Origin of the sequence: Streptomyces manipurensis (assembly GCF_049570255.1) — a bacterium.
Classification (GTDB): domain Bacteria; phylum Actinomycetota; class Actinomycetes; order Streptomycetales; family Streptomycetaceae; genus Streptomyces; species Streptomyces manipurensis.
Map to the genome: position 1 here is coordinate 2,866,818 of NZ_CP186950.1, position 57,671 is coordinate 2,924,488.

Annotated in this window: 43 protein-coding genes, 2 rRNA genes and 1 other RNA gene (2 of these 46 cut by a window edge); 22 read left to right on the forward strand and 24 right to left on the reverse strand. The window is 72.4% G+C overall.

Annotated elements, in window-relative coordinates; all coding sequences use genetic code 11:
• Together ACPU2J_RS13135 and ACPU2J_RS13140 are read right to left on the reverse strand one after the other, a co-directional pair.
• Window positions 1-1,026, reverse strand: partial view of a nitrate/nitrite transporter gene (locus tag ACPU2J_RS13135; protein ID WP_365497217.1) — the 5' portion only. 345 nt of this gene lie to the left of the window's left edge; the window shows 1,026 of its 1,371 coding nt (coding positions 1-1,026); its start codon is at window positions 1,024-1,026; its stop codon lies beyond the left edge, outside the window.
• Between the two features lie 94 nt (window positions 1,027-1,120).
• A complete protein-coding gene (locus ACPU2J_RS13140; protein WP_423833293.1) occupies window positions 1,121-2,095 on the reverse strand; it encodes a LysR family transcriptional regulator in 975 nt (324 codons plus the stop codon).
• A 108-nt stretch (window positions 2,096-2,203) separates the two neighbouring features.
• Here ACPU2J_RS13140 and ACPU2J_RS13145 point away from each other — a divergent pair, with 108 nt between their 5' ends.
• The 4 genes from ACPU2J_RS13145 to ACPU2J_RS13160 all read left to right on the forward strand — a co-directional run bounded on the left by ACPU2J_RS13145 (window position 2,204) and on the right by ACPU2J_RS13160 (window position 5,560).
• Complete coding sequence (locus ACPU2J_RS13145) at window positions 2,204-3,514, forward strand: MFS transporter (RefSeq protein ID WP_423834962.1); 1,311 nt, start codon at window positions 2,204-2,206, stop codon at window positions 3,512-3,514.
• A gap of 49 nt (window positions 3,515-3,563) precedes the next feature.
• Entirely contained in the window at window positions 3,564-4,745 is a 1,182-nt protein-coding gene (locus ACPU2J_RS13150; RefSeq protein ID WP_423833294.1) for an SH3 domain-containing protein, read from the forward strand.
• Between the two features lie 156 nt (window positions 4,746-4,901).
• Complete coding sequence (locus tag ACPU2J_RS13155) at window positions 4,902-5,132, forward strand: FitA-like ribbon-helix-helix domain-containing protein (protein ID WP_420080644.1); 231 nt, start codon at window positions 4,902-4,904, stop codon at window positions 5,130-5,132.
• 5 nt (window positions 5,133-5,137) lie between these two features.
• Entirely contained in the window at window positions 5,138-5,560 is a 423-nt protein-coding gene (locus ACPU2J_RS13160; protein ID WP_420082423.1) for a type II toxin-antitoxin system VapC family toxin, read from the forward strand.
• A 108-nt stretch (window positions 5,561-5,668) separates the two neighbouring features.
• Here the strand turns inward: ACPU2J_RS13160 and ssrA are convergent.
• From ssrA to ftsE, 5 genes are all read right to left on the reverse strand, one after another.
• Window positions 5,669-6,057, reverse strand: a transfer-messenger RNA (tmRNA) gene (ssrA, locus tag ACPU2J_RS13165).
• Window positions 6,058-6,139: 82 nt separating this feature from the next.
• Entirely contained in the window at window positions 6,140-6,625 is a 486-nt protein-coding gene (gene smpB / locus ACPU2J_RS13170) for an SsrA-binding protein SmpB (RefSeq protein ID WP_361595474.1), read from the reverse strand.
• Window positions 6,626-6,643: 18 nt separating this feature from the next.
• Window positions 6,644-7,831 (reverse strand): S41 family peptidase, encoded by a 1,188-nt coding sequence (locus ACPU2J_RS13175; RefSeq protein ID WP_420080643.1) that lies wholly within the window; start codon window positions 7,829-7,831, stop codon window positions 6,644-6,646.
• 68 nt (window positions 7,832-7,899) lie between these two features.
• Window positions 7,900-8,856 (reverse strand): permease-like cell division protein FtsX, encoded by a 957-nt coding sequence (ftsX, locus tag ACPU2J_RS13180; protein WP_361595480.1) that lies wholly within the window; start codon window positions 8,854-8,856, stop codon window positions 7,900-7,902.
• 17 nt (window positions 8,857-8,873) lie between these two features.
• Window positions 8,874-9,563 carry a cell division ATP-binding protein FtsE gene (gene ftsE / locus ACPU2J_RS13185; RefSeq protein WP_030011324.1) on the reverse strand — a complete coding sequence of 230 codons (690 nt, stop codon included), beginning with the start codon at window positions 9,561-9,563 and terminating at the stop codon, window positions 8,874-8,876.
• Between the two features lie 237 nt (window positions 9,564-9,800).
• Here ftsE and ACPU2J_RS13190 point away from each other — a divergent pair, with 237 nt between their 5' ends.
• Window positions 9,801-9,992: a hypothetical protein gene (locus ACPU2J_RS13190; RefSeq protein ID WP_361595483.1), complete on the forward strand. Its 192-nt coding sequence runs from the start codon at window positions 9,801-9,803 to the stop codon at window positions 9,990-9,992.
• Between the two features lie 145 nt (window positions 9,993-10,137).
• On the opposite strand, the gene prfB is transcribed toward ACPU2J_RS13190, so the two are convergent.
• Complete coding sequence (prfB, locus tag ACPU2J_RS13195) at window positions 10,138-11,247, reverse strand: peptide chain release factor 2 (RefSeq protein WP_361595486.1); 1,110 nt, start codon at window positions 11,245-11,247, stop codon at window positions 10,138-10,140.
• A gap of 315 nt (window positions 11,248-11,562) precedes the next feature.
• Here prfB and ACPU2J_RS13200 point away from each other — a divergent pair, with 315 nt between their 5' ends.
• A complete protein-coding gene (locus ACPU2J_RS13200; protein ID WP_361595489.1) occupies window positions 11,563-12,564 on the forward strand; it encodes an isopenicillin N synthase family dioxygenase in 1,002 nt (333 codons plus the stop codon).
• Between the two features lie 122 nt (window positions 12,565-12,686).
• Here the strand turns inward: ACPU2J_RS13200 and ACPU2J_RS13205 are convergent, their stop codons facing one another.
• Both ACPU2J_RS13205 and ACPU2J_RS13210 read right to left on the reverse strand, forming a co-directional pair.
• Window positions 12,687-13,940 (reverse strand): serine/threonine-protein kinase, encoded by a 1,254-nt coding sequence (locus ACPU2J_RS13205; protein WP_365081126.1) that lies wholly within the window; start codon window positions 13,938-13,940, stop codon window positions 12,687-12,689.
• Window positions 13,941-14,096: 156 nt separating this feature from the next.
• Window positions 14,097-15,854 (reverse strand): protein kinase domain-containing protein, encoded by a 1,758-nt coding sequence (locus ACPU2J_RS13210; RefSeq protein WP_423833295.1) that lies wholly within the window; start codon window positions 15,852-15,854, stop codon window positions 14,097-14,099.
• A 436-nt stretch (window positions 15,855-16,290) separates the two neighbouring features.
• Between ACPU2J_RS13210 and ACPU2J_RS13215 the strand changes: the two genes are divergently transcribed.
• The 5 genes from ACPU2J_RS13215 to ACPU2J_RS13235 all read left to right on the forward strand — a co-directional run bounded on the left by ACPU2J_RS13215 (window position 16,291) and on the right by ACPU2J_RS13235 (window position 25,462).
• Window positions 16,291-19,311, forward strand: a complete 3,021-nt coding sequence (locus ACPU2J_RS13215) for an FHA domain-containing protein (RefSeq protein WP_423833296.1) — start codon at window positions 16,291-16,293, stop codon at window positions 19,309-19,311.
• Between the two features lie 98 nt (window positions 19,312-19,409).
• Entirely contained in the window at window positions 19,410-20,768 is a 1,359-nt protein-coding gene (locus tag ACPU2J_RS13220; protein ID WP_361595501.1) for an ABC transporter substrate-binding protein, read from the forward strand.
• Window positions 20,769-20,772: 4 nt separating this feature from the next.
• Window positions 20,773-22,116, forward strand: coding sequence for a carbohydrate ABC transporter permease (locus tag ACPU2J_RS13225; RefSeq protein WP_391348532.1), 1,344 nt, complete (start codon window positions 20,773-20,775; stop codon window positions 22,114-22,116).
• Window positions 22,113-23,039: a carbohydrate ABC transporter permease gene (locus ACPU2J_RS13230; protein WP_420080638.1), complete on the forward strand. Its 927-nt coding sequence runs from the start codon at window positions 22,113-22,115 to the stop codon at window positions 23,037-23,039. The genes ACPU2J_RS13225 and ACPU2J_RS13230 overlap by 4 nt, the downstream gene beginning before the upstream one ends.
• Window positions 23,040-23,194: 155 nt before the next feature.
• Entirely contained in the window at window positions 23,195-25,462 is a 2,268-nt protein-coding gene (locus ACPU2J_RS13235) for a bifunctional glycosyltransferase/CDP-glycerol:glycerophosphate glycerophosphotransferase (RefSeq protein WP_420080637.1), read from the forward strand.
• Between the two features lie 40 nt (window positions 25,463-25,502).
• Here the strand turns inward: ACPU2J_RS13235 and ACPU2J_RS13240 are convergent, their stop codons facing one another.
• Window positions 25,503-26,123: a TetR/AcrR family transcriptional regulator gene (locus ACPU2J_RS13240; RefSeq protein WP_361595513.1), complete on the reverse strand. Its 621-nt coding sequence runs from the start codon at window positions 26,121-26,123 to the stop codon at window positions 25,503-25,505.
• Between the two features lie 133 nt (window positions 26,124-26,256).
• Between ACPU2J_RS13240 and ACPU2J_RS13245 the strand changes: the two genes are divergently transcribed.
• Entirely contained in the window at window positions 26,257-27,165 is a 909-nt protein-coding gene (locus tag ACPU2J_RS13245) for an ABC transporter permease (protein WP_420080636.1), read from the forward strand.
• Window positions 27,158-27,937 carry an ABC transporter ATP-binding protein gene (locus ACPU2J_RS13250; RefSeq protein ID WP_420080635.1) on the forward strand — a complete coding sequence of 260 codons (780 nt, stop codon included), beginning with the start codon at window positions 27,158-27,160 and terminating at the stop codon, window positions 27,935-27,937. The genes ACPU2J_RS13245 and ACPU2J_RS13250 overlap by 8 nt, the downstream gene beginning before the upstream one ends.
• A 240-nt stretch (window positions 27,938-28,177) precedes the next feature.
• Here the strand turns inward: ACPU2J_RS13250 and ACPU2J_RS13255 are convergent, their stop codons facing one another.
• The 3 genes from ACPU2J_RS13255 to ACPU2J_RS13265 form a co-directional block, all read right to left on the reverse strand.
• Complete coding sequence (locus tag ACPU2J_RS13255) at window positions 28,178-33,145, reverse strand: NAD-glutamate dehydrogenase (protein WP_420080634.1); 4,968 nt, start codon at window positions 33,143-33,145, stop codon at window positions 28,178-28,180.
• A 381-nt stretch (window positions 33,146-33,526) separates the two neighbouring features.
• On the reverse strand, window positions 33,527-34,192 hold the full coding sequence (locus ACPU2J_RS13260) for an HAD family hydrolase (protein WP_420080633.1): 666 nt from the start codon (window positions 34,190-34,192) through the stop codon (window positions 33,527-33,529).
• Window positions 34,189-34,689, reverse strand: coding sequence for a DUF6912 family protein (locus tag ACPU2J_RS13265; RefSeq protein ID WP_420080632.1), 501 nt, complete (start codon window positions 34,687-34,689; stop codon window positions 34,189-34,191). Before ACPU2J_RS13265 ends, ACPU2J_RS13260 begins: the two co-directional genes overlap by 4 nt.
• Before the next feature lie 302 nt (window positions 34,690-34,991).
• On the opposite strand from ACPU2J_RS13265, the gene ACPU2J_RS13270 reads away from it, so the two are divergent.
• Complete coding sequence (locus ACPU2J_RS13270) at window positions 34,992-35,468, forward strand: Rv3235 family protein (protein WP_420080631.1); 477 nt, start codon at window positions 34,992-34,994, stop codon at window positions 35,466-35,468.
• Between the two features lie 113 nt (window positions 35,469-35,581).
• Here ACPU2J_RS13270 and secA read toward each other — a convergent pair whose 3' ends face one another.
• Window positions 35,582-38,383 carry a preprotein translocase subunit SecA gene (secA, locus tag ACPU2J_RS13275; RefSeq protein ID WP_420080630.1) on the reverse strand — a complete coding sequence of 934 codons (2,802 nt, stop codon included), beginning with the start codon at window positions 38,381-38,383 and terminating at the stop codon, window positions 35,582-35,584.
• Window positions 38,384-38,622: 239 nt separating this feature from the next.
• On the opposite strand from secA, the gene ACPU2J_RS13280 reads away from it, so the two are divergent.
• Together ACPU2J_RS13280 and ACPU2J_RS13285 are read left to right on the forward strand one after the other, a co-directional pair.
• Complete coding sequence (locus ACPU2J_RS13280; protein ID WP_423833297.1) at window positions 38,623-39,216, forward strand: GNAT family N-acetyltransferase; 594 nt, start codon at window positions 38,623-38,625, stop codon at window positions 39,214-39,216.
• A gap of 38 nt (window positions 39,217-39,254) precedes the next feature.
• Complete coding sequence (locus ACPU2J_RS13285) at window positions 39,255-40,439, forward strand: winged helix-turn-helix domain-containing protein (protein WP_420080628.1); 1,185 nt, start codon at window positions 39,255-39,257, stop codon at window positions 40,437-40,439.
• A 51-nt stretch (window positions 40,440-40,490) separates the two neighbouring features.
• On the opposite strand, the gene ACPU2J_RS13290 is transcribed toward ACPU2J_RS13285, so the two are convergent.
• The 6 genes from ACPU2J_RS13290 to mtrA all read right to left on the reverse strand — a co-directional run bounded on the left by ACPU2J_RS13290 (window position 40,491) and on the right by mtrA (window position 47,816).
• Window positions 40,491-41,252, reverse strand: a complete 762-nt coding sequence (locus tag ACPU2J_RS13290; protein WP_361595543.1) for a response regulator transcription factor — start codon at window positions 41,250-41,252, stop codon at window positions 40,491-40,493.
• Between the two features lie 191 nt (window positions 41,253-41,443).
• Window positions 41,444-42,139, reverse strand: a complete 696-nt coding sequence (hpf, locus tag ACPU2J_RS13295) for a ribosome hibernation-promoting factor, HPF/YfiA family (protein ID WP_389073480.1) — start codon at window positions 42,137-42,139, stop codon at window positions 41,444-41,446.
• Between the two features lie 293 nt (window positions 42,140-42,432).
• On the reverse strand, window positions 42,433-43,227 hold the full coding sequence (locus ACPU2J_RS13300) for a ComF family protein (protein WP_399315227.1): 795 nt from the start codon (window positions 43,225-43,227) through the stop codon (window positions 42,433-42,435).
• A 78-nt stretch (window positions 43,228-43,305) separates the two neighbouring features.
• The gene (locus tag ACPU2J_RS13305) at window positions 43,306-45,183 is read right to left on the reverse strand and encodes an LpqB family beta-propeller domain-containing protein (protein ID WP_399823331.1); all 1,878 of its coding nucleotides are present in this window, start codon (window positions 45,181-45,183) and stop codon (window positions 43,306-43,308) included.
• A complete protein-coding gene (mtrB, locus tag ACPU2J_RS13310; RefSeq protein ID WP_399823330.1) occupies window positions 45,173-47,158 on the reverse strand; it encodes an MtrAB system histidine kinase MtrB in 1,986 nt (661 codons plus the stop codon). Before mtrB ends, ACPU2J_RS13305 begins: the two co-directional genes overlap by 11 nt.
• Window positions 47,127-47,816 (reverse strand): two-component system response regulator MtrA, encoded by a 690-nt coding sequence (mtrA, locus tag ACPU2J_RS13315; RefSeq protein WP_189973359.1) that lies wholly within the window; start codon window positions 47,814-47,816, stop codon window positions 47,127-47,129. The genes mtrB and mtrA overlap by 32 nt, the downstream gene beginning before the upstream one ends.
• 234 nt (window positions 47,817-48,050) lie before the next feature.
• Here mtrA and ACPU2J_RS13320 point away from each other — a divergent pair, with 234 nt between their 5' ends.
• From ACPU2J_RS13320 to ACPU2J_RS13345, 6 genes are all read left to right on the forward strand, one after another.
• Window positions 48,051-49,319, forward strand: a complete 1,269-nt coding sequence (locus ACPU2J_RS13320; protein ID WP_399823329.1) for a glycerophosphoryl diester phosphodiesterase membrane domain-containing protein — start codon at window positions 48,051-48,053, stop codon at window positions 49,317-49,319.
• A gap of 2 nt (window positions 49,320-49,321) precedes the next feature.
• Entirely contained in the window at window positions 49,322-49,999 is a 678-nt protein-coding gene (locus ACPU2J_RS13325; RefSeq protein ID WP_420080625.1) for a DUF4129 domain-containing protein, read from the forward strand.
• 164 nt (window positions 50,000-50,163) lie between these two features.
• The gene (locus ACPU2J_RS13330; protein ID WP_420080624.1) at window positions 50,164-51,579 is read left to right on the forward strand and encodes a DUF4350 domain-containing protein; all 1,416 of its coding nucleotides are present in this window, start codon (window positions 50,164-50,166) and stop codon (window positions 51,577-51,579) included.
• A complete protein-coding gene (locus tag ACPU2J_RS13335; RefSeq protein ID WP_361595559.1) occupies window positions 51,576-52,562 on the forward strand; it encodes an AAA family ATPase in 987 nt (328 codons plus the stop codon). Before ACPU2J_RS13330 ends, ACPU2J_RS13335 begins: the two co-directional genes overlap by 4 nt.
• On the forward strand, window positions 52,562-53,872 hold the full coding sequence (locus tag ACPU2J_RS13340) for a DUF58 domain-containing protein (RefSeq protein WP_420080623.1): 1,311 nt from the start codon (window positions 52,562-52,564) through the stop codon (window positions 53,870-53,872). Before ACPU2J_RS13335 ends, ACPU2J_RS13340 begins: the two co-directional genes overlap by 1 nt.
• 63 nt (window positions 53,873-53,935) lie before the next feature.
• A complete protein-coding gene (locus tag ACPU2J_RS13345) occupies window positions 53,936-54,532 on the forward strand; it encodes a Uma2 family endonuclease (protein ID WP_399823324.1) in 597 nt (198 codons plus the stop codon).
• A 63-nt stretch (window positions 54,533-54,595) separates the two neighbouring features.
• Here ACPU2J_RS13345 and ACPU2J_RS13350 read toward each other — a convergent pair whose 3' ends face one another.
• From ACPU2J_RS13350 to ACPU2J_RS13360, 3 genes are all read right to left on the reverse strand, one after another.
• Complete coding sequence (locus ACPU2J_RS13350) at window positions 54,596-55,102, reverse strand: hypothetical protein (RefSeq protein ID WP_361595568.1); 507 nt, start codon at window positions 55,100-55,102, stop codon at window positions 54,596-54,598.
• Between the two features lie 163 nt (window positions 55,103-55,265).
• Window positions 55,266-55,382, reverse strand: a 5S ribosomal RNA gene (gene rrf / locus ACPU2J_RS13355).
• A 76-nt stretch (window positions 55,383-55,458) separates the two neighbouring features.
• Window positions 55,459-57,671, reverse strand: a 23S ribosomal RNA gene (locus ACPU2J_RS13360) (it continues 906 nt past the right edge of the window).

Sequence of the window (57,671 nt, forward strand, 5' to 3'; positions counted from 1 at the left end):
GCTCAGGACGAACAGGGCGACGAAGCCGACGAGGAAGACCGGCAGCGAGGCCCGCTCGGAGGCGAACACCACCACGGTGGTGGCCGCGGCCATCGCCACGAAGGTGCCCAGGGTGATCCGGGCCCCGCCGAAGCGGTCCGCCAGTGCCCCGCCCACCGGCCGGATCAGCGAGCCGAGCAGCGGTCCGGCGAAGGTGAGCGACGCGGCCTGGAGCGGGGTCCGCCCGAACTGGGTCTGCAGGACCAGGCCGAAGGCGAAGCTGTAGCCGATGAACGACCCGAAGGTGCCGACGTAGAGGAAGGACATGATCCACGTGTGCGCGTCCCCGAGCGCCTCGCGGACCGCTCCGGTGTCGTTGCGGACGGGGGCGAGGTTGTCCATCCGCACGGCCGCGAGGACCGCCGCGAGCACGATCAGCGGGAGGTAGGCGCCGAGCAGGATCCGCGGGTGGCCGGCGCCGGCGGTGGCGATGACCAGCAGCCCGGCGAGCTGGACGACGGGGACGCCGATGTTGCCGCCGCCGGCGTTCAGGCCGAGCGCCCAGCCTTTCTTCCGCAGCGGGAAGAAGGCGTTGATGTTGGTCATGGAGGAGGCGAAGTTGCCGCCGCCCACCCCCGTGAGGGCGGCGACGAGCAGGAAGGTGGCGTACGAGGTGCCCGGCTCCATGACCAGGATCGCGGCGACCGTCGGGGCGAGCAGCATCAGTGCGCTGAAGACCGTCCAGTTGCGGCCGCCGAAGCGGGCGACGGCGAAGGTGTAGGGCACCCGCACGAGGGCGCCCACGAAGGTCGCCGTGGCGATCAGGAAGAACTTCCCGGCCGGGTCGATGCCGTACTCGGGCCCCATGAAGAGGACCATCACCGACCACAGGGACCAGATGGAGAAGCCGATGTGCTCGGAGAGCACGGAGTACACGAGGTTGCGGCGGGCGGTCCGCTCCCCCGTCCTGCGCCAGAAGGCCTCGTCCTCCGGGTCCCACTCCTCGATCCAGCGGCCCCGCCTGCGCGGTGCGGTCGTACCGGTCATCACGCCTCCCCAGCTGTCGCGTCCGTGGTGAGACGGTAGGGAGGTCGCGTTTCGGCCCCGGTCCCCGGCGGATGACCGCCGGGAAACCTTGCTCTCACCCGCCGGCCGGGCCGGGTGTGAGCCGGGCCGGCAGCCAGCTGCCGGGAGGCGGTTCCAGCCAGCCGCGTTCGGCGGCGAGCCCGGCGGCCGCGGTGCGCAGGGCCTCCAGGCCGGGGTGGGAGAAACCCTTGCGCCACACCATCGACAGCGGTGACAGCGGCACCGGATCGGTGAGCGGCAGCTTCACGCAGCCGGGCATCTGGAGGAAGCCGACGGTCGCCAGCACCGGGTTGCCGGTCTTGACCATGACCCGGCGGAACTCGTCCATGCCCATGGCGACCGGTGCGGGCGGCGCCATCAGGATCCCCCGCCCGGCGAAGAGTTCCCGCGCGAGCCCGGTCCACTCCGTGGTCCGCGGGTTGCCGGCGCCCGCGTACACGGTCTCGCCGGCGAGGGCGTCCAGCGGTACGCGGTCCCCCGCGGCCAGCGGGTGCCCCTCGGGCAGCAGCACGGCGAGCGGCTCGTGGCGTACGAGCGTGCGCGCGAGGGGGGCCCGCAGCGCCGGGTCCAGCCCGTCGGCGTACCCGAAGGCGACGTCGAGCCGCCCGGCGGCGACCTCGGCGGCGGCGTGGGTGAGCCCGCTCTCGAAGCGGGCCATCAGCTCGCAGTCCGGCGCGATTTCGCGGGCGCGTTCGAGGACGGTGCGGGCCGTGCCGGGGCCGTCGGTGTTGACGTCGACGAGGAGCGGGCGGGAGCCGGCCCCGGTGGTGAAGGCCGCGGCCAGTTCCTCGTGGGCGCGCAGCACGCGGCGGGCCAGCGGCAGCAGGCGCTGCCCGTCTAGGGTCAGTTCGACCTGCCGGGTGGTGCGCAGGAACAGGGTGGTGTCCAGGGTGTGCTCCAGCCTGCGGATGTCACGGCTGAGCGCCTGCTGGGCGACGTAGAGGCGGGCGGCGGCACGGGTGAAGTGGAGTTCCTCGGCGGCCGCGACGAACCCGCGCAGCAGGCGCGGGTCGACGTCACGGGGATTCACCCCCGGAGACTAACAACACGGGACTGACAACACAGGTGCGTGAATGCGGCTCGAACAGGTGTTGGACCCGGCCGCCCGCCGAGGCGGAGGCTGAGACCCATGCCCCTCATGGCCGTCACCGGCACCACCCTCGTCCTCGCCGCCCCCTCGACACCCGCCGCCGCACCCGCTCCGCGGCCCCCGGACGGCGGCCGGGGGCCCCGCCGCACGCCGGGCCCCTACCGCAGGCTGTTCGAGCTGCCCGGCACCCGCCGGTTCACCGCGGGGAACCTCGTCGCCCGCCTCCCCATGGGCATGTTCGGCGTCAGCGCGGTCATGATGATCGCCGGGCAGCGCGGCTCGTACGCCCTCGCCGGGGCCGTGACGGCCACCGGCCTCGCCGCCACGGCACTGGTGGCGCCCTGGACCGCCCGGCTGGTCGACCGCCACGGCCAGGCCCGGATCGCCGTACCGGCCACCCTGATCGCCGTCCTCGGTTCGCTGTCGCTGGTCCTGTGCGTCCGCGCCGGCGCCCCCGCCTGGACCCTCTTCGCCTCCTACGCCGCGACCGCCACCACCCCCAACATCGGCGGCATGTCCCGGGCCCGGTGGACGCACCTGCTGCGCGACTCCCCCGCCTCCCGGCACACCGCCATGTCCTTCGAGCAGGCCGCGGACGAGCTGTGCTTCATGCTCGGGCCGGTCCTGGCCGCCTTCCTGTGCAGCGCGGTGTTCCCCGAGGCGGGCACCCTCACCGGCGCGTTCCTCCTGCTCACCGGGATGCTCGTCTTCACCTCCTGCCGCGCCACGCAGCCGCCGGCCGCCGGGACTCCCCGCGGCGGCGGCTCCCCGCTGCGGACCCTGGGCCCCCTGCTGCCGCTCTTCCTCGTCTGCGGCGTGCTCTTCGGCTCCATGGAGATCGCCTCGATCGCCCACCTCGACGCCCTCGGCCTGGGCGCCGCCTCGGGGCCCGTCCTGGCCCTCCAGGCGGCCGGCTCCTGCGCGGCCGGCCTCCTCTACGGAACGGTGCGCGCCCGCTCGTTGACGGCGTGCGCGTGCGCCCTCGCCGTGCTGATGACCCTTCCCTGGGCGGCGGCCGCCACCGGCTCCGTGGCGGCCCTGGCCTGCGCCCTGCTGCTGGCCGGCATGGCGACCGCCCCGACCATGGTCACGGCGATGGCCGAGGTGCACGCCCGCATCCCCGAGGGGCGCCTCAACGAGGGGATGACCCTCGCCGTCACCGCGACCCTCACCGGCATCGCGGGCGGGGCGGCGACGGCCGGCTGGGCCGTCGAGACCGTGGGCCCGGTGGCCGCGTACGGGGTGTCGGCGGCGGCCGCGACGGTGGCCCTGGTGGCGACCGGAGCGGGACGATTCGTACGGCGGCCGAGTGATCATGCCCGCGTGGTACGCGGACCCGCCGCCCGCGATCCGCAATAACTGGGGATGCCTTCCCCCCAGCGCCCTTCCCTTCGCGGAGGAACACCCCTTGCTGTCATCTTCCCGCCCCGTGTCCGCGGCCCTGATCGTCGCGGCCGTCACCGCCGGCGCCCTCGTGCCGGTGGCTCCCGCCCTCGCCGACTCAGCGGGCGTCCGCTTCTCCCAGCCCTACGTCCCCTCCATCGCCCCCGGCGGTACGGGACGCGTCGTCATCGCCGCCCTGGGCGGCGCGGAGCCGGCCGCCAGCGGCTCCTTCCGCATCACCGCCCCGGAACGGACCACCTTCCCGGAGGCCCGCTTCTACTGGAACGGCACCCGCGCGGCGGCGCCGTGCACGCGGTCGGCCGACGCGCGCCGGCTCACCTGCGAGGCGGGGACTCGCTCGGGCTTCCGCTTCGCCGCGGCCGAGCAGACCCAACTCGCCGTGGCGGTACGGGTCGACGCCGACGCCCCGCAGGGCACCACGCTCACCGGCGGCGAATGGGCCACCGACGTCGACGCGCCCGTCCTGTTCGCCGTGGCCACCGCGGTGAGCGGCCCCAAGGGAGACCGGGGCGACAAGGGAGACAAGGGAGACGACGGCAAGCCCGGGGACTCCGGCAAGCCCGGCCACCACGGAAAGCCCGGCCCCAAGGGCGAGAAGGGCGACAAGGGGGACAAGGGAGACAAGGGCGACCGCGGCCCGGCCGGCCCCCAGGGCCCCCGCGGCGAGAAGGGCGACCGCGGCCCCGCGGGCCCGGCGGGCGGCCCCCAGGGACCCAAGGGCGACAAGGGCGACAAGGGCGACCGCGGCCCCGCAGGCCCCAGGGGCCCCAAGGGCGACCAGGGACCCAAGGGTCACAAGGGCGACCAGGGCCCGCGCGGTCCGCAGGGCCCCAAGGGCGACCGCGGCCCGGCCGGGCCCAAGGGCCCGCACGGCAAGCCCGGCCCGGTCGGCCCGCAGGGCCCGAAGGGCAAGCCGGGCGACTGCAAGTGCGGCGGCGGCAAGGAGCACCACGACACCCCGAAGGCCAAGATCGTCTCCCCCGGCAAGGGCCTCGGCATCCGCTCCGGCCCCGGCACCCGCTACGCGAAGACCGGCAAGGCCGCGAGCGGCTCGGTCGTCGCGCTCCAGTGCAAGGTCAACGGCGAGAAGGTCGACGGCAACACGATCTGGTACAAGCTCGCCGACGGCAGCGGCTGGATCGCCGCCCGCTACGCGCAGAACCTCAACAAGGTCCCGTTCTGCTGACCCGCACCACCCCCGGGCACGACACCCCCCGGGCATGACGAAGGCCCCGCAGCCGGAAGGCCGCGGGGCCCTTGTCCCGTGGGAGCACGGGCAGCGCCCGGACGCCCCTGGCGAGCGGCGACTGCGAAGTGACTGCATTGACGATAAAATGCAGTCATGACTGCGTTCACGATCCGGGAAGTACCCGAGGACGTCGCCCGCCGCATAAAGGTCCGCGCCGCCGAAGCCGGACAGTCCCTCCAGAGCTACCTGCTCAGCCTTGTCACCCGGGACGCCACCCAGCCCACGCTCGCCGAAATGGCCGGGCGCGCCGAGCGCTACGCCACGGAGGACATCGACGTCCAGGACGTCCTCGACGCCATCGACACGGGCAGGGCGGGCCGTTGATCGTCGTGGACTCCTCCGCCGTGGTCCTGTTCCTCACGGACCGGGGCTCCCGGGGCGCCACTGCCCGCCGCCGCATCGGCAAGGAAGACACTCTCGCGGCTCCCTACCTGCTGGACACGGAGATCGCCTCCGCTCTTCTGGGCATGGCACGCGGCGCCAAAATCGCCCCCGAGAGCCTCGATGAGCACTTCAAGACCTACCAGGGGCTGCGCGTACAACGGCATGAAACGGGCCCGCTGCTCCCCCGGATCCGAAAGCTGTACGCCAACCTCTCCGCCTACGACGCCACGTACGTCGCCCTCGCCGAAACCCTGGGCGTCCCCCTGCTGACGGCGGACGTGCGCATCGAACGAGGCGTTCAGAAACCGCGTTGCCACATCGAGCTCGTCACCGCCGGCAGCGATCAGCCTCCGCACCCAGGTACCTGACGCACCACCGCATCCGCCACGCTCCCCGAAGGTCGGTGCTTCCGCCGCGCTCGCACATGACGAAGGCCCCGCAGCCGGAAGGCCGCGGGGCCCTTGCCCACATGGGATGAGTGGAGATGGCGGGAATCGAACCCGCGTCCAACGGTGCAGAAGCAGGGCTTCTCCGAGCGCAGTCCGCTGCGCTTTTCTCGGCCCCGGAGATCACACGGACAAGTCTCCGACGGGCTCAGTCACTGTTTGATTTCCCTCCAACCCCCGTGACCGGGGCTGGAGGTTTAGATCCCTTGTTGACGCCAGGATCCGGACCGGGACCACTTCCGGGCTGACGCTCCTCACAGAGGCTTCAGCTCACTGTTATTAGGCAGCGAGGGTGAAGCGGGAGTTATCGCTCTTGGAGTTGGCGATTATTTTTTGCGACATGTGGTTAGCGAGATCATTGCCGCTTCCTCGGCTCGCTTCCCCTGCATCGACATCCGCTGTCGAAACCGATCATCCCCATGTTTTTTTAACAAGCTGCTCCGCCCCGGGGGGCGGTGCTGACGCCATGGTACGCGAAGTGGACCACCGCGTGCCAGGCGATTAAACCGTACCGCGCTGCTTCCTGCGGATCGCCGAGATCGCGCGGTTGGTCTCGCGGGTGTCCTGCTTCTCCCGCAGGGTCTGCCGCTTGTCGTACTCCTTCTTGCCCTTGGCCAGCGCGATCTCGACCTTCGCACGGCCGTCCTTGAAGTACAGGGACAGCGGCACGACCGTGTGGCCCGACTCGTCGGCCTTGCGCTCCAGCTTGTCGATCTCCTCCCGGTGCATGAGGAGCTTGCGCTTGCGCCGCGCGCTGTGGTTCGTCCAGGTGCCCTGGCTGTACTCCGGCACGTGCACGTTGTAGAGCCAGACCTCCCCGCCCTCCACCGACACGAAGCCGTCGACCAGCGAGGCCCGGCCCTGGCGCAGCGACTTGACCTCGGTGCCCGTGAGCACGAGACCGCACTCGTAGGTGTCGAGGATCGCGTAGTCGTGACGCGCCTTCTTGTTCTGGGCGATCAGCTTGCGCCCTTTTTCCTTAGCCATAGTGCGGTCATTTTCGCACTACGGACCCACCCCGAGGCCACCCAATACCGTGACCGCGCGCTCCTCGGCCCGGTCTCCCGCGGGAACGTCGGGGGTGATGCCCGATCCGTCCAGGCTGCGGCCGGCGGGGGTGCGGTAGGTGCCCACGGTCAGCTCGGCCACCGAGCCGTCCGGGAGCGCGGTGGGCATCTGCACCGAGCCCTTGCCGAAGGTGCGGCTGCCCACGGCCACCGCCCGGCCCCGGTCCTGGAGGGCGCCGGTGACCAGCTCGGCCGCGCTCATCGTGCCGCCGTCGACGAGGGCGACCAGCGGCCGGACGGTGTCCCCGCCGGGGGCCGCGTTCAGGACCCGCTGCTCCCCGCGGACGTCGTACGTCGCCACGAGCCCGCCGTCCAGGAAGGCGGAGGCGGCCGCGACCGCCTCGTCGACCAGGCCTCCCCGGTTGCCGCGCAGGTCGAGCATGACCCCGCCGCCGGCGGGAGCGGCCCGGACGGCGGCCCTGACCCGTTCGCCGGAGCCCCGGGTGAAGGAGCTGACCTTGATCACGGTGACGTCGCCGGCGAGCTGCCGCACGGTCACCGCCTCGGTCTGCAGCTGCTGGCGCAGGACGGTCTCGGTGACGGCGGCGCCGTCACGGTTCAGGTTCAGCACGACCGGGGTGCCCGCGGCCCCTCGCAGCAGCGCGACCACGTCCCCGACGGCCAGGCCGGTCACGGCGTGGCCGTCGACGCTCAGCAGCCGGTCTCCGGCCCGCAGCCCGGCGCGGTCCGCGGGGCCGCCGGGCTGCACCGTGTCGACCCGGATGGCGCCGTCGCCGGCGCGCACGGCCCAGACGCCGACGCCGGTCCAGTGGCCGTCGAGGCCTTCGGCGAAGGCGGCGTACTCGCCCTGGTCGTAGACGGTGCCCCAGCGGTCGCCGCTGCGGCTGACGACCTCCTGGGCGGCCTTCTTGCCGGACTTGCCCTCGGCGACGGCCTCGGCGGCGGCGCGGGCGACCGCCTCGCGGTCGGCGGTCCCCGCCGTACGGGTGGCTGCCGGCGCGGGGGTTCCCGTACGGACGGCTGCCACGGCGGTGTCCTCGCGGTCCCAGCATCCGGTGACGGCACCGACGGCGACGACGGCGGCGAAGGTTAACGTCAGAGCGGCCCCGCGACGTGGGTCGCGGGGCCGGGGACTGGAGGCGGGAATACTCGGCAAGCCCAGCATGGCGCCGAGTCTAGGACAAGGCCCGCGGCGGTACGGGGGGTTGCCCGGGAGCGCTCACGGGGCGCTTGTCACACCTTCAGGTACTTGCGCAGGGCGATGAAGGCGGCCATGGAGGGCATCAGGAGGCCGATGAAGAGGACGTAGGGCAGCTTCGCCAGCACCGATCCCCAGCCCATGAAGTCGATCAGCTGGATCTTGTCGCGCAGCCCGACGCCGTGGTCGATCACGAAGTACTGGCCGGAGACCAGCATGGCGCAGGCGAAGAGCGCGCCGATGAGGCCGGCGACGGCGGCCTCCATGATGAACGGGACCTGGATGTAGAAGCTGGAGGCGCCGACCAGCCGCATGATCCCGGTCTCCCGCCTGCGGCTGAACGCCGAGACGCGCACGGTGTTGACGATCAGCAGCAGCGCCACGATCAGCATGATCGCCATGATGCCGATGGCGGCCATGTTGAGGTAGTTCAGGATCCGGAACAGGTCGTCGATGGCCTGGCGCTGGTCGTCGACGGTGTGGATGCCGTCCCGGCCGGTGAAGGCGGAGGTGACCACCTTGTACTTCTCCGGGTTCTTGAGCTTGACCCGGAAGGACTCCTGCATCTGGTCGGGGGTGATGGAGGAGGCCAGCGCCGTGTGGCCGTACTGCTCCTGGTAGTGCTTGTACGCCTCGTCGGCGGACTCGTAGGCCACCGACTTCACCAGCGACATCGCCTTGAGGTCGGCCTCGATCTGCTTCTTCTGCTCCTCGGTCACCGCGCCCTTGGAGCAGGAGACGCCCGCCCCCGCGCCGCCGGACTTCGAGGCGGCCTCACTGGCCTCCTGGGCGTCCTGCTTGTTGCAGAGGTAGATCGAGACGTTGGCCTTGTCGTACCAGTAGCCCTTCATCCGGCCCACCTGCTCGCTCATGAGCAGGGAGCCGCCGAACAGGGCCAGGGACAGGGCCACGGAGATGATGACCGCGAAGGTCATGGTGAGATTGCGACGGAGGCCGACGCCGATCTCCGACATGACGAACTGGGCGCGCATGACGTCTCAAGGGCCTTTCAGTGCTGGTAGCCGTAGACGCCGCGCGACTGGTCGCGTACGAGTCGGCCCTGTTCGAGTTCGATGACGCGCTTGCGCATCTGGTCCACGATCTGCTGGTCGTGCGTCGCCATGATCACGGTGGTGCCGGTCCGGTTGATCCGGTCCAGCAGCTTCATGATCCCGACGGAGGTCTGGGGGTCGAGGTTGCCGGTGGGCTCGTCCGCGATCAGCAGGGCGGGGCGGTTGACGAACGCACGGGCGATGGCCACGCGCTGCTGCTCGCCGCCGGAGAGCTCGCCGGGCATCCGCTCCTCCTTGCCGCCCAGGCCGACCAGCTCCAGGACCTGGGGGACGGCCTTGCGGATCTCGCCCCGGGGCTTGCCGATGACCTCCTGGGCGAAGGCCACGTTCTCGGCCACGGTCTTGTTGGGCAGCAGCCGGAAGTCCTGGAAGACGGTCCCCAGCTGGCGCCGCATCTGCGGGACCTTCCAGTTGGAGAGCTTGGCGAGGTCCTTGCCCAGGACGTGCACCTGGCCGTGGCTCGCCCGCTCCTCGCGCAGGATCAGCCGCAGGAAGGTGGACTTGCCGGAGCCGGAGGAGCCGACCAGGAAGACGAACTCGCCCTTGGCGATGTCGAGGGAGACTTCCCTGAGTGCGGGACGGCTCTGCTTCGGGTAGGACTTGGAGACACTGTCGAATCGGATCACGGGTGCACCACGGTCGCCGGGAGTAGGTGTGCGTGACCATACGCGAACGGGCGCGGGGTGTGGACCCGGCCACCGGAGTTGTCCGGATTATCCCCGGGTCCCGGGGGGTCCTGACCGCGATTGCCCGGACGGGCCGCGCCGAATGTCGGCGAAGCTGGCACAGTGGTAGGGGGAACGCTCCGGTTCCCCTTGCCGTTATAGGCATCGAGAAGACCGAGGGGACGAGAGGAGGAGCGCATGACATATGACCGGCTCGTGTGCGCGAACTGCGCCGCGCCCGTCAGCCAGGGCCGCTGCCCGGTGTGCCGGGCGAACCGGGAGCGCCTCCAGCAGGAGAGTCCCTTCTCCGGCCTGAACCCCGTGGCCCTCGTCGTGCTCATGGTGGTCCTCGTGGCCGCCCTGGTGCTGGTGGCACAGCAGACCGTCTAGGCGGGCCGCTGCTTTCCGGGCGGGCCCGGCGCCGGCTCGTCGGTGCCCGCGCCGCGTACCGATCACGCGCAAGCGGAAGGGCCGGGACACCCGATGGTGTCCCGGCCCTTCCCGTGTTCCGTGCGTGCGCGGAGCGCCCTGCGTTCTAGGCGGTCTGCTCCTGCTGCTTGCGCCAGCGGATCCCGGCCTCCAGGAAGCCGTCGATCTCGCCGTCGAGGACGGCCTGCGGGTTGCCGACCTCGAACTCCGTCCGCAGGTCCTTGACCATCTGGTACGGGTGCAGGACGTAGGAGCGCATCTGGTTGCCCCAGGAGCTGCCGCCGTCCTTGAGGGCGTCCATCCTGGCCTGCTCCTCCTGGCGTCGCCGCTCCAGCAGCTTGGCCTGGAGGACGTTCATGGCGCTGGCCTTGTTCTGGATCTGCGAGCGCTCGTTCTGGCAGGAGACCACGATGCCGGTCGGGATGTGCGTGATGCGCACGGCCGAGTCGGTGGTGTTGACGCCCTGGCCGCCGGGGCCGGAGGCGCGGTAGACGTCGACGCGCAGCTCGGACTCGTCGATCTCGACGTGGTCGCTGGTCTCGACGACCGGGAGCACCTCGACGCCGGCGAAGGAGGTCTGGCGGCGGCCCTGGTTGTCGAAGGGCGAGATGCGCACCAGGCGGTGCGTGCCCTGCTCGACGGAGAGGGTGCCGTAGGCGTACGGGGCCTTGACGACGAAGGTGGTCGACTTGATGCCGGCCTCTTCCGCGTACGAGGTCTCGTAGATCTCGGTGGAGTAGCCGTGGCGCTCGGCCCAGCGCAGGTACATGCGCTGGAGGCGCTCGGCGAAGTCGGAGGCGTCGACGCCGCCGGCCTCGGCGCGGATGTTGACCAGGGCCTCGCGCTCGGCGTACTCGCCGGAGAGCAGGGTCCGGACCTCCATCTCGTCCAGGGCCTTGCGGACGGACGCCAGCTCGGCCTCCGCCTCGGCGAGGGTGTCCGCGTCGTCCATCTCCTGGGCGAGCTCGAAGAGCACCCCGAGGTCGTCGATGCGCCCGCGCAGGGTCTCGGCCTTGCGGACCTCCGCCTGGAGGTGCGAAAGCTTGCTCGTGATCTTCTGGGCGGCCTCCGGGTCGTCCCACAGGGACGGCGCGGCGGCCTGCTCCTCGAGCACGGCGATATCTGCCCTCAGCTTGTCGAGGTCCAGGACGGCCTCGATCGACCCCATGGTCGAGGAGAGGGACTTCAGCTCTTCGGAAACATCGACGACTGCCACGGGTCCAGCGTAGCCGGTCCCCGGGCGAGCCCGTCCGGGCAGGCCGGATCACCCGTTCTGATGATGGCTCGCACGGGCGTACGCTCACGGTATGACCGTTGTCCTCGTCAAGCGCCGCCATGTGGACCACATGCGTGTCACGACGACGAGCTGTCAGCCGCCGGACCGAACACAAGCCTGATCCACCCCGATCCGACTTGGTCCTGCACGCGGCCCAAGCGGTCCCGGCGCCAACCCTGCCGGCGGCCCCTCCCCACCCGCGGCCCCCGCCACCTCTGGGGAACAGGACCCCGTGACATCCGAAACGGAGCCGTCATGCCGTCCGCGCACCCTCTCCCCGTCCTGGACCTCTCGCAGGCCGACGACCCGGCCCAGCGGGCCGACTTCCTCAAGAACCTGCACGCAGCCGCCCGGGACACCGGCTTCCTGCACCTGACCGGGCATGGTGTCACCGCCGCCGAGAGCGCCCGCATCCTTGAGCTGACCAGGGCCTTCTTCGCCCTCCCGGAAGCCGACCGGCTCTCGGTGAGCAACCTGAACTCCCCGCACTTCCGCGGTTACACCCGCATCGGCCACGAGCTGACCGGCGGCGCCTCCGACTGGCGCGACCAGCTGGACGTGGGCGCCGAGCGCCCGGCCCCGCACGTGGGTCCCGGCGATCCGGCGTACCTGTGGCTGGAGGGCCCGAACCAGTGGCCCGCCGCGCTCCCGGAGCTCCGTCCGGTGGTCCTCGACTGGCAGGCCCGCCTGGCTGCCGTCGCGCACCGCCTGCTGCGGGAGCTGCTCGTCTCCATCGGGGCCCCCGCCGACTTCTTCGACGCGGCCTTCGCCGACCGGCCCCACCTGCACACGAAGCTGATCCGCTACCCGGGGTCGGCCCCCTCCGGCGCCGACCAGGGGGTGGGCGCGCACAAGGACTACGGGTTCCTCACGCTGCTGCTCCAGGACTCGGTGGGCGGCCTCCAGGTGGTCCGGGACGGCGGCTACGTGGACGTGCCGCCGCTGCCGGGCGCCTTCGTCGTCAACCTGGGCGAACTGCTGGAGATCGCCACGGAGGGGTACCTGACGGCGACCGACCACCGGGTGGTCAGCCCGCCGGGTGCGGTCGAGCGGTTCTCGGTGCCGTTCTTCTACAACCCGCGCCTGGACGCGGTGGTCGACACCGTTCCGGGCGACTACCTGCGCTCGGCCCCCGGGGTCGCCCACGACGCGTCGAACCCGCTGCACGCCGAGTACGGCCGCAACGAGCTGAAGGGCTGGGTCCGCGCCCACCCGGCCGTCGCCCGCCGCTGGCACCCGGAACTGGCCGCGGCGTAGCGGCCGGGCTCCCGGGGCTGCGCCCCGGACCTCGCTCCTCGATCGCCGGAGCGGCTCGGACATCCAGCCTCGCCGGCATTTGAGGCGCGGGGGCAGAGCCCCCGACCGGGGCCCGACCCCGGCTACGGCACCCGTGGCACGGACTGCTTGGTGTCCTGGGGCTTCGGCTCGTCGCCGTCCGACAGGGCCAGCCAGCTGCCCAGGCCGACCGCGGCCACCAGCACCACCGCCCCCGCCGACAGCGCCAGCCTCCGCTTGCGGGCGGCTTCGGCGCGGTGCCGGGCGGAGCCGGGCCGGTGGCCGCCGGCCGGGCGCGGGACACGGGCCGTGCCCAGCGCCCCTCCGGCCAGCTCGTCCGGCCCCGGCACCCGCATCGAGGTGTGGGTGTCGCGGTTGGAGTCGGTCGCCGAGCCGGGGACCAGCGGGACCACGCCCCGCCGCCGGACCGGTTCTGCGGCGGGCTCCTCGGAGGGCTCGGGCTCCGGCTCCGCGTCGTCGGGCTCGTCCACGTCGAGCGGCGGTATGCCGGCCAGCAGGGGCAGCAGGTCGCGCAGCCGGACCGACAGCTCCGAGGCCCGCAGCCGGGAGGCCGGCGCCTTGGCCAGGCACTGCACGATCAGCTGCCACAGCTCCTCGGGGATCCCCGGCAGCGGGACGACCGTCTCGGTCACGTGCCGCCGCAGGACGGCTCCCGGGTGGCCGCCGCCGAAGGGGGTGAAACCGGCCAGGAGCTCGTACAGGACGGTGGCGAGGGCGTAGATGTCGACGGCCGCCCGCGGGGGCAGGCCCTCCACGATCTCCGGGGCCAGGTAGTCCGGGGTGCCGATGATGCGGGTGGCGGGGGCGGAGGTCCGGCCGCCGGCGGCCGCCGCCCGCCGCGGGGAGTCGATCAGCTTGGCCACGCCGAAGTCGGTCAGCAGCGCGGGGTGGGAGCCGCCGGGGCCCAGCGGGCCCTGCATGTCCAGCAGGACGTTCTCCGGCTTGACGTCGCGGTGGACGACGCCCGCCGCGTGCGCCGCGGCCAGCGCGTCGGCCACGTCCGCGACGATCGCCACGGCCGCCTCGGGGGCCAGCCTGCGCTCGCGGTCGAGCCGCGTGCGCAGGTCCGTACCGCGGACCAGGTCCATGACCAGGGCCAGGTCGTTGCCGTCCACGACGAGGTCGCGGACGGAGACCACGTGCGGATGCTCCAGGCCGAGCAGCGCACTGCGCTCCTGGACGAAGCGTCCGACCAGCTCCTGGTCGGACGCGAGGTCCTCGCGCAGGAGTTTGACGGCGACGGGCCCGTCCGGCCCCTCGCCCAGCCACACCGTGCCCGCGCTGCCGCGCCCCAGGATCTGGTGCGCGGTGTACCGGCTGCCGATCTTCCGTGCCACGACTGCTCCCTCAGCGGCTGGAGTACGCCCCAAAGCTACGCGGCCGAGAGGGTTCCGGAAGCCGGCAGGGGGCCCGATTCCCGGCGACCTTCACTTCTGCGGGCGAAATCACGTCCCGGATGTCGACAAATCCACGAAGTCGGCGCTACGGGGCCCTCAGGGAGCGGTGGAGCCGGAGCCCGAGCCCGCGGACTCCCCGACCGAGGTCACCCAGTCGACGACGCCGCTGCCCCAGGACCACACCTGGTCCCACCAGCCCTTGCCGGTGCCGACCCATTCCTGGAGCGGGGTCAGCTCCCAGATCAGCCAGCCTCCGACGAAGAGCAGCAGGATCATCACCAGGCAGCCCTTGAGGCAGCCGAGGCCGGGGATCCGCACCGGGTTGGCGCTGCGGCGGCGCGGTTCGCGGGGCTCGCGCGGCTGCCGGGGGGCCGGGGGCTGCGGCGGGGCCTGCTGGGGTTGCTGCGGCGGGTGGTACTGCGGCTGCTGCGGCGCGGCCTGCTGTTGGTACGGCTGGGGCTGGCGCTGCTGCTGCGGCTGGTAGTGCTGCGGCGGGGGCGGCGGCGCGTACTGCTGCTGGGGCTGCGGCCGGTACTGCGGCTGCTGGTACTGCTGCTGCGGGGCCTGCTGCCGGTACTGGGGAGGCTGCTGTGGCCGGTGCTGCGGCGGCGGGGGCGCCTGCCGCTGCGGCCGGCGGCGCAGCGGGTCGTCCTCCGGGTCGAGGTACTGGATCTGCGTCTGCTCGTTGCGGTCGCGGGCGGCCCGCATCTGCGACTGCCACGGGTGCGGCGAGTCGGGCTGCTGCACCGGCGGCATCACCGAGGTCGGGTCGGCGCCCGGCGCCCCGGTGCTCGGCAGCACGGAGGTGGCGTCGGCCGCGCCGACCGGGGGCAGCACGCTGGTCATGGCGTTCGCGTCGTACGCCCCGGCCGGGGCGCCGGCGCCGGACGGCAGCACCTGCGTCGCGCCGGCGGCTTCCGGGGTCTCGGGGACCGGGGCCGGCGAGGGGTCGGGGGCGAGCAGGGCGCCCACGCCGAGCGCGGCCTCGACCTCGACGGGCGTGGAGTGCACGCCGATGCCGGCGGCGACCACGCGCAGGGCGCGGGCCAGGCTCACCGCGCTCGGGCGCTCGTTCGGCTCCTTGCGCAGGCAGCGCTCGACGACCGTCCAGAGCGGCTCGGGCATGGTCGAGGGGCGCTGGGGCTCCTCGCTGAGGTGGCGGTGGAGCACTTCGAGCGCGGTGCCGCCGGCGAACGGGGGCCGGCCGGTGAGCAGCTCGTAGAGGAGGATGCCGGCGCCGTAGATGTCGACGGCGGAGGTCTGCGGCCGGCCCTCGGCGGATTCGGGGGCGACGTAGGCGGGGGTGCCGACGAACTCGTGGGTGCGGGTCAGGCCGGGCGAGTCGGCGAGCCGGGCGATGCCGAAGTCGGTCAGCATCGGCTTCATCTGCCCGCCGCGCTCGTCGAGCAGGACGTTGGCCGGCTTCAGGTCGCGGTGCACGACGCCGTCGGCGTGGCTGGCGGCGAGCGCGTCGGCGATCTGCGCGGTCAGCAGGCTCGCCGCGACGGGCGTGAAGGGGCCGTTCTCGCGCAGGTAGCGGTGCAGGTCCGGGCCGTCGACCAGGTCCATGACCAGGGCGAGCAGATCGCCCTCGACGACGAGGTCGCGGGTGCGCACGATGTTCGGGTGGGTCAGCCGCAGCAGGACCGAGCGCTCCCGCAGGAAGCGCATGACGATGTCGGGGTCCTGGGCCAGCTCCTCCTTGAGGACCTTGATGGCCAGGGTCTCGCCGGGCTGTCCCGCGACGGCCGCCTCGGCGCCGGCGGTCTCCCTCTGGCGGGCACGCCAGACGGTGCCCGTGGCGCCGCGCCCGAGCGGCTCCTCGAGCAGGTATTTGCTGCCGACTGGCCGCACGTCTCGCGCTCCCCTGCTGTCGTCTGCTGTGTCGATCCGAATGACTGGTTTTCCGGCCCACTCTAGGGGGTGTCCCTGGGGAAGACGTCGGCCCGCGGGGGTTGGTTGCCGCACATATGTACGGAGGGTGATGTTCGGGGGGTATGCCGGAGGCGTTTTTCCCCTTCTTTCCCCGGGTCGGCGTCCGTATTCGGCCGGGGGCTTGCCCGGCCCGCCCCAGATCAAGATCATTTATTGGCGGGTGCCGGGCGTGTTGTCCGCGACAGGTGCGAGGATGCACCCGTACGGACGGCACGGGACGGGAGCCCGCCATCCGGGCAGACCTGACCGGACGACGCGTCCGTGCCGGGCGAGGGGGCGATCGGGCGGGCATGCCACGACATCCCCTGCCGGGCGCACGCACCCGCGCACCGCGCAGAAGGGACCGCTGACGGCGATGCAGATCCGGCTGACCGTCCTCGGGCCGCGCAGCGGCCACCAGAACACGACCGCGCCCGTGAGCGGCGACGTGCTCGTCACCGCCCCCGCCGGCACCGTCCTGGCCGCGGTCGCCTCGGGGCTCGCCGCGACCGTGGGCGGCCCCGACACCGGCGGCACGATCGTGCTCTACGCGGGCTCCGAACGCCTCGACCTCCAGCGGCGGGTCCTGGGCGAGCCGCCGCTCGTGGACGGCGCCGTGCTCGCCCTGGGCGCGCCGCAGCCGGACGTGCTGCCCGAGGACGGGATGGGCGCCGCCCAGCTGCACGTGGTCGCCGGGCCCGACGCCGGCGGCGTGCACCTGCTGCACGGCGGCCAGATCACGGTGGGCCGGTCCTCCGAGGCGGACGTCCCGCTCGACGACCCCGACGTCTCCCGGCTGCACTGCGCGGTGACCGTCATCCGCGACGGGCGGGTGGCCGTGGCCGACCTGGACTCCACCAACGGCACCACCCTGGACGGCGACCCGGTGGGCGGGCAGCCCGTCGCCCTGCCCGCCGGAGCGCTCCTGCGGGTCGGCGAGTCCACGCTGCGGCTGGCACCCCCGAGCCCGGCCCCGCTGTCCGTGACCCCGGACCTGGAGGGCCACCTCGCTCTCCCCGGCCCGGAGGCACGGATCCCGGGCGGCCCCGGCCGCACCCCGGGCCCGTCCCCCGACACCGGCGCCCCCGGGCCCGCCGCGGGCCCCACCGCGCCGGCCGCTCCGGTGACCCCGCCCGCCGCCGGCCCGTACGGCGGCACCCGTACCGGCACCGGCACCGCCCGCCCGGCGGGCCCCGCCGGCCCCGCCCCGGCCGGCCCGGACGCCGCCCGCCCCGGCGCGGGCCGCCGCAAGGGCCTCGGCGCCTGGGCGCTGAAGTGGGTGCGCGGCGAGGACATCGCCGAGGCCCCGCCGGAGGCCACCGCCGTCGCCGCGGCGCCGCACCCCGACGACCCGGCCGCACTGCTGCTCGCCGCGATGGGGCCCACCGCCCGCCTGTGGTCCCGTACGCCCCGGGAGCCGGGCGGAGCCGCCGCCGGGCCGGAGATCGGTCTCGGGACCGGGAGCCGGGTGTCCCTGCCCGCCGTCGGCGCGCTCGGCATCGCCGGACCGCGGGCCCGGCTGGCCGGCGTCGCGCGCTGGGCCGTCGCGCAGCTGGCCGGCCTGCACGCCCCCGCCGAGCTGGAGATCGTCCTCGTGTCCGCCGACCGGGCCCGCCCGCTCGCCGACCGGCGGCGCGACTGGGGCTGGCTGGGCTGGCTGCCCCACGTACGGCCGGCGCACGGCCAGGACTGCCGGCTGCTGCTCGCCTACGACCGCGACCAGGCCGCCGCGCGCGTCGCCGAACTGGCCCGGCGGCTGGACGACGGCCCGCTCGGCACGCACTGGGCCGCCGCCGACCCGGCGCAGGTCCGGGAGGCCGCCGCGGCCCACGCCGGCCCGTACACCCTCCTCGTCCTCGACGGCGACCCCGGCACCGGCACGCTGCGCGACCTGACCGGGCGGCTCGCCTCGCACGGCCCGGCGGCCGGGATCCACGTGCTCGCGCTCGCCGAGGCCCCGGCCGCCACCGCCGCCTCACCGGTCACCGAGGCCTACGAGACCGCCTGCGCCGCCGTCCCCGCCTTCCGGGACTGCGGAGCCGTCGCCCTGCTCAGCGGCGACGTGGCCACGGCCGTACGGACGTTCACCGTCCGGGGCGGCAGACCGGCCCCCTCCGGCGGGACCACCGTCGCCGACGGCGTCTCCACCGCCTGGGCCGAACGCTTCGCCCGCGCCCTGGCCCCGCTGCGCACCACCGAGGGCGGGTCCGCCGGTCCCGGCCGGACCTCAACGGCCACCCTGCCCGCCACCGCGCGGCTCCTCGACGAACTGGGGCTGGCCCGGGCCACCCCGGCTTCCCTGATGGCCCGTTGGGCCGCCGCCACCGACCAGGGGCAGGGCCAGGGCGGCCTGGCCGAGATCGTGCTCGGCAGCGGGCGCCGCGGCCCCGTCGGCACGGAACTGGTGCACGACGGCCCGCACCTGATCGTGGAGGGGCCCGCGGGGAGCGGACGGACCGAGCTGCTGCGGTCGGTGGCCGCGTCGCTGTCGGCGGCCGCCCGGCCGGACCGGCTCGGGCTGCTGCTCCTCGACGGGGCCGGCGGCGAACGCGGCGACGGGCTGCTGCCCTGCACCGAGCTGCCGCACGTCTCCGCCCACCTGGTCGCCTCCGACCCGCTGCGGATGCGGGAGTTCGCGCAGGCCCTGGGCGCGGAGCTGAAGCGGCGCGCCGAGCTGCTGGACGGCGTGCCCTTCGCGGAATGGCACGCGCAGCGCGAGGTGTCCGGCCGGATGGTCGCACCCCGCCGGCCCGCGCCCGGCGAGGTCCGCGGCGACCTCGACACCTCCTCCGGCATGACCTCGGCGCCCTCGGCCCGGACCGAACCGGTGCGCACCGGCACCCTCCGGCTGCGCGCCGCCGCCACCCGCACCGAGGCGGCCGGGCCGAGCCCGCTGCCCCGCCTGGTGGTGCTGGTGGACGACCTGGACGCGCTGGTCGCGCCCGGCCTGGGCAGCGCCGGCCGGCCCGCGGCCGGTTCGGTGGTGCGGGCGCTGGAGGCCGTGGCCCGCGACGGCGCCCGGCTCGGCGTGCACCTCGTGGCGAGCACCGCCCGCCCGGACCGCACGGCCGACTCCGGGCCAGCCCGGCTGGCCACCCTGCGGGTGGAGCTGGACGCGCCCGACCAGCCGGGGCCGGGCCGCGGCCTGCTGCGGTTCGCGGACGGCCGGACGGTGCCCTTCCAGGCCGGGCGGGTCACCGGCCGCATCCCGCGGACGGCGACCCTGAGGCCCACTGTGGTCCCGGTGGAGTGGGAGCGGATGGGCGACCCTCCGGCCCGCCGCCCGGTGCGCGAGCTGGGCAACGGTCCGACCGACCTCGCACTGCTGGCCAGCGCCCTGGACCGGGCCGCCCACCTGGTCTCGGCGATACCCGTGCTGTTCCCGCCCGCGCCCTGAACGGGCCGCGCGGCTCCCGTGACGCGGTATTGCGGGGGCGCGCGCGTCGGCGTAGACCTTGTGGTCCGGGACACACCACGGGCATCGGGGGCAGAACCATGCGCGAGCACGGAACGAGCCGTACAGCACTTCGGTGGGCGGCGCTGGCCGCGGCGGGAGGACTCGCGCTCACCGCGTGCGGCGGCGGCGGAGCGAAGGATCCGCAGGCCCCCCAGGGCGGAACGGCCACGCCGACGGTGCAGTTACCGAAGCTGCCCGGGGAGAAGCTGGAGGTCGCGGCCGTCTGGACGGGACCCGAGCAGGAGAACTTCACCAAGGTCCTGAAGGAGTTCGAGAAGCGGACGGGTGCCTCCGTCACCTTCGTCCCGGCCCAGGACCCGATCGTCACCTTCCTCGGCAGCAAGATCGCGGGCGGTGCCCCGCCGGACGTGGCCCTGCTGCCCCAGGTCGGCGCACTGGTCTCGGCCGTGCAGAACAAGTGGGCGCAGCCGGTGGGCCCCGAGGCCGCGGCCCAGCTCGAAGCGAACTACTCGCCGGGCTGGAAGGCACTCGGCGCCGTCGGCGGGACCCAGTACGGCGTCTACTACAAGGCCGCCAACAAGTCGCTGATCTGGTACAACGCGAAGGCCTTCGAGGCCGCGGGGGTCAAACCGCCGGCGACGTGGAAGGAACTGATCGCCGCCGCGGACACCCTGTCCGCCTCCGGCACCCCGGCGGTCTCGGTCGCGGGCGCCGACGGCTGGACCCTCACCGACTGGTTCGAGAACGTCTACCTCTCCCAGGCCGGCCCGGAGAAGTACGACCAGCTCGCCAAGCACGAGATCAAGTGGACCGACGCCAGCGTCACGCAGGCCCTGACCACACTCGCCGAGCTGTTCGGGCGCAAGGACTTCCTGGCCGGCGGGAACAGCGGGGCGCTGGCCACCGAGTTCCCGAAGTCGGTGACGCAGACCTTCACCGGCGGCGACCGTCCGGCGGCCGCGATGGTCTTCGAGGGGGACTTCGTCGCGGTGAACATCGCGCAGACCGAGGCGAAGGTGGGCGAGGACGCGCTCGTCTTCCCCTTCCCGGCGGTCGGAGGGAAGGCCCCGGTGGTCTCCGGCGGTGACGTGGCCGTCGCGCTGAAACCGTCGAAGGGCGCCCAGGCCCTGCTGACGTTCCTGGCGTCGGCGGACGCGGCGGAGATCCAGGCCCGCGCGGGCGGGTTCCTGTCGCCGAACAGGGCGGTCGACCCGGCCGCCTACCCCAACGACATCCAGCGGGACATCGCCAAGGCGCTGATCGCGGCCGGTGACGACTTCCGCTTCGACATGTCGGACCAGGCCCCGGCGGCCTTCGGCGGCACCCCGGGCGCGGGCGAGTGGAAGGCGCTGCAGGACTTCCTGGCGAACCCGTCGGACGTGGCGGGCACCCAGGCGAAACTGGAGGCGGAAGCGGCCAAGGCCTACAAGGACTGATCCGGTGGCCTCCCGCGCCCGTACCGCACCGCCCCGTCGCCGTGCCGCGCAGACCGTCTCCGGGGAGGCGCGCCGCCGCCGGCTGGTGGCGGCGGCCTTCCTCCTGCCGGCCCTGGTGCTGCTCGGCGCGCTCGTCGTGCATCCGATCGTCTACTCGGTGCGCCGCAGCTTCTTCGACCGTTCCGGCTCCGTGTTCGTCGGCGCCGGCAACTACCGGGAGATCCTCGCCGACGACGGCATCCGCACCGCGCTGACGAACACGGCGGTGTGGGTGGTGCTGGCCCCCGTCACGGCGACCGCCCTCGGGCTGGTCTTCGCCGTGCTCACCGAACGGGTGCGCTGGGGCACGGCGTTCAAGCTGCTGGTGTTCATGCCGATGGCGATCTCGATGCTGGCGGCGGGCATCATCTTCCGGCTGGTCTACGACCACGATCCCGACCGGGGTGTCGCCAACGCGGTCTGGGTCGGGGTGCACGACACCTTCGCGCCGTCCTCGGCCTTCCCCAAGGCCCGCCCGGGCCGGGACTCGCCGCTCGCCGACGCGGGCGGGGGCGCCTTCGCGACCCGCGAGCCCGTCCGCGCGGGCAGCGTGGTGCTGCTGCCGCTGGTCGGCGTGGCCCCGGAGGCACTGCCCGAGGGAACCCGCACCGCGGCCCGGCCCGAGCCGGTGCCGGGGAAGGTCACGGGCACCGTGTGGCAGGACTTCACCCGGGGCGGCGGCGGTGCGACGAACGCCGTCGACCCGACCGAGCAGGGCTTCTCGGGGATGCGCGTGGAGGCGGTGAAGGACGGCCGGGTGGTGGACACCGCCACGGCCCGCGCCGACGGCACGTTCACGCTGTCCGGGAAGGCGGACGGGGCGCTGCTGCGGCTGCCCGCGGCCAATTTCCGGGAGGCGTACGGAGGGGTGGAGTGGCTCGGCCCGGCCCTGGTGACCCCGGCGGTCATCGGGGCGTACGTGTGGATGTGGGCCGGGTTCGCGATGGTGCTGATCGCGGCCGGGCTGGCCGCCGTACCGCGGGAGCTGCTGGAGGCGGCGCGGGTGGACGGGGCGAGCGAGTGGCAGGTGTTCCGCCGGATCACCGTCCCGCTGCTGGCGCCCGTCCTGGCGGTCGTGTTCGTCACCCTGGTCATCAACGTCATGAAGATCTTCGACCTGGTCTTCGTGATCGCGCCGGGCGCGGTCCAGGACGACGCGAACGTCCTCGCCCTCCAGCTGTACCGGACCTCCTTCGGGACGGACGCCGACCCGGGGCTGGGCAGCGCCATCGCCGTTCTGCTGCTGGTGCTGGTGGTCCCGGTGATGCTCGTGAACATCCGGCGGCTGCGGAAGGAGGGGTCCCGATGAGCGGCACCGCCACGACGGCGGAACGCACGGCCCGGCGGGACGGCGCGGGCACCGCGGCGGGGCGCGGCGCGGGCCGCACCGCGGGGCGGCGCGTCGCCGGGGCACTGGCCTCCGGGGCCGTGCGCGTCTTCCTGGTCCTGGCCGGCCTGTTCTGGCTGCTGCCCACCCTCGGGCTGCTCGTCTCCTCCCTGCTCGCCCCCGACGACCTCAACCGGGGCGGCTGGTGGCAGGTGCTGACCGCGCCCGCGCGGCTCACCACCGCCAACTACCAGCGCCTGCTGGCCGACGACGCCATCACCGGCTCGCTGCTGAACACGGTCGCGATCGCCGTGCCCGCCACCCTGCTCGTGCTGCTCCTCGGCGCCTTCGCCGGATACGCCTTCGCGTGGCTGGAGTTCCCCGGGCGGGACTGGCTCTTCCTCCTCGTCGTGGGGCTGCTCGTCGTCCCCGTCCAGGTGGCGCTGATCCCGGTGTCCGAACTCTTCGGCTCCGTCGGCCTCTTCGAGACGACGGCCGGGGTGGTCCTCTTCCACACGGCGTTCGGACTGCCCTTCGCCGTGTTCCTGCTGCGCAACTTCTTCGCGGAGATCCCGCGCGAGCTGCTGGAGGCGGCGCGGCTCGACGGCGCGGGCGAACTGCGCCTGTTCCTGCGGGTGGTGCTGCCGCTGGGCGGTCCGGCGATCGCCTCGCTCGGCATCTTCCAGTTCCTGTGGGTGTGGAACGACATGCTCGTGGCGCTGGTCTTCGCCGACTCGGCGCACCCGCCGGTGACGGTCGCCCTCCAGCAGCAGGTCCGGCAGTTCGGGAACAACATCGACGTGCTCGCGCCCGGAGCCTTCCTGTCGATGGTGGTCCCGCTTGTCGTCTTCTTCGCCTTCCAGCGGCAGTTCGCCTCGGGGGTGATGGCGGGAGCGGTCAAGTAGCCCCGGGGGCAACCGCCGTACGGTGCCGGGCACCCGCTGCGCGGCACGCGCACCCGGCGCCGGCGGCGGGCAACCCGAATGCCACACCTCGCGTAACCCGACCGCCGCACCGGGGGTTCTCGGGCCATATGCCCGCGCCGACCCCTGGATGTGCCGTGCCCCGGTTCAGCGTCATCGTGCCCGCGTACAAGGTGCAGGCCTACCTCCAGGAGAGTCTGGACTCCGTCCTGACGCAGTCGTACCCGGACCTGGAACTGATCGCCGTCGACGACGCCTCCCCCGACGCCTGCGGTGCGATCATCGACGAGTACGCGGCCCGCGACCCCCGGGTGACCGCGGTGCACCTGGCGCACAACCTGGGCCTGGGTCCGGCGCGGAACGCGGGCCTGGCCCGGGCAACCGGCGACTACCTGATCTTCCTCGACGGCGACGACACCCTCGCCCCGGACGCCCTGCAGGCCGTGACCGACCGGCTGAAGGCCACCGGCTCCCCCGACGTGCTGGTCTACGACTACGCACGCGCCGACTGGTCCGGGCAGCTGGTCCGCAACCGGCTCTCGCACCGGCTGTCCGAGGAGGGGCCGGCCAGCTTCCGGCTCGCCGACCGCCCCGCCCTGCTCTCCCTGCTGACGGTGGTGTGGAACAAGGCCTACCGCCGCGAGTACGTCGAGCGCGAGGGCCTCTCCTTCCCGCCGGGGCTGTACGAGGACACCCCCTGGACCTACCCGGCCCTGATGGCGGCCGAGTCCGTCGCCGTCCTGGACCGGGTCTGCGTCCACTACCGCCGGCGCCGCACCGGCTCGATCCTGACCACCACCACCGCCCGCCACCTGGAGATCTTCGACCAGTACGACCGGCTCTTCGCCCACCTCGCGGCCCGGCCCGAGCTCGAACGCTGGCGCCCCGCCCTGCACCGCCGCATGGCCGAGCACTTCTGCGCCGTCCACGCCGACCCGGGCCGCCTGCCGCGCGCCTCCCGCGCCGAGTTCTTCGCCCGCGCCTCCGCCCTGCTGCGGCGCCACCGCGCCCCGGGCACCCGCAGTTCGCCGCCGCTGTCCCTCTCCCGGACCGACCACGTCCGCCACACCCTGATGCGGCTCGGCACCCGCCGCACCTACCGGCTGCTGTCGCGGCTGCGCCGGACCGGCCTGGCCGCCGGCCGGTCGGCCTCCGTTCTGGGGCGCGGCCTGCGGGAGTCCTCGCTGCGCCTGCACTACCGCTTCCAGCGGCTGCTGCCGCTGCGCCCCGAGCTCGCGGTCTTCTCCGCGTACTGGCACGGCGGCTACGCCTGCAACCCGGCCGCGATCGAGGCCACGCTGCGCGAGCTGGCCCCGCGGATGCGGACGGCGTGGATCTGCGACCCCGCGCACGCCTCCACCCTGCCCCGCGGGACGAGCCCGCTGCGCCCCGGCTCGGCCGCGTACTGGACGGCTCTGGCCCGCGCCTCGTACCTGGTCTCGAACGTCAACTTCGACCGCGCGCTGGTCAAGCGCCCCGGCCAGGTGCTGCTCCAGACGCAGCACGGCACCCCGCTCAAGCGCGTCGGCCTCGACCTGCGGGACCGGCCGGCGGCCAGCCCGACGGCGGACTTCGCCGGGCTGCTGCGCGGCGCCGACCAGTGGGACTACCTGCTCTCCGCGAACCGGCACTCCACCCTGGTCTGGGAGCGCGCCGTCCCGGCCGGCTACACGACGCTGGAGTACGGCTACCCGCGCAACGACGTCTTCCACCGGGCCGACCACGCCGACGTGCTGGCCCTGCGCGAACGCCTGGGCGTCCCGGCGGGCTCCACCGTGATCCTCTACGCGCCCACCCACCGCGACTACCGGCGCAGCCGGCCCGAGCACCTGGACTTCGAGCGGGTCCTGCGCGACCTGGGCCCGCGCTTCACGGTGCTGGCCCGCACGCACCTCATGTACGCGGACACCCCGCCCCGGCCGGACGGCCACCCCCGGCTGATCGACGTCTCCGCGCACCCGTCGGTGGAGGAACTCTGCCTGGCCTCCGACGCGCTGGTGACGGACTACTCGTCGCTGATGTTCGACTACGCGGCGCTGGACCGGCCGATCGTGATCCACGCGGACGACTGGGAGGCGTACGAGGCGGCCCGCGGCACCTACTTCGACCTGCGGTCGTGTCCGCCGGGCGCCATCGCCCGCACCGAGGACGAGCTGGTGGACATCTTCGCCACCGGCCACTGGCGGGGCTCGCGCTCGGCCCAGCTCCGGGCGGCGTTCCGGGCGCGCTTCTGCACCCACGACGACGGCAACGCGGCGGAACGCGTGGTCCGCCGCGTCTTCCTGGGCGAGAGCGACCCGGGCCCGGCGGTCGTCCCGCTCGGGTCCCGCCGCCCCGCACCCCCGGCCACGACCCCCACACCCACCCCCACCCTCGTCCCGGAACCGTCCCGCCTCTGGCCGTGAGCCGGTAGGGCGTCCGGGAGCGCGGGCCGAGGGGACCGGGTCAGGCCGACTGGAGGCCGGCCACCACCGAGTGGGCCAGTGCGTCCAGGTCCCCGGGGCGGATCGCGTCGCGGACGACGACCTGGCGCCAGTACAGGGGGCCGATCGCCAGGTCCAGCGCCCGGCCGGGGTCGGTGTCCGCCGGCAGTTCACCGCGTTCCACGGCGCCGGAGACGATGCCCTGCGCCATGCGCAGCTGGCCCTCCAGCAGGGCGCCGCGGACCGCGTCCGCGATCTCCGGGTTGCGGGCCGCCTCCACCAGCAGGTCGGGGATCACGGCCGAGGCCACCGGGTGGCGCAGGACGTGCGAGAGGACCTCCAGGAGGGCGCGTACGTCGCCGTACAGCGAGCCCGTGGCCGGGACGGGCAGTCCGTCCACGGCGAAGGCGCCGATCAGGTCCAGCACCAGGTGCAGCTTCGACTTCCACCGCCGGTAGACCGCGGTCTTGCCGACCCCGGCGCGGCGCGCGATGCCCTCGATGGACATCCGCGCGAACCCGACCGCGGCCAGTTCCTCCAGCACCGCGGCGCGGATCGCCTCGGTCACGTCCTCGCGCAGGACGGCGGCCCCGGCGGGGGCGCGGCGGGCGGGGGCGGAGGGGGCGGCAGGGTCCGTGGTCATGCACAGAGCATAGCCGCGCCCGGTCACGACGATACGGTTGCGTTCCATCGCTCGGAGCCCTAACCTCGCCGTAGCGACGATACGGTCCCGTCCCGTCGCCGATCCTGCCCCGACCCCGTCGAAGGCGAACCCTGTGACCACCGCGACCGCATCCAAGACCGAGCCCGCGCACTCCGCGGACCTCGCGCGCCTGGCCGCCGCCCACGGCCTCACCCTCAGCGGCGCCCGCCCCACGCTCCCCCGCTACATCGCGGAGCTCTGGGCCCGCCGCCACTTCGTGGCCGCGTACGCCACCGCCCGCATGCAGGCCACGTACAGCACGGCGAAGCTCGGCCAGGTCTGGCACCTGGCGACGCCGCTGCTCAACGCGGCCGTCTACTACTTCATCTTCGGCATCGTGATGAAGGCCAGCCACGGCGTGCCGGACTACGTGCCCTTCCTGATCACCGGCATCTTCGTCTGGGACTTCATCAGCAGCTCGGTCAACGCCGGCACCCGCGCCGTCCACAGCAACCTCGGCCTGGTCCGCGCCCTGCACTTCCCGCGCGCGAGCCTGCCCATCTCCACCGTGGTCCAGCTCTTCCAGCAGCTTCTCGTCAGCATGGCCGCCCTCGTCGTCCTGCTGCTGGCCTTCGGCCAGACGCCCGGCCCCTCCTGGCTCCTGGCCCTGCCCGCCCTCCTGCTGGCCGCCGTCTTCGCCGCCGGCTGCGCGATGATCATGGCCCGGGTCGGCAGCAGGAACCCGGACGTCAGCCAGCTGATGCCGTTCGTCCTGCGCACCTGGATGTACTCCTCGGGCGTCATGTGGTCCATCGACCAGGTCCTCAGCACCGACCGCCTGCCGCACTGGGTGATGCTCGCCCTCAAGGCCAACCCGGCGGCCGTCTACATCGACCTGATGCGCTTCGCGCTGATCGACAGCTTCCCCGCACACGCGCTGCCCCACCACGTGTGGCCCATGGCCATCGGCTGGGCCCTGCTCGCCGGCGTGGGCGGCTTCGTCTACTTCTGGAAGGCCGAGGAGGCGTACGGACGTGGCTGACACCGCGACGGAACACGACACCCGGATCCCCACCGTGATCGCGGACGACGTCCACGTCGTCTACAAGGTGCACGGCGGCGCCCGCAAGGGCGGCGCCACGGCGGCCGTCAGCCGCCTCTTCTCCCGCGGACGGGAGCCCGGCGTCACCGAGGTGCACGCCGTCCGGGGCGTCAGCTTCACCGCCTACAAGGGCGAGGCGATCGGCCTGATCGGCTCCAACGGCTCCGGCAAGTCCACCCTGCTCAAGGCCATCGCCGGCCTCCAGCCGGTGGCCCGCGGCGCGGTCTACTCCCACGGCCAGCCGTCCCTGCTCGGCGTGAACGCCGCCCTGATGAACGACCTGACCGGCGAACGCAACGTCATCCTCGGCGGCCTCGCGATGGGCATGTCCCGGCAGCAGGTCCAGGAGCGCTACCGGGGCATCGTCGACTTCTCCGGCATCAACGAGAAGGGCGACTTCATCTCCCTGCCCATGCGGACGTACTCCTCCGGCATGGGCGCCCGGCTGCGGTTCTCCATCGCCGCCGCCAAGGACCACGACGTCCTGATGATCGACGAGGCGCTGGCCACCGGCGACGCCGCCTTCCAGCGGCGCAGCCAGGCCCGCATCGAGGAACTCCGCGAACGCGCCGGCACCGTCTTCCTCGTCTCCCACGCCATCAACACGGTCCGCGAAACCTGCGACCGCGCGATCTGGCTGGAATCGGGCGTCCTGCGCATGGACGGCCCGGCGGACGAGGTCTGCGCCGCCTACGAGGCCTCCACGCGCTGAGCCCCCCTCCGCCCCCTCCGCCCCCCAGCCCCGCCCTTGCGAGGCCCGCGGGGCCGAAATCCAGCCCCGCCCTTGCAAGGCGCTGGGGGCCGAAATCCAGCCCCGCCGGCGTGTGAGGCGCGGGGGCCCGGGGGCAGCGCCCCCGGGCGGCGCCGCGCCTGCGGAACGCACGAACGGGCCGGGCCCGGGACCACAAGGTCCCGGGCCCGGCCCGTTCACGTCAGCGCCGAGGCGCCACGATCAGCTGTGCGTGCGCAGCAACGACCGCATCGTCCGCATCGCCACCGACAGGTTCGCCAGGTCGAAGTCGTCCGAGCCCCGGATCTCCTCCAGGGTCGTCCGCGCCCGCCCGATGATCGCCGCGTTCTTCTCCTCCCACGCCGTGAAGCGCTCCTCGGGAGTCGAGCCGCCGTCGCCCACCGACAGCACGTCCGCCGTCAGGGCGGCGTGCGCCGCGAACAGGTCCTCGCGGATGGACGCGCGGGCCATCGACTGCCAGCGGTCGGACCGCGGCAGCTCGATGATCCGGTCCATCAGCTGCGTGATGTCCAGGCGGTCGGCGAGGTCGTAGTACACCTCGGCGACACCCAGCGGGTCCACGCCCGTCCGGTCCGCGATCGCGACGATGTCCAGCGTCGGGAAGGCCGAGGAGAACCCGGCGACCTTCGCCGCCAGCTCCTCCGGCACGCCCTCGCCGGTCAGCTCGTCCATGACCAGCTGGTACCACTCCAGGTCCGCGCCGCGCACCAGCTTGGGCAGCTCGGCCCACACCTGGGCGACCCGGTCGCCGAAGAAGCCGATGGTCTCGGTGATCTGGAGCGGCTGCGGCCGGTTGTTCAGCAGCCAGCGGGTACCGCGCTCGACCAGGCGCCGCGAGTGCAGCCGCACCCGGGTCTGGACGTCCGCGGCGACCTTGTTGTCGAGCGCCTCGACGGCGTCCCACACGTCGGCCAGACCGAAGATCTCGCGCGCGGCGAGCTGCGCCCGCACGATCTCCTCGGTGGAGGCCCCGGTCTCCTCCCGCAGGCGGTGCAGGAAGGTCGAACCGCCGGTGTTGACGGTGTCGTTGACCAGGATGGTCGTGATGATCTCGCGGCGCAGCGCGTGCGCGTCGATCTGCTCGGAGAACTTGTCGCCGAGCGCCGCCGGGAAGTACGCGAACAGCAGGCGGCGCAGGTACGGGTCGTCCGGCAGCTCGGTGGCGATGAGCTCGTCCGCCGTCGTGATCTTCGTGTAGGCGAACAGGACGGCCAGCTCCGGCTGGGTCAGGCCCTTGCCGTTGTTCAGCAGCTCGCGGATCTGCCGGTCCGTGGGCAGGAACTCCAGCTCGCGGTTGAGCAGTCCGGCGCCCTCCAGGCGGCGCATGAAGCGCTGCTGGGCGTGGAGCAGGCTGGGAGCCTGGGCCGCGCCGTTGGCCAGCGCGGTGTTCTGCGCGTAGTTGTTGCGCAGCACCAGACGGCCGACCTCGTCGGTCATCTGCGCGAGCAGCTTGTTGCGCTGCTTGACGGTCATGTCCCCGTCGGCGACGACCGCGTTGAGCAGGATCTTGATGTTCACCTCGTGGTCGGAGGTGTCCACGCCCGCGCTGTTGTCGATGGCGTCGGTGTTGACCTTGCCGCCGTCGCCGCCGGCGCCGCTGCGCGCGAACTCGATCCGGCCGAGCTGGGTCAGGCCCAGGTTGCCGCCCTCGCCGATGACACGGGCGCGGACCTCGGAGCCGTTGACGCGGATGGCGTCGTTGGCCTTGTCGCCGACGTCGGCGTGGGTCTCGGCCGTGGCCTTGACGTACGTGCCGATGCCGCCGTTCCACACCAGGTCGACGGGGGCCCTCAGGATGGCCTGCATCAGGTCGGCCGGGGTCATCTTGGTGACGCCCGCGTCGATGCCGAGGGCCTCGCGGATCTGCGCGTTGACCGGGACGGACTTCGCCGACCGCGGGTGGATGCCGCCGCCCGCCGAGATCAGCGAGGTGTCGTAGTCCGCCCACGAGGAGCGCGGCAGCTCGAACAGGCGCCGACGCTCGGCGTACGAGGTGGCCGCGTCCGGGGTCGGGTCGATGAAGATGTGCCGGTGGTCGAAGGCGGCGACCAGGCGGATGTGCTCGGAGAGCAGCATGCCGTTGCCGAAGACGTCACCGGACATGTCGCCGACGCCGACGACGGTGAAGTCCTCGGTCTGGGTGTCGTGGCCGAGCTCGCGGAAGTGCCGCTTGACGGACTCCCAGGCACCGCGGGCGGTGATGCCCATGCCCTTGTGGTCGTAGCCGGCCGAGCCGCCGGAGGCGAAGGCGTCGCCGAGCCAGAAGCCGTAGGACTCCGCCACGCCGTTGGCGATGTCGGAGAAGGTGGCGGTGCCCTTGTCCGCGGCGACGACGAGGTAGGTGTCGTCCTCGTCGTGGCGGACCACGCTGCGCGGCGGCACGACCTCGCCGGCGACCATGTTGTCGGTGATGTCGAGCAGCGCCGAGATGAAGATCTTGTACGAGGCGATGCCCTCGGCCATCCAGGCGTCGCGGTCCACCGACGGGTCGGGCAGGTTCTTGGCGACGAAGCCGCCCTTGGCACCCACCGGGACGATCACGGTGTTCTTGACCATCTGCGCCTTGACCAGGCCGAGGATCTCCGTACGGAAGTCCTCGCGGCGGTCGGACCAGCGCAGGCCGCCGCGGGCGACCTTGCCGAAGCGCAGGTGGACGCCCTCGACGCGCGGGGAGTACACCCAGATCTCGAACGCCGGGCGCGGGGCCGGCAGGTCCGGGATGGCCTGCGGGTCGAACTTCATCGACACGTAGGCGTGCTGCTGGCCCTCGGAGTCGAGCTGGAAGAAGTTCGTGCGCAGGGTGGCCTTGATGAGGGTGAGGAAGGAGCGCAGGATGCGGTCCTCGTCGAGCGAGGCGACCTGGTCCAGGGCTCCGTCGAGCTCCTCCAGCATGGCGTCCACCAGCTCGCTGCCGGCGGCCTGGCGGCTCGGCGACATCCGGGCCTCGAAGAGGGAGACCAGGAGCCGGGTGGTGTGGACGTTGTTGCGGAGGGTGTCCTCCATGTAGTCCTGGCTGAAGGTGGAGCCGGCCTGGCGCATGTACTTGGCGTACGCGCGCAGGACGACGGCCTGCCGCCAGGTGAGTCCGGCGCCGAGCACCAGGGCGTTGAAGTTGTCGTTCTCGGCGTCGCCCTGCCAGACCGCGGCGAAGGCGTCCTGGAAGCGCTCGCGGGCGTCGTCGCCGAGGTAGGTGTCGCCGTTGCCGGCGGAGACGGGCATCCGCAGGCCGAAGTCGTAGATCCACGCGCTGACCCGGTCGGAGCGGCGCAGCTCGTACGGGCGCTCGTCGGTGACCTCGACGCCGAGGCGCTGCAGGACCGGCAGGACCGCGGAGAGCGAGACCTGCTCGCCGGTCCGGAAGATCTTGAAGCGGCGCTCGCCGGGGGCGGCGCCCACGGGCTCGTACAGCGACAGCGCGAACTTGCGGTCGCTGGCGGCGAGCCGCTCCAGGTGGACCAGGTCGGCCACGGCGGCGCGCGGCGAGTGGTCGGCCTTGTAGCCCTCGGTGAAGGAGGTGCCGTAGCGGCGCAGCAGCTCGGCGGCGCGCTCCTCGCCGCACTCGGCGATCAGCGCTTCCTGGAAGCCGTCGGACCAGGAACGCGCGGCCTCGACCAGGCGGCCCTCGATGCGCTCGACGTCGCCGTCCGTCAGGCGGTGCAGTTCGGTGCCCTGCGGGACCCGGACGACGAAGTGGATGCGGGAGAGGATGGACTCGGTGTTCCAGGCGGTGAAGTCGACGCTGATGCCGCCGAGTTCCTCGCGCAGGATGTCCATCAGGCGCAGGCGGACGCCGGTGGTGAAGCGGTCGCGCGGCAGGTAGACGAGCGCCGAGTAGTAGCGCCCGTACTCGTCCTGGCGCAGGTAGAGCCGCAGGCGGCGACGTTCCTGCAGGTACAGCACGGAGGTGACGATGGCCTGGAGCTGGTCGACCGGGGTCTGGAACAGCTCGTCGCGCGGGTAGGTCTCCAGGATCTGCAGCAGGTCGCGGCCGTCGTGGCTGCTCGGCGCGAAGCCGGCGCCGTCGAGGACCTCGCTGACCTTGCGGCGGATGACCGGGACGCGGCGCACGGACTCGGTGTACGCGGCGGAGGAGAACAGGCCGAGGAAGCGGCGCTCGCCGACGACGTTGCCGTCGGCGTCGAACTTCTTCACGCCCACGTAGTCCAGGTACGAGGGGCGGTGCACGGTGGAGCGGCTGTTGGCCTTGGTCAGCACCAGCAGGCGGTGCTCGCGGGCCTTGGCGCGGGCGTCGGCCGGCAGCCGGTTGAAGGACGGCGAGACCGGGTGGCCGTCGTCCTTGCCGCTGTGGTGCGGGTCGGAGCGCAGGATGCCGAGGCCGGTGCCGGGCACGGCGGACAGGGAGTCGCCGTCGACGAGGTTGTACTCGCGGTAGCCGAGGAAGGTGAAGTGGTCGTCGGCGAGCCAGCGCAGCAGCTCACGGGCCTCTTCGAGCTCGTACTCGCGCAGGTCGGGGGCGGTGGGCTCGTCGGGCAGGCCCTCGGCGATGCGCAGCGCGGCGTCGCGCATCTTCTCCCAGTCCTCGACGGACTCGCGGACGTCGGACAGCACGCGCTGGAGGTCGACGGTGATCTGCTTGAGGTCGGCCTTGTCGGTCTCGCGGTCGATCTCGACGTGGATCCAGGACTCGACGAGGGAGTCGTGGGGGCGCGCGGTGGCGGGGCCGTGCGCGTCGCAGTCGGGGCCGAGGATCTCGATCAGCTTGCCGGTGATGTCACGGCGGACGACGACCTGCGGGTGGATCACGACGTGGATGCCGCGGCTCTGGCGGGAGAGCTCGTTGGTGACGGAGTCCACGAGGAAGGGCATGTCGTCGGTGACGACCTCGACGACGGAGTGGCTGGAGGTCCAGCCGTTCTCCTCCACCGTGGGCGTGTGCACGCGCACGTTCGCGGTGCCCTGCGGCCGGTTCTCGGCCAGCCGGTAGTGCGAGAGCGCGGCTCCGAACACGTCGACAGGGTCCCGGTCCGTCAGGTCCTCGGGCGCCGTGTGCAGGTAGTAGCGCTGGAGGTAGGAGAGCACCGTGTCCCGGTCGGGACGCTCCTCCTGCTCGGACCCAGTCGGAAGTAGCCCCCCGGCCGGGCTGTGCTCAGCTACCCGGGCCGCCCGTGCGAGCAGCTCGGCCTTTGCTTCGTCCAGCTTGGTCTGCATGTCCTCTGGCTCCTGTCGCGCGCCATTGCGTGACGTAGGTGAAGGAAGGAATGACATAGCGCCGCGAGGCGGGGTGTCCGTTCGGGATCGACGCTATGCCGTCGAGAAGGCCGGCCGGAACGGAATGAGCCAAGATCGGCTGGGGGTCCCGGTGGCGGAGATCAGCGAAGGCTGCCCGGGCACTGTCGTGCGCCGGGCGCAGGCCGGAGGCTCCAGTGCCCCCGATGGATATCGCGCTGATCACGGGTACAAGGCTATCCCGACCTACCCCCAAGTCGTCATTCGCTGCATCTGTACAAATCTTGGGGTGGAACTTTGACACTCTGGCCAGCGACGTGACCGGCCGTCCGTGCAGCGGCCCGTCACCTCGCCGTCCAGTCGTTATTCGGCCAGCTCGCGAGCTGTCAGGACGGCTTCCGCCAGGGTGTCCACGACGGGAACCCCGGCCGATTCCAGACTGCGTCGGCTGTGCGAACCACCCGTGTAGAGGACGGCGCGGGCCCCCACGTGCGCGGCGGCGAGGGCGTCGTCGACGGCGTCTCCGATGAGGACCGTACGGTCCGCGGTCACTCCCGTCCCGTCCAGGGCCCGAAGGTGGCGTACGAGGTGGCCCGCCTTCGAGGTGTGCGAGGGGCCGGTGCGCCCGTCGACGCGCAGGAAGTGCCCGTCGATGCCGTGCGCGCGGACCAGCGGTATGAGCTTCTCGTGGGGCGCGAGGGACAGCAGGGACTGGGTGAGGCCGTCGCGCTGCCATCCGGCGAGCAGGTCGCGGGCACCCTCGGCGAGCCCGGCGCCGTCGGCGGCGGCCCAGTAGTGCCGGTGGAAGGTCTCGTCCATGAGGAGCCATTCCTCCTCGGTGGGCAGCCGGCCCATGAGCCGCTCGTAGAACTTCGGCACCGGTACGACGTACAGCTCGCGGTAGGTCTCCAGGGTGATCGGCGCGAAGCCGAGCTCCGCGAAGGAGGCGTTCGTCGCCACCATCACGGCGTCGATGTCGTGGAGCAGCGTGCCGTTCCAGTCCCAGACGATGTGGTTCGCGGTCGTCACTTCAGCAGCCCCGGGATCTCCTGGACGCCGAACCACAGCAGCTCGTGGTCCTCGGCCGCGTCGACGACGGACTGCGCGTCCTCGTCCCCGGCGTCGGCCTTGCCGAGGGCGGCCGCGGCCGCCGCGACGGCCTCCTCCGCGTCGTCGGCGTCGACGTGCACGGCGGCGGCCACGCTCAGCCGTACGGCGGCGGCGAGGGCGACCTGGCCCGGGCCGTCCCCGTCGGCCCCGGGGACGGCTCCGGCGGCCTTGTCGTCGACGTCCACGGCGACGACGACCCGCCGGCGGGGTGCGCCGGCGTCCTCGGCGAGCATCCGCAGGGAGGCGGCGGCGGCCCGGCCGAGGGCCGCGTACTCCAGCTCCTCGATGTCGTCCGACGCGTACCAGTCGCGGAGCCCGGGGGTGACGGCGTACGCCCGCAGCGGGGCGGGGCCCAGCTCACCCGCCGCGTGCACCTCGGCGAGCCCGGGGAGGGTCAGGGGGACGTACACGCGCATGGCCGGCTGCTTTCGGTAGTCGGAAACGTCCCCAGGATACGACTCGGACGGGGCCGGCAGGGTGACGGGAGCCGTCCCCGATCGGGGTGCGCGGCAGGCCGTGGCGGCGGTCCCTCCGGGTACGCGGCGCCGTCGCCCGGGGGCCGGGGGCGCCGGGGCGGCCGACCCGGATAGGTGAACGTGGCCCGCCCCCGGCCCGGCCGCCGCGGTGGTTGCGGAGCGTGTTCGGCCGCCCGTAGAAGTCCCCCATCAAGTTACCGCCCGGTACCGCTCCGGGCCCGGACGTTCGGGGGCAGATCGCGATGGACACCACGACGCGCGGCACGATCGGCAGCGACGGCAGCCGCCGGCCCGCGGGGCGCTCCCGCACCCGCCCCGCGGGCCGCCGCGACTCCCGCCGCCCCGCGGGCCCCACCGGGCCCTCGCGGACCCCCGGCGGCGGCCCGCGCACCCCCGGCACCGGACCGCACCACTGGTTCGCCGAGCGCCTGCTGGCCGTCCTCAGCGGCCGCCGGCCCGTCCACTCGCTCCTCGGGCACACCATCGGCCCCGCCTACCAGCAGCTGGTCAGCCTGTCCCCCGCCGAGCACCCCCTGCGCGAGCGGGTGACCCCGGTCGTCCGCCGCTGCGGACGCTTCATCCCCGGCCCGGGCGTCATCGAGGCCTTCGCCCGGATCTCCACCGGCGACCGCCTCACCGCGATGGCGTTCCGCCTGGAACAGGGCCCCGACCTGCGCTGGCGCTGCGCGGCCGTCGAGATCAGCGGCCCCCTCCCGTGACCCCGCGCCCGCGGCACCGCACCCGCCGCCCCCGCGGAAGCGGAACGGCCGGGGCCGGACACCCCTCGGTGTCCGGCCCCGGCCGACGCCCACGACCCCCACGGGGTCACGGGTCACTTCTTGCGGCGACGCCCGCCCGCGGCCTTCTGCGCCTTGCGGCGCTCGGCCCGCGTCAGGCCGTCGCCCTCGGACCCGGCGGAGTCGCTGTCGAAGTCACCCTCGACCACACCGCCCTCGCCGTCGACCGTCGGCGCCGAGAAGTGCAGCCGGTCCGGACGCTGCGGCGCGTCCAGGCCCTTCGCCCGGATCTCCGGACGGGCGGCGGCCGCCGGCTCCTTCGTCAGCGACGGGGACACGTCCTGCACCGGAAGCTCCTCGACCTGCTGCTCGACCTGGACCTCCAGGTTGAACAGGTAGCCGACGGACTCCTCCTTGATGCCGTCCTGCATGGCGTTGAACATGTCGAAGCCCTCGCGCTGGTACTCGACCAGCGGGTCCTTCTGGGCCATCGCGCGCAGGCCGATGCCCTCCTGCAGGTAGTCCATCTCGTACAGGTGCTCGCGCCACTTGCGGTCCAGCACCGACAGGACCACGCGGCGCTCCAGCTCACGCATGATCTCGGAGCCGAGCGCCTTCTCGCGGGCCGCGTACTGCTCGTGGATGTCGTCCTTGACGGACTCCGCGATGAACTCGGCGGTGATGCCCGCACGGTCGCCCGCGGCGTCCTCCAGCTCCTCGATGGTGACCTTCACCGGGTAGAGCTGCCGGAACGCGTTCCACAGGCGCTCCAGGTCCCACTCCTCGGCGAAGCCCTCGACCGTCTCGGCCGCGATGTACGCGTCGATGGTGTCGTCCATCATGTGGTGCACCTGCTCCTGGAGGTCCTCGCCCTCCAGCACGCGGCGGCGCTCCCGGTAGATGACCTCGCGCTGGTTGTTGAGCACCTCGTCGTACTTCAGGACGTTCTTGCGCGTCTCGAAGTTCTGGGTCTCGACCTGCGACTGGGCCGACGCGATCGCACGCGTCACCATCTTGTTCTCGATCGGCACGTCGTCCGGCACGTTCGCCATCGCCATGACCCGCTCGACCATCTGCGCCTTGAACAGGCGCATCAGGTCGTCGCCCAGCGACAGGTAGAAGCGGGACTCGCCCGGGTCGCCCTGACGGCCGGAACGGCCGCGCAGCTGGTTGTCGATACGGCGGGACTCGTGGCGCTCGGTGCCCAGCACGTACAGGCCGCCGAGGTCCTTGACGTCCTCGAACTCGGCCTTCACCGCGGCCTCGGCCCGGGTGAGCGCGGCGGGGAGGGCGTGCGCCCACTCCTCGATGTGCTCCTCCGGGTCCAGGCCCTGCTGGCGCAGCTCCGCCTCGGCCAGGTCGTCCGGGTTGCCGCCGAGCTTGATGTCCGTACCGCGGCCGGCCATGTTCGTGGCGACCGTGACGGCGCCGCGGCGGCCGGCCTGGGCGACGATCGCGGCCTCGCGCTCGTGCTGCTTGGCGTTGAGCACCTCGTGCGGGATGCCGCGCTTGGACAGCTGCTGGGAGAGGTACTCGGACTTCTCGACCGAGGTGGTGCCGACCAGGATCGGCTGGCCCTTCTCGTGCTTCTCCGCGATGTCGTCGACGACGGCGGCGAACTTCGCGACCTCGGTGCGGTAGATCAGGTCGGCCTGGTCCACGCGCTTCATCGGCCGGTTCGTCGGGATCGGGACGACGCCCAGCTTGTAGATCTGGTGGAACTCGGCGGCCTCGGTCATGGCCGTACCGGTCATGCCCGACAGCTTCGAGTACAGGCGGAAGAAGTTCTGGAGGGTGATCGTGGCGAGGGTCTGGTTCTCGTCCTTGATGTCCACCCCTTCCTTCGCCTCGATCGCCTGGTGCATGCCCTCGTTGTAGCGGCGGCCGGCGAGGATACGGCCGGTGTGCTCGTCGACGATCATGACCTCGCCGTCGATGACGACGTAGTCCTTGTCCTTCTTGAACAGTTCCTTCGCCTTGATGGCGTTGTTCAGGTAGCCGACGAGCGGGGTGTTCACCGACTCGTAGAGGTTCTCGATGCCGAGCCAGTCCTCGACCTTGGCGACACCGGCCTCGTGGATGCCGACCGTGCGCTTCTTCTCGTCGACCTCGTAGTCGCCGGTCTCCTCGATGCCCTTGAGCGGCTGGCCGGCCTCGCCCTTGGTCAGGCGGGTGACGAGCTTGGCGAAGTCCGCGTACCACTTCGTGGCCTGGTCCGCCGGACCCGAGATGATCAGCGGGGTGCGGGCCTCGTCGACGAGGATCGAGTCGACCTCGTCGACCACGGCGAAGTTGTGGCCGCGCTGGACCAGCTCGTCCTTCGACCACGCCATGTTGTCGCGCAGGTAGTCGAAGCCGAACTCGTTGTTCGTGCCGTAGGTGATGTCGCAGTTGTACTGCTCGCGCCGCTGGGCCGGCGACATGTTCGCCAGGATGCAGCCGACCTCCAGGCCGAGGAACTTGTGCACCCGGCCCATCAGCTCGGAGTCGCGCTCGGCCAGGTAGTCGTTCACCGTGATCAGGTGGACGCCCTTGCCGGACAGCGCGTTCAGGTAGGCGGGGAGCGTGCCGACGAGGGTCTTGCCCTCACCGGTCTTCATCTCGGCCACGTAGCCGAGGTGCAGCGCCGCGCCACCCATGATCTGGACGTCGTAGTGCCGCTGGCCGAGGACGCGCTTGGCCGCCTCGCGCACGGTCGCGAAGGCCTCGGGCAGCAGGTCGTCCAGGGTCTCGCCGTCCTGGAAGCGCTGCTTGTACTCCTCGGTGAGGGCACGCAACTCGGCGTCGGAGAGGTTGACGAAGTCCTCTTCGATGGAGTTGACCTGGTCCGCGATGCGGTGCAGTTTGCGCAGGATCTTGCCTTCGCCTGCACGCATGAGCTTGTTGAAGACGGACACTGAGGCTGGTCTCCTTGCCGGTCGGGCCTGGGCACTTTACGTAGCCGGGCACGGCAGGTGGGCCCCACCGCAACGGCCATCGTAAGCGAGGACGCGGCCGCGTCGGGAGGTCCGCCGTCCCACGGGGGCACGGGTGCCCGGATTGAGAACGTACGGGGGACACCGAAGGTGCCGCACCCCCGCGGGGGATTCCCGAAAAGGGTTCGCCCCGCGCACGGCCCCGGCAGCAGAATCCGCGCATGGAGCCCACCACCCTCACCACGGACCGGCTGGTCCTGCGCCCCTTCCGCCCCGCCGACGAGGAAGAGGTGCACGCGGCCGCGCAGGACCCCGACATCCAGCGCTGGACCCAGGTCCCCTCACCCTACGAGCGCACCCACGCGCACGCCTTCGTGAACGAGATCGTCCCCACGGGCTGGCGCGAGGACACCGCCTACCCCTTCGCCGTCCGCCTCCGGGCCCCGGACGGCGCGGACGCCGAGGGACCGCTGGTCGCGGCCATCGGCGTGCACCTCCACACCGCGGAGAGCACCGAGGTCGGCTACTGGGCGGTGAAGGAGCACCGCGGCAACGGCTACATGACCGAGGCCGTGCTCGCCGTCGCCCGCTGGGTCTTCACCGAGCTCGGCATCGTACGGCTCGAATGGCGCGCCGAGGTCGGCAACGCGGGCTCCCGCGCCGTCGCCGAGAAGGCCGGCTTCCGGGTCGAGGGCCTGCTGCGGGCGGGCATCCTCCAGCGCGGCACGGCCCGCGACTGCTGGATCGGCGCCCTGCTCCCCGAGGACCTGGACCTCACCCCGTCCCTCCCCTACCTCCCGGCGGCCGGCCGCTAGGAGCGGCGCTGTCGGTGCCACCGCCTAGGCTTCGGCGCATGACCGCCGTGCTGCCGCCGCCGACCGTGTCCCTGTCCGCCGACGAGGCCCGCCGGATCGCCCTGCGCGCGCAGGGCTTCCTCGGCGCCCCCGACCGGCGCGGGGGTGTCCGCGGGGTCCTGCGCCACCTGGGCGCCGTCCAGCTGGACACCATCTCCGTCCTGGCCCGCTCCCACGAGCTGATCCCGTACGCCCGGCTCGGCGCGGTGGGCCGCACCGCAGTCGAGCAGGCCTACTGGACCGACCGGCACGCCTTCGAGTACTGGTCGCACGCCGCCTGCATCCTGCCCATCGAGGAGTGGCCGCACTTCGCGTTCCGCCGCCGCGCCAACCGGGCGCGCGGCCACCGCTGGCACATCCTGGAGGACAAGCAGCAGTCGACGAGGGCCGTCCTGGACCGGCTGCGGGCCGACGGCCCGCTCACCTCCACCGAGCTGGGCGGCGCCAAGAACGGCGGCGAGTGGTTCGAATGGTCCGAGACCAAGATCGCGGTGGAGTGGCTCCTCGACACCGGCGAGGTGGTGTGCAGCGAGCGCCGCGGCTGGAAGCGGGTCTACGACCTGCCCGAGCGGGCCGTGCCCGACGCGCTCCTCCACGACGATCTGGACGACCGCGAGTGCCTGCGCCGCCTGGTCGCCCTGGCCGGCCGCTCCCTGGGCGTCGGCACCCGCGCGGACATCGCCGACTACCACCGGCTCAAGGGCGAGGAGTTCGACGCCGTCGTCGCCGACTCCGGCCTGGTCCCGGTGGAGGTGCAGGGCTGGTCCAAGCCCGCCTGGGCGGATCCCTCCGCCCTCGCGGACGCGCCCCGCGGCCGGCACCGCACGACGCTGCTCTCCCCGTTCGACTCCCTGGTCTGGGACCGCCCGCGCACGGAGCGGATCTTCGGGTTCACGCACCGCCTGGAGGCCTACGTCCCCAAGCCCAAGCGGATACACGGCTACTTCGCGATGCCGCTGCTGGCGGGCGGCCTGCTCCAGGGCCGGGTCGACCCGGCCCGCGAGGGCCGCACCCTGGTGGCCCGGCAGCTCTCCCTGACCACCCCGAAGGCCGCACCGGCGATGGCGCGGGCCCTGCGGGAGGCCGCGGAGTGGGTCGGCTGCGACGCGGTCCGCGTGGAGCGCGCGCAGGACGCGGCCGAGGCCGCGGCCGTCACGGCCGAACTGGCCGCGCTGGGCGGCTGACCCGCTCCCGGCTCCGGCCCGGCCCGGTGGGCCAGAGGCCGGAGGCCGGGCCTAGCGGATCTCCAGGATCTTCTCGCGCATCGCGTAGACCACCGCCTCCATCCTGGAGTGCAGCTGCAGCTTCTCCAGGATGTTGCGGACGTGGTTCTTCACCGTGTTCTCGGAGATGAACAACTCCTTGGCGATGTCACGGTTGTTCATGCCGGTCGCCACCAGCTTCAGGACCTCCAGCTCCCGGTCGGTGAGCCTCGGCGCCGGCACCAGCCGCCGCTCGTCGGTCCGCTGGATCATCGACTTGAACTCGGTGAGGAGCTTCGACGCCATCGACGGGCTGATCTGCGACTGGCCGTCGGCCACCGCCCGGATCGCCGTGGACACCTCGTCCGTGGAGATCTCCTTGAGCAGGTATCCCGTCGCGCCCGCCTTGATCGCGTCGTAGAGGTCCGCCTCCTCGTCGCTGATCGTCAGCATGATGATCTTCGCGGAGGGGGCCACCTCCTTGATGGAGGTGCACGCCTCGATCCCGCCGCGCCGCGGCATCCGCACGTCCATGAGGACGATGTCCGGCAGCAGGTCGGCCGCTTTGTCCACCGCCTCCGCGCCGTCGCCGGCCTCGCCGACGACCTGGATGTCCTCCTCCTGGGCGAGGACGATCTCCAGACCGCGCCGGAACAGCGCGTGGTCGTCGACCACGAGCACCCTGATGGGCTCCCCGGCCGGAGAACCTGCGGGCTCCGCCGACGGGCCCGCCGACGGGTCCGCCCCGCGGCGGTCGGGGCCTTCCCCGCGCACCGGACCGAAGGTGTCCGCCATCGTTCCTCCCCCTGCATGAGCTGAGCTGGTGAGCCAACCGGACACGCTCCGCAGCCGGTTGACTGCCCGCCATGATTCCATGCCCACGGCACGCCGCGGGGGAAGCCTGCGACCCTCCTGGCGCATACCCGTCATGCAAATGCCCCCGCGGGGCGCCGAAGCGCCCCGCGGGGGCAGCGGTTTCGACCCGCTCAGCCGCCGAGCGCGCCGCCCGCGCCGCCCCGCGGTTCCTCCGAGCTGGAGGCACCGTCGGGGTTGACGTGGATGACGCCGTAGTCGTACGCGTGCCGCCGGTAGACGACACTGGGCAACTTCGTCTCGGAGTCGACGAACAGGTAGAAGTCGTGGCCGACCAGCTCCATCTCGTACAGAGCCTGGTCGAGCGACATGGGCGCGGCCGAGTGCGTCTTCTCGCGGACGATCAGCGGGCCTTCGCCCTGCACCTCGATGGATCCGATCCGGGTGATCGGAACGCCGTCCGTCTTCTCCTCGGTGACCACCTGGCCACTGCCGTTGAGCGAGGCGACGCCCGGCACCACGTCGGCGACCTCGGCCGCCGAGATCCGGCCGCTGCCGCGGCGGGTGAAACGCTTGTCGTGCTGCTTGCGCAGCCGGGCCTCCAGCTTGTCCTGAGCGAGGTCGAGCGCCGCGTACGGGTCGGCGGCGGCGGCCTCGGCACGGATCACCGGGCCCCGCGAACGCAGGGTGATCTCCACGCGGTCGGAACGGTCGGCCTGGCGCGGGTTGTGCTCCTTGGACACCTCGACGTCCAAGCTGATCACCTTGGCGTCGAGCTTCTGGATCCGCTCCGGATTCAGCTTCTCGGCCACGTGCTTGCGGAACCGCTCGGGCACCTCGGTCTTGCGGCCCTTGACGACGATGTCCACGCAGAACTCCGTTCCCGGATAGCTCCGCCCGTCGGGGCGAAGCGTCTCCCTTTCGCACCAGACTCCGGTGAACGCCGGAGCCTCGGACTTGGCGACTTTCACCTCCTCCTCCCCCATCAGCGAGATCGAAACCCCACCGACTTCGGAGTCGGGAGACAGCCTCCTGAGTTCCTTACAACCGAACATATCCCTCTATGACGGTTGTCGGCACCCGCTACCGGCACGTACTTCCAGTCAGGTGACTGTTCCCTCGTACTACCTGCAACGATGGGCCTTCCCCTCCAGTTCCAAATCTATTCACAAGATTTTTCCCGGGCCGGCCCGCGAGCCGCCGCGCCACCCGGAGCAGAACATGCGAACGAGGCACCCGGCGCGGCCACCACAGCCGCCCGCAGCACCCCCGCACCGGCACCCCGGCCTCCTGCACCACTGCCCCCTCCCGGGCCCGCCAACCCCGCCGCACGCACCGCCCTGGCCGCCTCCGCCAGCGTCGCCCCGGTCGTCATCACGTCGTCCACCAGCACCACCGGCGCCCCGCCCGTCACCCGGGCCCCGCCACGGCGCACCGCCAGCGCCCCCGCGAGGTTCTCCCGGCGCTCCCGCGCACCCAGCCCCGCCTGGTCCGCCACCGCCCGCCGCAGCCCCAGCACGGGCGCCACCCGCGCCCCCACACCGGCCCGCCGCAACCGCCCCGCCGCGGCCAGCGCGATCCTGCGCGCCGGATCGTGCCCGCGCGCCCGCACCTGCCGCCGCGCCGACGGGACCGGGACCAGCACCACCCCGCCCGGGCCGTACGCCGCACCGCCCGCCAGGACCGCCGCCGCCAGCCCGGCGCCGAGCACCCCGGCCAGCGGCAGCGCCCCGCGCTCCTTGTGCGCCAGCAGCAGGGCCCGTACGGCTCCCTCGTAGACGGCGGCCGCCTGCACCACCGGCAGCCCCCCGGGGCACGGAGAAGGCCGCACCCGCCCCGCCCCGGCCCCTCCCAGCAGGGCCCGGCACCCGGCGCAGACCGGCACGCGCGGCGCCCCGCACCCCGCGCAGTCGACCGGCAGCACCAGCCCGGCCAGCTCCTGCCACCACCCCCGCATGAGCCCACCCTGACGGGCCCGGACACCGGCCGCCACCCCTGTGGACGACGCGCCGCGGGCGGGCCCGGCACCCCCGGGTCAGCCCGGGTAGACCGGCGCCTTGCCGCCCGCCACCGTCCGCCACTGCGCACCCGGCGGCAGCCACACGATCCCGTCGTCGTCCGAGTACGCCACCACCGGCTTCGGCTTCGCCTCGTCCTCCGTGGCCGCGACCGTCACCGCCGACAGCCCCGTCGCCCCCGGCAGGCTCGCCGCGACCATGGACCCGTCCGCCAGCATGTAGCGGGCCTGCTGCACCCCGCGGTTCTCCCGGCCCACCACCAGCAGCCGGCCCCGCGGCGCCCAGCTCATCGCCGCCACGTCGACCATCTGCGGCGCCGCCTTGCGCAGCTCGCGCACCGACACCGCCGAGATGTCCGCCTTGCCGTCGGGCCGCTCCACCCGCCCCACGTAGAGGGTCTTGCGGTTGCCCGGCTGCTCCACCAGCAGCGCGATCCGCGCCCCGTCCGCGGACACCTTCAACGAGACGATCCGCCCGTCCAGGCCCGCCACCTGCACCTTCTCGGCCGCCCCGGTACCGCCCGGCACCCGCCACAGCCCCGGGGTCTGCGCGTCGCCGTCGGCGACCCACACGTCACCCGCACCGTCCCAGCTCGGCGCGGTCAGGGTCTCCGCCTTGCCGCCCTTGCCGAGCGCCACCGGCTGCGGCATCGGCCCGCCACCGCCCAGCGACACCACGTACAGCCCGTGGCCGTCCTCCGACACCACCGCCGCACGGCGCTCGTCGTACGACACGGCGGCCGAGCTCACCTTGAAGGGCGGCAGCGAAGCCAGCTGCCCCGGCACCGGCTCCGCCTTCGGCTGCAGGTCCTCACCGCCCGCGTCGAGACGGATCCGCACCAGCCGCTTCTCGTCGTCGACGAAGTACTGGAACTCGGGGATCTTCGGCCGGTTCGCGATCCCGTCCGCACTCACCGCCGTCACCGAGCACAGCGACGAGGACTTGGCGTCGGAACGCAGCAGCTCGACCTGGTCGAGCCGCGAGCCCGTCAGCTCCTTGACCGTGTAGAGCAGCTGGGTGGCCATCTTCTTGCACTGCGGCTGCGCCACGTTGGCGGCCTTGTCGTTCAGCGGCACCCGCAGCGTGTTCTGGCCGTCGTACGAAAGGGACTTGGTGCCCGCGCGCAGCTCCGTACCGGTGGGGAAGCTCGACTCCACCACGGGCGCGAGCCACCGCGACGGTCCGGCCAGCAGCGACTGGACGGCCTGCGTGGTGGGGTCCATCCGCGAATCGGGATCGGTGCGCTGGCGCACGTACACCGGGTCGGCGACCAGGGTGCCGCCCGCGAAGTAGTACTTGTTGACCGGCATGTAGATGCGCTGGAAGTCCGACTCGCTGAGCACCAGACCGCTCGGCGGCGTCGAGATCCGCCACTGCTTGTCCTCGTTCTGGACCAGCTGCAGGATCTCCTCGTACTGCCCGTTGCCGGTCTCCGGCTGGTAGGCGCTGCGCTCGTCGACGGTCCCGAGCTTCTTCCCGCTCACCTTCCAGCGCGGCGGCCCCTCCGGGTCCTTCTCGCCCCGCGTGGGCACTCGGTCCAGGCCGGAGGAGAGCACGGTGACGGCCGAGCCGGGCTTCCAGTTCTTCGCGGCGGCCTCGGTCAGGTACTTGCGGGCCGTCTCCAGCTGCGGGTCGTCGCTGGTCATCGCCTCCAGGAAGCCGTCGACGATTTCCGCCGGGCTGGCCTTGTCCGCCGGCGGCACACCGAACACCCGTACCGCCGAGTCGACGCCCTGCGACGCCTGCACCGGGCGGATCTCCCCGCTGGAGGGCATGGAGGCACAGCCGGCCAGCAGCAGGCCGGCCGTACCGCAGGCACAGGCCCGTACGGTCCGCAGGCGCCGCCCCCCGGCCCGTGCGCTCCCCGATCGCGCGTCCACGGGCTCAGCGTCCATCGGCTCGGTCCTCCTGTTGTGCCTGATCGGCGGGACGGGCCACCACCCTGGCCCCGGACCCCGGCAGTGCCGTCGGGTCGGCGGGCACCGGAACGGCTCCGGCCACCGGCGACCTCGGCGGTATGGGCGAACGGTCCGCACCCTCGGCCGACGACCGCTCCGGCGCGGCCGAGCGGCCCGCGGCCTCGGCGGCGGCCTTGGCCCGGTTCGCCCGGGAATCCTCGGGCTCCAGCGGGATCGGCGAACCCCGCAGCGGCTCGTCCGCCGTACGCGGCAGCGTCAGCCGGAACTGCGAACCGCCGCCCGGCTCGCCCCAGGCCTGCAGCCAGCCGCCGTGCAGCCGCGCGTCCTCGACCGCGATGGACAGGCCGAGACCGGTCCCTCCCGTGGTGCGCGCCCGCGCCGGGTCGGCCCGCCAGAAGCGGTTGAAGACCCGGGTGGCCTCACCCGGCTTGAGACCGACGCCGTAGTCCCGCACGGCGATGGCGACGGCGCCGCCGGCGGACGCGAGCCGGACCACCACGTCCCGGCCCTCGCCGTGCTCCACGGCGTTGACGACGAGGTTGCGCAGCACCCGCTCGACGCGCCGCGCGTCGGCCTCGGCGATCACCGGCTGGGTGTCGCCGAGGACCCGGATCCGGGTCCCCTTGTGCTCGGCGAGCGGCTCCGCCCCGTCGATGACCCTCCGCACGACGTCGCGCAGGTCGATGGGCTCCGCCTCCAGGGCCGCGGCCCCGGCGTCGAAGCGGCTGATCTCCAGGAGGTCGGCGAGGAGCGACTCGAAGCGGTCGAGCTGCCCCGCGAGCAGCTCCGCAGAGCGCGCGGTGACCGGGTCGAAGTCGACCCGGGCGTCGTGGATGACGTCCGCGGCCATCCGCACCGTCGTCAGCGGGGTCCGCAGCTCGTGGCTGACGTCCGAGACGAACCGGCGCTGCATCCGCGACAGCTCCTCCAGCTGCTGGATCTTGTTCTGGAGGTTCTGCGCCATCTTGTTGAAGGCCTCGCCCAGGCGCGCGATGTCGTCCTCACCGGTGACCTTCATCCGCTCCTGCAGCCGGCCCGCCGAGAGCCGCTCGGCGATCCCGGCGGCCATCCGGACCGGGCTGACGACCTGCCGCACCACCAGCCACGCGATACCGCTGAGCAGCACCACCACGAACAGGCCCGCGGTGGCGATGGTGCTCTTGACCAGGTTGAGGGACTCCTCCTCCTGCGTCAGCGGGAAGAGGTAGTACAGGTCGTAGGGGTCGCCGTTGATGTCGGTGAGCCGCTTGCCCACCACCAGGGCCGGTTCGGGCTGCTTCTGCTCGGCGCCGCTGGTGTAGCGGATCTCCGAGAAGGTCTTGAAGGTGCCGGTGGCGTGGTTGACGGCCTGCCGCAGCCGCAGCGGCACGCTGGCCGTCGGGTCCACGTTGCCCGACGCGCGGGCACCGCGGACGCCCTGGGCGCCCGGCTGGGTCTGCTCCCCCGTACCGGCCCCCAGCGCGGCCACCTCGAAGGCCGTCTGGCCACCACTGGCGAGCTGCTTGACCAGGGAGTTCATCCACGTACTGGCGTCCCGGCCCACCTTGCTGTCCGCCGCGTCGGGGCCGTCCGCGGTCGCCGGGGTGTTGGCCTTCTCCTGGGCCACCGCGAACCCGCCCGCGGCCTGGCTCTGCGCGGCCTCCTCCTTCGCGTCGAGGAGGCCCTTGCTGACCTGCGCGATGACGACGAAGCCCAGCGCGAGGACCACCGACAGCGATATCAGCAGGGTCGCGGCCACGACCCGCAGCTGGATGTTGCGCCGCCACAGCCGGACGGCCGGCAGCAGCGGCCGCCGTACGAGCCGTACGAACAGCCGCAGCACGCGCCCGGCGGGTGCCCCGCCGCGGAGCAGGCGGCCCGCCCGCAGGTTCCACCGGCGGGAACCGCTCCGGCTCCCACCGGACGCACCGGTCTGCACGTCAGCTGGGTCCGGCCTTGTAGCCGACACCACGCACCGTCACGACGATCTCGGGGCGCTCGGGGTCCTTCTCGACCTTGGAGCGCAGACGCTGGACGTGCACGTTGACCAGGCGGGTGTCCGCCGCGTGACGGTAGCCCCAGACCTGCTCCAGCAGCACCTCGCGGGTGAACACCTGCCAGGGCTTGCGCGCGAGCGCGACCAGCAGGTCGAACTCGAGCGGCGTCAGGGCGATGGAAGCGCCGTCACGCTTGACCGAGTGCCCCGCCACGTCGATGACCAGGTCACCGATGGCCAGCTGCTCGGGCGCGGGCTCCTCCGACCGGCGCAGTCGGGCCCGGATGCGGGCCACCAGCTCCTTCGGCTTGAACGGCTTGACGATGTAGTCGTCGGCCCCGGACTCCAGGCCCACAACCACGTCCACCGTGTCGCTCTTGGCGGTCAGCATGACGATCGGCACGCCGGACTCTGCCCGGATCAGCCTGCACACCTCTATGCCGTCCCGTCCGGGCAGCATGAGGTCGAGCAGCACCAGATCGGGCTTCGCCTCCCGGAAAGCAGCAAGTGCCTTGTCACCGTCCGCTACGAACGACGGCTCGAAACCTTCTCCACGCAACACGATGCCGAGCATCTCGGCCAGTGCGGTGTCGTCGTCGACGACAAGGACGCGTCCCTTCATGCTTGACATCATCCCATTAGCCAATCGTTACCCGGCGGTGAGCTGTCCCACAGCCAAAAGGGCTGGAAATCGACCCTCGGACCTGCGTGGAGATCAGCCCCACCAGTCTGCCTCGGATCCGGGGGACAATTGAAGGCACGGGCGGCCGCGGATCCGGGGGGACGGCTGGTCCGTTCGGGTCCCTCACATGGCACGATGGCAGCGACCAGCGCCCCCGCCGCAGCAGGTGCACCTGAAGGAGCGACGATGAACGACTCTCCGGGCTGGGCTACGCCCGGATCTCCGTCCGACGGCGAGCGGCCGGGAACCCCCGCCGACCGACCCGGCACCGACGGCGGCGCGCAGCAGCCCACACCCCCCGCACAGCCCGACGGCCCGAAGTGGTCCGCCGAGCAGCCCCCGCCCGGCCAGTGGTCGAACCCCGGCACGACGCCGCCCGCCACCCCGCCGGCCCCCGCACGGGCCCAGTCCCAGCGGGGCTGGGGCCAGCAGCCCGGCACCCCGTACGTCGGCCAGTACGGCTACCCCGGCGGCCCCGGCCAGTGGGGCCAGCTGCCCCCGGCCGCCAAGCCCGGCGTGATCCCCCTGCGCCCCCTCGGCCTCGGCGAGATCCTCGACGGCTCGGTCGCCACCATGCGCACCCACTGGCGCTCCGTCGTGCCCATCACCCTGGTCGTCGCCACGATCGTCCAGGTGATCACGGTCCTCGTGCAGAAGTTCATGCTCGACGACGTCGTCTTCGCTCCCTCCGACGACATGACCGCCGAAGAGGCTCTCGACAGCCTCGGCAACACCCTGGGCAGCACCCTCGCCGTATCGGCGATCGCGCAGTTCCTCCAGGTCCTCGGCACCCTCGTGGTCACCGCCATGCTCACGATGATCTTCAGCCGGGCCGTCCTCGGCCGTCACTCCTCGGTCTCCGAGGCCTGGCAGGACGCCCGTCCCCAGCTGCTGCGCCTGATCGGCCTCACCCTGCTGATGGCCCTCGGCGCCCTGCTCCTCGGAGCCGTGCTCGTCGCCCCCGGCATCCTGGCCGGCAGCGTCGGCCTGGGCGTCCTCGGCGTCCTCGCCTGGCTGCCGCTCGTCATCTGGCTCGGGATCAAGTTCACCCTGGCCTCCCCCGCCCTGATGCTGGAGCGGAGCACGGTCATCAAGGCCTTCGCCCGCTCCTCCAAGCTCGTCCAGGGCGCCTGGTGGCGCATCTTCGGCATCACGCTCCTCACCAGCGTCATCGCCTTCATCGTCGCGATGATCGTCGTGGGCCCGTTCCAGGTGATCGGAATGCTGGCGTTCGGCGGCGGCCTCGACGCCCTGGAGGACGGCAGCGCCCAGAACGCCTGGGGACCGCTGATCTTCTCCGCCATCGGCCTGATCATCGCGCAGACCATCATCATGCCGATCCAGTCCGGCGTGACCGTCCTCCTCTACGTCGACCAGCGCATCCGCCGCGAGGGCCTCGACCTGGAACTGGCCCGGGCCGCCGGCATCGAGAACTACGGCACCACCGGAGGCTGACGATGAGCACGGGGGGCCTCGTCACCCGCGCCGCGGCACTCCTGCCGGGCGCGGAGACACCACCGGTCACGACACCGCGCGAAGCCGCCCGCGAGGCGGCCGAACGCGAACTGTCCAAGCCGATCTACCACGAGAACGACCCGAGCCTCGTCGACCGCGCCCTGCGCGCCTTCTTCGACTGGCTCGACGACCTGTTCGGCGCCGCCGCCGGGGCCACTCCCGGCGGCGCCGTCGGCCTCGTGGCCGTGGTCCTCCTCGTCGCACTGGCCGCCACCGCCCTGTGGTGGCGGCTCGGCTCCCCCCGCCGCACCCCCACCACCACGGGCCGGCTCTTCCCCGACGGCGTCCGCAGCGCGGACGACCACCGGGCCGCCGCCGACGCCCACGCCGCCGCGGGCCGCTGGACCGAAGCCGTCCAGGAACGCATGCGCGCCCTCGTCCGCTCCCTGGAGGAGCGCACCCTCCTCGACCCCCGCCCGGGCCGCACCGCCGACGAGGCCGCCGCCGAAGCCGCCCGCTCCCTGCCCGACCACGCCGAGGCCCTCCGCGCCGCCGCCCGCGCCTTCGACGACGTCACCTACGGCGGCCGCACCGCCGACGCCGACACCTACGCCCGCCTGCGCGCCCTCGACCTCGCCGTGAACCACGCCAAGCCGCTCCTGACGGGACCCACCGCATGACCGGCCCCACCCAAGAGCCCACCGAGAACGCGGGCCGGCCCACGGCACCCGGGACCGCGCCGCAGACCGCCCACCCAGAACCCGCGGAGGCCGGTAACGCGGACCTCACGGCAGCCGGGGCCGAGCCGCGGTCCCCCCACCCGGAGCCCGCAGGGGCCGGGGGTGTGTCGGAGCGCTCCCCGCAGGACGCCGAACGCACCGCCGCCGCGCCTTCCGACCCCGAGCCCCGCTCGGCGTCCGAGGAGACGCCCCGGCGCGCCCCCGGCCCCACCGCACCCGCTCCGTCCACCACGACGAGCCCCACCAACCCGGCCCCAGGCACCGTCACCGGCCCAGCCACGACCACCGCCCCTGGCCCCGCCACAGCCCCCGGCACGGGCGTCGGCACGACCGCCCCCGCCGAACCCCGCCCCCACGGCCAAGCCCCCGGCACGGGCGTCCGCAGGATCCGCCGCACCGCCGCCCTCGTCGCCGTGCTCGCCGCAGGCGCCCTCCTTATGGCCGCCCTCAACTCCGGCACCCGCCACGGCCACCTCGACCCCCGCTCCGCCGACCCCACCGGCAGCCGCGCCGTCGCCGAGCTCCTGAAGGAGCGCGGCGTCACCACCCGCGTCGTCACCACCGCCCGCGAGGCCGCCGACGCCACCGGCCCCGGCACGACCCTCCTGGTCACCGACCCGGACCGGCTCGGCAGCAGCCAGCGCAGCGTCATCCGCTCGGCCATGGACCTCTCCGGCGGACGCACCGTGCTCCTCGCCCCGGGCGGCCACAGCCTCACCGACCTCTCCCCCGGCGTCCGCACCGAAGGCTCCGCCGACACCGACGACCTCGCACCGGCCTGCTCCCTGCCCGCGGCCACCTCCGCCGGCCGCGCCGGCACCGGCGGCGACCTCCGCTACGGCACCACCCTGCCCGGGGCCACCGCCTGCTACCCGAGCGGCGGCCACCCCACCCTGCTCGTGCTGCCCTCCGCCACCACCGGCGGCGACACCGTCCTCCTCGGCTCCGCGACGATCCTCCTCAACGAGAGCCTCGCCGAGGAGGGCAACGCCTCCCTCGCCCTCCAGCTCCTCGGCACCCGGTCCGACCTCGTCTGGTACATGCCGTCGCTCGCCGACTCCGACCCCGTGACCGGCTCCGACGAGGACAAGAGCCTCCTCGAACTCGTCCCCGCCGGCTGGTCCTGGGCCCTGCTCCAACTGCTCGTCGCCGCAGTCCTCGCGGCCCTGTGGCGCGCCCGCCGGCTGGGCCCGCTCGTCACCGAGCGGCTCCCCGTCGCCGTCCGCGCCTCCGAGGCCACCGAGGGCCGCGCCCGCCTCTACCGCAAGGCCGGCGCCCGCGACCGCGCCGCGACCGTGCTGCGCGCCGCCTCCCGCGAACGCCTCGCCGCACTGCTCGGCGTACCGCAGACCCGCGCCCACGAGCCCACCGCCCTGGTCCCGGCCGTCTCCGCCCGTCTCCCCGGCGGGCAGCGGGACCTGACCGCACTCCTCTTCGGCACCACCCCCTCCGACGACGCGGCCCTCGTCGCGCTCGCCGACCACCTCGACGCCCTCGAAAGAGAGGTCCGCACGTCATGACGTACCCGGCCACCGAGTCCACGGCCGCGACCGCGGACAGCGCCCGCGCTTCCCTCGAAGCGCTCCGCACCGAGATCGGCAAGGCCGTGGTCGGGCAGGACTCCGCCGTCACCGGGCTCGTCGTCGCCCTGCTGTGCCGCGGCCACGTCCTCCTCGAAGGCGTTCCCGGCGTCGCCAAGACCCTCCTCGTGCGGGCCCTGGCAGCTTCCCTCGAACTGGACACCAAGCGCGTCCAGTTCACCCCCGACCTGATGCCCAGCGACGTCACCGGCTCACTCGTCTACGACGCCCGCACCGCCGAGTTCTCCTTCCAGGACGGCCCGGTCTTCACCAACCTCCTCCTCGCCGACGAGATCAACCGGACCCCTCCCAAGACCCAGTCCTCCCTCCTCGAGGCCATGGAGGAACGCCAGGTCACCGTGGACGGCACCCCCCGTCGCCTCCCGGACCCCTTCCTCGTCGCCGCGACGATGAACCCCGTCGAGTACGAGGGCACGTACCCGCTCCCGGAAGCCCAGTTGGACCGCTTCCTCCTCAAGCTCACCGTGCCGCTCCCCTCCCGCGAGGACGAGATCGGCGTCCTGACCCGGCACGCCGCCGGCTTCGACCCCCGCGACCTCAAGGCCGCCGGCATCCGCCCCGTCGCGGGTCCCGCCCAGCTCGAAGCGGCCCGCGAGGCCGTCGCCCGCGTCGCCGTCTCCCCCGAGATCGCCGGGTACGTCGTCGACATCTGCCGCGCCACCCGGGAATCGCCCTCGCTCGTCCTCGGCGTCTCCCCCCGCGGCGCCACCGCCCTCCTCGCCACGTCCCGCGCGTGGGCCTGGCTCACCGGCCGTGACTACGTCACCCCCGACGACGTCAAGGCCCTGTCCCTCCCCACGCTGCGCCACCGCGTCCAGCTGCGTCCCGAGGCGGAGATGGAGGGCGTCACCGCCGACGCCGTCATCTCGGCGATCCTGTCCCACGTCCCCGTGCCCCGCTGATGGCCCTCACCGGACGCGCCGCCCTCCTCGCGGCCCTCGGCAGCATCCCGGTCGGCGTCCTGGAGCCGAGCTGGGCGGGTCTGCTGGCGGTCAACGGCTCGCTGGCCCTGGCCTGCGCACTCGACCACACGCTGGCCGCACCCGTACGCAGCCTCGTCCTGGCCCGCTCCGGCGACACCTCCGTCCGTCTCGGCGAGACCGCGGACGTCCACCTGACCGTCACCAACCCGGGCCGGCGCCCGCTGCGGGCCCGGGTCCGCGACGCCTGGCCCCCGAGCAGCTGGGTCCCCGGCACCGAGACCGAGGCCTCCCGCCACCGGGTGGTCGTCCCGCCCGGCGAACGCCGCCGGCTGACCACCCGCCTGCTCCCCACCCGCCGCGGTGACCGCCACGCGGACCGCGTGACGATCCGCTCGTACGGCCCGCTCGGCCTGTGGGCCCGCCAGGCCTCCCACGTCGTCCCGTGGACGGTCCGTGTCCTGCCCCCGTTCACCAGCCGCAAGCACCTCCCGTCCCGCCTGGCGCGGCTGCGCGAGCTGGACGGCCGTACGAGCGTCCTGACCCGCGGCGAGGGCACCGAGTTCGACAGCCTGCGCGACTACGTGCCCGGCGACGACACCCGCTCGATCGACTGGCGCGCCACGGCCCGCCGGCACCTGGTGGCCGTCCGCACCTGGCGCCCCGAACGCGACCGGCACATCCTGATCTGCCTGGACACCGGCCGCACCTCGGCGGGCCGCGTCGGCGACGCCCCCCGCCTGGACTCCTCCATGGACGCGGCCCTGCTGCTGGCGGCGCTCGCCACCCGCGCCGGCGACCGCGTGGACCTCCTCGCCCACGACCGCCGCACCCGCGCCCAGGTCCAGGGCCGGGCCGCCGCGGACATCCTCCCGTCGTTCGTGAACGCCATGGCCACCCTCGAACCGGAACTGGTCGAGACGGACGCCCGCACCCTGGTCTCCACCGCCCTGCGCAGCGCCCCGCGCAGGTCACTCGTGGTCCTCCTGACGAGCCTGGACGCGGCCCCGATCGAAGAGGGCCTGCTACCGCTCCTCCCCCGTCTCACCCAGCGCCACACGGTTCTGCTGGCCTCGGTCGCGGACCCGCGCGTGGCCGCGATGAGCGAGGCCCGCGGCACGGTGGACGCGGTCTACGAAGCCGCGGCCGCCACCCAGACCCGGGCCCAGCGCCGCCGCACGGCCGACCAGCTCGCCCGCCACGGCGTCCACGTCGTCGACGCCACCCCGGACACCCTGGCCCCGTCCCTGGCGGACGCCTACCTCTCCCTGAAAGCCGCCGGCCGCCTGTAGCCCGCGTACCCTCGGCCGCCCCAGCGGCTGGATACCCTGGTACGGCACCCCTCAGGAGGACCCATGGCTGACCTCACCCCCGAGCAGATGCGTCGCATGCACGACTTCGCGGAGCAGCTCGCGGAGCTGGCCGAGCAGCAAGAGGACCAGTGGAAGGTGCAGACCACCGACGGTCAGATCTTCCTCACCATGATGAGCCCAACAGCTCCGCACGGGCTCAACGTGGTGCGGCTGCGCCGCCAGATCGAGGCCCAGACTCCGGAAGTCATGGCGCTCAGCGACACCAACATGGGCGACCCGCTCACCGGTCTGACCAAAGTGCCGGACCTCATGGTCATCGCAGAGGAAGACGCCGACGACACGGCCAAAGTCGTCAACTCCCGTGATGTCCTGATGGTGATCGAGGTCGTCTCCCGCACGAATTCGCTCACCGACGTCCGCGACAAACTGCTCGACTATCCGCGCATGGGGGTTCCCTTGTACGTGGTCGTGGATCCCCGCAAGGACAAGCAGACTGTCACCGTGCACAGCGACACCTCACCGGGTCCCGACGGCACCCGCTTCCGGAAGACCGTCCCCTATGCCTTCGGGGACACCGTCACCGCCGGGCGCTGGACGCTCGACACCAGCAGCCTCAAGAGCTACCCCGCCGACTGGTGAGCCACTGTGCAGAAGAGCCCCGCACCGTCGGGTGCGGGGCTCTTCTGCGTGTCGGATCCGGCTCTAGTACTGCCAGCGCGGCTGGCTGCCGTCCATGCGGCAGTGGATCATGCGGCCGTTCCCCGCGTGGGTGGACCGGCCCAGGTCGGCCTTGCGGCAGAACTGTCCCGCGTTGTAGCAGTTCCCGGCGTTGGAGACGATCTCGCACTCGGCCTTGGCCGGCGGGGGCGGCGCCTTCGTCGTGGCCGGCGCGGCCGGCTTGGTCGTCCGTGGGGCGGGCGGCTTCGGGTCGGCCGTACGCGTCGCCGCAGGGGCCGCCGGGCTCGGCGGGGCAACGGCCGGCGAGGGGGACGCCGAAGGCGTGGGCGTCGCCGACGGAGAGGGCGAGGCCGAAAGGGACGGCTCGGCGGAGGTCTGTGACGGGGACACCGAGGTCGCTGCCGGTGGCAGCGACACCGCCGGCCCGTCGCCCTCCGCCGGCCCGCAGGCGACGGTGACGCCCGCCACCAGCAGCCCGACCAAGAGCCTCTTGACCATGCCTCGCGTGCGTCTGCCGTCGACTGTACGCATCCGTGCCCCCACCCCGAGCTCCTTGAAGGAGGCACATCATATGAACAACGCTTCCGCTTCCGCCGGGTTTCGCCCGAACCGGATCCCCCAACGCCCCCGGAACGCAGAAAAGCCCCGCACCGAACCCTCGAAAGGGCTGGTGCGGGGCTTTCCCACAATGATTGTTCGGCGGCGTCCTACTCTCCCACAGGGTCCCCCCTGCAGTACCATCGGCGCTGAAAGGCTTAGCTTCCGGGTTCGGAATGTAACCGGGCGTTTCCCTAACGCTATGACCACCGAAACACTATGAAATTTGAACGCTGGTGTTTTCACAGCCGTTCGTTATTTCAGAACTAACACAGTGGACGCGAGCAACTGAGGACAAGCCCTCGGCCTATTAGTACCAGTCAGCTTCACCCGTTACCGGGCTTCCACATCTGGCCTATCAACCCAGTCGTCTACTGGGAGCCTTACCCTCTCAAGGAGGTGGGAATACTCATCTTGAAGCAGGCTTCCCGCTTAGATGCTTTCAGCGGTTATCCCTCCCGAACGTAGCCAACCAGCCATGCCCTTGGCAGGACAACTGGCACACCAGAGGTTCGTCCGTCCCGGTCCTCTCGTACTAGGGACAGCCCTTCTCAATATTCCTACGCGCACAGCGGATAGGGACCGAACTGTCTCACGACGTTCTAAACCCAGCTCGCGTACCGCTTTAATGGGCGAACAGCCCAACCCTTGGGACCGACTCCAGCCCCAGGATGCGACGAGCCGACATCGAGGTGCCAAACCATCCCGTCGATATGGACTCTTGGGGAAGATCAGCCTGTTATCCCCGGGGTACCTTTTATCCGTTGAGCGACGGCGCTTCCACAAGCCACCGCCGGATCACTAGTCCCGACTTTCGTCCCTGCTCGACCCGTCGGTCTCACAGTCAAGCTCCCTTGTGCACTTACACTCAACACCTGATTGCCAACCAGGCTGAGGGAACCTTTGGGCGCCTCCGTTACCCTTTGGGAGGCAACCGCCCCAGTTAAACTACCCATCAGACACTGTCCCTGATCCGGATCACGGACCGAGGTTAGACATCCAGCACGACCAGAGTGGTATTTCAACGGCGACTCCACAACCACTGGCGTGGCTGCTTCAAAGTCTCCCACCTATCCTACACAAGCCGAACCGAACACCAATATCAAACTGTAGTAAAGGTCCCGGGGTCTTTCCGTCCTGCTGCGCGAAACGAGCATCTTTACTCGTAGTGCAATTTCACCGGGCCTATGGTTGAGACAGTCGAGAAGTCGTTACGCCATTCGTGCAGGTCGGAACTTACCCGACAAGGAATTTCGCTACCTTAGGATGGTTATAGTTACCACCGCCGTTTACTGGCGCTTAAGTTCTCAGCTTCGCAACCCCGAAAGGTCACTAACCGGTCCCCTTAACGTTCCAGCACCGGGCAGGCGTCAGTCCGTATACATCGCCTTACGGCTTCGCACGGACCTGTGTTTTTAGTAAACAGTCGCTTCTCGCTGGTCTCTGCGGCCACCCCCAGCTCACGGAGCAAGTCCGATCACCAGTGATGGCCCCCCTTCTCCCGAAGTTACGGGGGCATTTTGCCGAGTTCCTTAACCATAGTTCACCCGAACGCCTCGGTATTCTCTACCTGACCACCTGAGTCGGTTTAGGGTACGGGCCGCCATGAAACTCGCTAGAGGCTTTTCTCGACAGCATAGGATCATCCACTTCACCACAATCGGCTCGGCATCAGGTCTCAGCCTTAATGAGGGACGGATTTGCCTACCCCTCGGCCTACACCCTTACCCCGGGACAACCACCGCCCGGGCTGGACTACCTTCCTGCGTCACCCCATCGCTTACCTACTACAAGTCTGGTTCGTCGGCTCCACCACTTTCCTTTCCCCGAAGGGTCCGGAACGGCTTCACGGACTTAGCATCGCCTGATTCGATATTGGGCGTTTCAAAGCGGGTACCGGAATATCAACCGGTTGTCCATCGACTACGCCTGTCGGCCTCGCCTTAGGTCCCGACTTACCCTGGGCAGATCAGCTTGACCCAGGAACCCTTAGTCAATCGGCGCACACGTTTCTCACGTGTGTATCGCTACTCATGCCTGCATTCTCACTCGTGAACCGTCCACAACTAGCTTCCGCTGCTGCTTCACCCGGCACACGACGCTCCCCTACCCATCACAGCCTCCGTTGGGAGTATTGCTGCAATGACACGACTTCGGCGGTACGCTTGAGCCCCGCTACATTGTCGGCGCGGAATCACTTGACCAGTGAGCTATTACGCACTCTTTCAAGGGTGGCTGCTTCTAAGCCAACCTCCTGGTTGTCTCTGCGACTCCACATCCTTTCCCACTTAGCGTACGCTTAGGGGCCTTAGTCGATGCTCTGGGCTGTTTCCCTCTCGACCATGGAGCTTATCCCCCACAGTCTCACTGCCGTGCTCTCACTTACCGGCATTCGGAGTTTGGCTAAGGTCAGTAACCCGGTAGGGCCCATCGCCTATCCAGTGCTCTACCTCCGGCAAGAAACACACGACGCTGCACCTAAATGCATTTCGGGGAGAACCAG

Coding starts and splice junctions, on each gene's coding strand:
- ACPU2J_RS13320 (WP_399823329.1), top strand. CDS start 48,051: ATGAACGACTCTCCGGGCTGGGCTACGCCCGGATCTCCGTCCGACGGC.
- ACPU2J_RS13350 (WP_361595568.1), bottom strand. CDS start 55,102: ATGCGTACAGTCGACGGCAGACGCACGCGAGGCATGGTCAAGAGGCTC.
- ACPU2J_RS13255 (WP_420080634.1), bottom strand. CDS start 33,145: ATGCAGACCAAGCTGGACGAAGCAAAGGCCGAGCTGCTCGCACGGGCG.
- ACPU2J_RS13290 (WP_361595543.1), bottom strand. CDS start 41,252: ATGGCGGACACCTTCGGTCCGGTGCGCGGGGAAGGCCCCGACCGCCGC.
- ACPU2J_RS13145 (WP_423834962.1), top strand. CDS start 2,204: ATGGCCGTCACCGGCACCACCCTCGTCCTCGCCGCCCCCTCGACACCC.
- ACPU2J_RS13220 (WP_361595501.1), top strand. CDS start 19,410: ATGCGCGAGCACGGAACGAGCCGTACAGCACTTCGGTGGGCGGCGCTG.
- ACPU2J_RS13300 (WP_399315227.1), bottom strand. CDS start 43,227: ATGCGGGGGTGGTGGCAGGAGCTGGCCGGGCTGGTGCTGCCGGTCGAC.
- ACPU2J_RS13265 (WP_420080632.1), bottom strand. CDS start 34,689: ATGCGCGTGTACGTCCCCCTGACCCTCCCCGGGCTCGCCGAGGTGCAC.
- ACPU2J_RS13325 (WP_420080625.1), top strand. CDS start 49,322: ATGAGCACGGGGGGCCTCGTCACCCGCGCCGCGGCACTCCTGCCGGGC.
- ACPU2J_RS13335 (WP_361595559.1), top strand. CDS start 51,576: ATGACGTACCCGGCCACCGAGTCCACGGCCGCGACCGCGGACAGCGCC.
- ACPU2J_RS13345 (WP_399823324.1), top strand. CDS start 53,936: ATGGCTGACCTCACCCCCGAGCAGATGCGTCGCATGCACGACTTCGCG.
- ACPU2J_RS13200 (WP_361595489.1), top strand. CDS start 11,563: ATGCCGTCCGCGCACCCTCTCCCCGTCCTGGACCTCTCGCAGGCCGAC.
- ACPU2J_RS13190 (WP_361595483.1), top strand. CDS start 9,801: ATGACATATGACCGGCTCGTGTGCGCGAACTGCGCCGCGCCCGTCAGC.
- ACPU2J_RS13280 (WP_423833297.1), top strand. CDS start 38,623: ATGGAGCCCACCACCCTCACCACGGACCGGCTGGTCCTGCGCCCCTTC.
- ACPU2J_RS13215 (WP_423833296.1), top strand. CDS start 16,291: ATGCAGATCCGGCTGACCGTCCTCGGGCCGCGCAGCGGCCACCAGAAC.
- smpB (WP_361595474.1), bottom strand. CDS start 6,625: ATGGCTAAGGAAAAAGGGCGCAAGCTGATCGCCCAGAACAAGAAGGCG.
- ACPU2J_RS13240 (WP_361595513.1), bottom strand. CDS start 26,123: ATGACCACGGACCCTGCCGCCCCCTCCGCCCCCGCCCGCCGCGCCCCC.
- ACPU2J_RS13285 (WP_420080628.1), top strand. CDS start 39,255: ATGACCGCCGTGCTGCCGCCGCCGACCGTGTCCCTGTCCGCCGACGAG.
- ACPU2J_RS13155 (WP_420080644.1), top strand. CDS start 4,902: ATGACTGCGTTCACGATCCGGGAAGTACCCGAGGACGTCGCCCGCCGC.
- ACPU2J_RS13305 (WP_399823331.1), bottom strand. CDS start 45,183: ATGGACGCTGAGCCCGTGGACGCGCGATCGGGGAGCGCACGGGCCGGG.
- ACPU2J_RS13340 (WP_420080623.1), top strand. CDS start 52,562: ATGGCCCTCACCGGACGCGCCGCCCTCCTCGCGGCCCTCGGCAGCATC.
- mtrA (WP_189973359.1), bottom strand. CDS start 47,816: ATGATGTCAAGCATGAAGGGACGCGTCCTTGTCGTCGACGACGACACC.
- ACPU2J_RS13270 (WP_420080631.1), top strand. CDS start 34,992: ATGGACACCACGACGCGCGGCACGATCGGCAGCGACGGCAGCCGCCGG.
- ftsX (WP_361595480.1), bottom strand. CDS start 8,856: ATGCGCGCCCAGTTCGTCATGTCGGAGATCGGCGTCGGCCTCCGTCGC.
- ACPU2J_RS13175 (WP_420080643.1), bottom strand. CDS start 7,831: ATGCTGGGCTTGCCGAGTATTCCCGCCTCCAGTCCCCGGCCCCGCGAC.
- ACPU2J_RS13230 (WP_420080638.1), top strand. CDS start 22,113: ATGAGCGGCACCGCCACGACGGCGGAACGCACGGCCCGGCGGGACGGC.